Source organism: Rhodococcus sp. BP22 (assembly GCF_014281965.1).
GTDB lineage: Bacteria > Actinomycetota > Actinomycetes > Mycobacteriales > Mycobacteriaceae > Rhodococcoides.
Map to the genome: position 1 here is coordinate 749,730 of NZ_JACFTB010000001.1, position 57,671 is coordinate 807,400.

A 57,671-nucleotide genomic window follows, 5' to 3' on the forward strand; every position below is an offset into this window, starting at 1 on the left:
ACTGATCACCGAGAATCGTCTCGGCATAGTGCAGGCCGCTTCTGGAATCGATGGATCCAACGTCGACCGGGCCGAATTGGCTCTTCTCCCGAGAGATCCGGATGCAAGCGCTGCTGCCATACGAGCAGCACTGGCGTCTTCGCTCGGGGTCGACGTAGGAGTCGTCATCACCGACACCATGGGTCGCGCGTGGCGTATCGGCCAGATCGATGCCGCGATCGGCTCGGCCGGTCTTGCCGTGATCCATGGCTATGCCGGCGCCGAGGACGCCCAAGGTAACGAGTTGATCGTGACCGAAGTCGCTGTCGCCGACGAGATCGCTGCTGCAGGCGATTTGGTCAAGGGAAAGCTCGGTGCCGTTCCGGTTGCCGTCGTGCGTGGTTTGAAGCCGGTAGACAATGGCACCGGCGCAAGAGATTTGGTGCGCAGCGGTGAGGAAGACCTCTTCTGGCTCGGTACCACCGAGTCGATCGACAGGGGGCGCCGGGAGGCTCTTCTCGTTCGCCGCTCGATTCGATCCTTCACCGGCGAATCGGTGGATCCCGAGGAGATACGCGGCGCCGTCTCAGAAGCACTGACGGCTCCCGCGCCGCATCACACCCATCCGGTTCGATTCGTGTGGGTTCGCACACCGGCTGTGCGTACCCAGCTGTTGAACAAGATGAAGGACAAGTGGCGTGAGGACCTCCGCTCGGACGGGTACACCGACGAGCAGATAGAGCGTAGAACTTCGCGCGGCGACATCTTGTTCGATGCGCCCGAAATCGTGATCCCCTTCTGCGTACCCGATGGGGCACACACGTACGCCGACGAGCGCAGAAACCGAGCCGAAGAAACGATGTTCACCGTTGCCGTCGGCGCCGCGGTGCAAGGTCTACTCGTGGCGCTGGCAGTGCGAGGACTCGGTAGCTGTTGGGTCGGCTCGACAATTTTCGCTGCAGACTTGGTGCGCACCGAGTTGGGCGTACCTTCCGACTGGAAAGCCTTGGGCGCCATCGCAATCGGTCACCCTGACAGTCCTGCCGAGGTACGGAAGCCACACCCATTGGGTGACGAACTACTGGAGATGTGAGATGACTTCGAGGACGCTCCGGCATTCCGCCACCACAGTGCTGGAGCAGTGGCGGACGAGCCAGTGGCACGAAGATTCGCTCCGCCACACGATGCTCGCCTTCATCGACAGCAATGTCGACGCCTGCCTGCGAGCCAACGAAGCAGGGCATCTCACCGCATCTTCGCTGGTTCTCGACGCGGAGGGTCGCAATGTCCTTCTCACCCTGCACCCGCGGGTGGGCCGTTGGATCCAACTGGGCGGCCATTGCGAGGAATCCGACGACACGGTGGTCGACGCCGCGTTGCGCGAAGCTCGGGAAGAGTCCGGGATCGAAGATCTCGACATCGACACCGCACTGTTGTCTGCGCACACGCACCCGATCACGTGCTCGCTCGGCAAGCCCACCCGACACCTCGACCTGCGGTTCCTGGTGCGCGCCCCCGTCGGGGCCCAGGCCGTCCGCAGTGCGGAATCCACAGACCTGCGCTGGTGGCCCGTCGACGCACTTCCCGACACCGCAGAGAAGGACACGATCACCCATCTCGTCGAACTCGCGCTACTGCGCTAGCGACATCAGACGTCGGTGGAGAACCTGACTCCGCCGTCGGGCAACTTGACCCCTGGCCACACTCTGGCGCCACGAAGCAGTTCACAGCGGGCACCGATGTCGGCTCCGTCGCCGATGATGGCGTCACGGATCAGTGCGCGCGGTCCGATGCGTACACCGAATCCCAGGATCGAACGCTCCACGACTGCACCGGCTTCGACGACAGCACCGTCGAACACGACAGCACCGTCGAGACGTGCGCCGGCGCCGATCTCGGCGCCACGGCCGATGACAGTGCCACCGATCAGTAGCGCACCCGGAGCAACGCCCGCGCTGGGATGGACGAGGGACTCGCCTCGCGTGCCGTTCAACGCCGGCGATGGAGCGATGCCTCGCACGAGATCCGCCGAGCCCTGAACGAAGTCTTCCGGGGTCCCCATGTCACGCCAGTAGGCACTGTCCACGTGGCCGAAGACGCGTCGGCCGTCGGCGAGTAGGGCTGGGAACACCTCCCGCTCGACCGATACCGGTCGATCATGCGGAATGGTCTCGATGATCTCACGCTTGAATACGTAGCAGCCAGCATTGATCTGGTCCGTCGGCGGATCCTGAGCCTTCTCGAGGAACGCTGTCACTCGCCCGTCGGCATCGGTGGGAACACAACCGAAGGCACGAGGATCACCTACACGCACGAGATGCAGCGTCACATCCGCCTCGGTCCGCTCATGGGTGTCCAGGACGGCGGTCAAATCGGTTCCGCCGAGGACGTCTCCGTTGAACACGACCACGTTGTCTGCGCGCAACCTCGGTAGAACGTTGCGAATACCCCCTCCGGTGCCCATGGGCTCGGTCTCGGTGACGTACTCGAGTTCGATACCGAGCGACGAGCCGTCACCGAAGTAGTCCTCGAATACCTCGGCTTTGAACGATGTCCCCAAAACCACGTGATCGATTCCTGCGGCCTTGATACGGGCTAGCAGATGCGTCAGGAAAGGCAACCCGGCAGTCGGCAGCATAGGCTTCGGGGCCGACAGCGTGAGTGGCCGAAGGCGAGTTCCTTTGCCGCCCACAAGGATTACGGCATCTGTGTTGGAGCGGGTTTCAGCTGACATGGTCGGCCTCTCTATTCTCGTCGATCTGTCGCTGTCGAAGTGCCGCAGCCACAACCACCTTCGAGCGCACCGCCAGGCCCGCTCGCAGAACCCATCGTATGGGAGCCTGCCACGGATGGGGGTGCCGGTCTGCCTGAAACCTGTACGCACTCGTGTGATGCGCGGGCAGCATCAACTCTGGATGTCGTCCTGCCGCATGGCCTTTGGTGTGGGTGATTTCCACGTCGGGCACGTAGACATTCAGCCATCCGGCGGTTCCGAGTCGATCTCCCAAGTCGACGTCCTCCATATACATGAAGTAACGGGAGTCGAACCCGTTGACGGAATCGAAAGCGGCACGACGAAGCAAAAGGCAAGATCCGGACAGCCAGCCGACAGCGCGTTCGGTAACCGCCTCGTTGTCCTGCCGATAACGTTGCGTCCACGGATTGCCCGGCCAGATTTTGCCGAGGACAGCGTGTCCGACCCCTGAGGTGAGGTCCGGAACTGCGCGAGCAGACGGGTACCTGGTGCCGTCGGGTTCGCGGATGAGAGGCCCGAGCGCACCCGCACGAGGCCATCGCTCCGCCGCAGCAAGCAAACCGTCGAGAGACCCGGGATGCCACCGCACATCGGGATTGGCGACGACAACGAACTCGATGGCGTCGTCGAGTTCGGCTACCGCGCGGTTCACGGCCCCGCCGTAGCCGAGATTGGCTCCGGTTCGAAACAACCTCACATGTGGGTAGCGCGCGTCCGCGGCCTCGACGCTTCCATCGGTCGAGCCATTGTCGGCCATGATGACGAGCGGCACCTCCTCCGTTGCCGAAGCGAGGGAGGAGAGGAATTGATCCAGATACTTCCCGGGGGAATAGGTCACCGTGACGACGGCCAGCTTGGAACTCACGCGGGCCAGACTAACCGGCGAAGCCGGTATTGCCTCACCTCGTGCCGGCACGGACCTCACCCAACGCATCGGTGAGTGCTGCGCGCCACGGCCGCAGGGGGGTGAGTCCGGCAGCTGTCCAGGCATCAGCGGACAACACCGAGTACGACGGCCTGGGGGCGGGGCGCACGAACTCGGCACTCGAGCAAGCCAACACGCGTTCCGGGTCTGCACCCGCGCCGGCGAACACAGCACGTGCCAGTTCGTACCAGCTTGCTGTCCCGGTATTCGTCAGATGAAGAATCGGTCGCCCGCTCGACGGCGAAGCAGCGAGTTCGAGCAATCCGGACGCAAGATCACGGGAATAGGTCGGTGATCCGATCTGATCGTTCACCACCGACACGGTGTCTCGCTCACGTTCGAGGCGCAGCATCGTCGAGACGAAGTCCGACCCGGTTCCGGTGTAGACCCAGGCCGTACGCACCACCGTCGCCGAGGGCAACACGCGTAGGACAGCCTCCTCACCGGCTAGCTTGGTGCGTCCGTACGCGCTGCGCGGGGCCGTCGGGGATCGAGGGAGGTACGGGGAAGTCGCGGTGCCGTCGAACACATAGTCGGTCGAGACGTGCACGAGGCGCGCGCCGACGCGTGCACATGCAATCGCCAGGTTCTCCGGACCGTCTGCGTTGACCTTCGACGCCGTTGCTTCGTCCGATTCGGCAGCATCGACCGCGGTGTAGGCGGCGCAGTTGATCACCACCATGCCCGGCTCGACGGCGTCGGCAACTGCTTTCGCGTCGGTGATGTCCAGCTCTGCGCTGGTCACACCGATCGTCGTGTCGCTGCTCGCACTGCCGCTGTTGTTCGAAAGGTGCAGTATCTGCCGGCCGAGCTGTCCGCCCGCTCCGGTCACAAGAGTTTTCGCCACAGTTGCAAAGTGTGGCACGCCGCCCGTGCTTGAGCGAGACGGTGACACTTCACAAGTAACCTGACTGGTCGGGGCGAGAAATGCGTAGAAGAAGAGTGGAGAGGTCAACAGGTGCAACGAGAGTCTGACGGATCGCGAGGCGAGCGGCGGTCCTCAGCGCGGCGTCGCGACCCTGGGCAACGCCCTGCTCGGGGGCGCACTCGGCCGCCGTACTCCAGCGACCGCCCCAGCGAGGACGACAGTGCTGTCGGCAAACCTGCAGGCGGAATGCCGACCGAGAGGCCAGGCGTACCTCGGATGGTGATCGCGGCCATGTCCGTTCTCGTGCTGGTCGTGACAGGTTTCGCTTGGCGAAGCGTCGACGACCTTCGCTCGAACATCGCTACTGCAGGGCGCCTCGGTCTGGGTGGTGGCTCCGATGGCGCCGTGGACATCCTGATGGTCGGCACCGACAGCCGCACCGACGCGCACGGCAACGCACTGACGCAAAGCGAGCTCGATTCACTGCGCGCCGGTGACGAGGTGGCATCGAACACCGACACGATCGTGCTCATTCGCGTACCGAACGACGGTTCTTCGGCGACCGCGATCTCGATACCCCGGGATGCGTACGTCGAGGTTCCGGGAATTGGAAAGTCCAAGATCAACGCGGCGTACGGCGCAACGAAGGAGAACAAGCGCCTCGAACTCGTCGAACAGGGTGTCTCCGATAAGGACGCGGACTCACAGTCGACCGAAGCCGGACGCGAGGCGCTCATCGAGTCGGTGGCCGATCTGACGGGGGTCACCGTGGATCACTACGCCGAGGTGGGTCTGCTCGGTTTCGTACTGCTGACCGATGCTGTCGGTGGCGTGAACGTATGCCTCAATGCCCCTGTGGACGAGCCGCTGTCCGGAGCGAACTTTCCCGGCGGGGAGCAGACACTGTCCGGTGCGGACGCGTTGAGTTTCGTCCGGCAGCGACACGACCTTCCGCGGGGCGACCTCGACCGAATCGTGCGTCAGCAGGTATTCATGGCATCACTCGTGCGGAGTGTGCTGAGTGCGAAAACATTGAGCAACCCCAGCAAGTTGAGTCAGCTCAGCTCCGCGGTCCAACGTTCGGTTGTTCTCGATTCCGATTGGGACATAATACAATTCGCGACCCGCTTGCAGGATCTGGCCGGCGGTAAGGTCAAATTCGAAACCATCCCCGCCGTCGACATCAACGGTGTGACCGACTACGGCGAATCGATTGTCGAGGTCGATCCCGATGCAGTGAAGACCTACGTCGAGGGGCTTCTCGACGGATCTGCCGACGAGCAGGACTCTGCACCGACGACCGACGCTCCCACCGTCGATCCGTCGTCGGTGACGGTAGATGTTGCCAACGACAGCGGAATCGACGGTCTCGCCAACGGTGTGGCAGCGTCGCTCGGATCGCTCGGCTACACGAGCGGCTCGGTCGGAAACTACGAGGGATCCTCGGTCTCCACCACGACGATTCAAGCGGCAGATCCGGACAGTGATGCAGCGAGATCGGTGGCAACTGCTCTCGGCGGGCTCGAAGTGGCCTCCGACGACACACTGCCGCGCGACACCGTTCGGGTGGTACTGGCCTCGGACTACTCCGGCCCCGGGGCAGACGGCAGCACCACATCCCCGACCACCTCATCCCCGACCACCGAGGAAACGCTCGCGAGCAGTGCAGGCGAATCGCCTGCGCCGCCGATCGACGCAGGCTCGGCGGGCCCTGCCTGCGTCAACTGAGCTCCGCTAGGGTTGCGCCTGTGGCCTCAACGTTGACGCAGGAACTGCTCGATCCAATACTCGCGACCGACCCCGCCGGTCCACGGGTGACGTATTACGACGACGAGACGGGTGAACGGGTCGAGGTATCGACGATCACGCTCGCCAATTGGGCTGCGAAGACCGCTAACCTGTTGTGCGACGAGTTCGGCCTCGCACCTGGTGCCAAGGTCAGTGTTCTCCTACCCGCTCACTGGCAGAGCGCGGCCGTCCTGCTCGGTGCGTGGTGGGCAGGTGCAGAGGTCGTCCTCACCGCAGACGACACGTCAGAGCTCGCACTCGTGCACGGTTCTCGAATCGACGAGGCCGGCGACATACCCGAAATACTTGCCCTCTCGCTCGACGCGTTCGGCAAACCGGTTCCCGATCTTCCTATCGGAGTGACCGACTACGCCACCTCGGTACGCGTGCACGGAGACCAATTTCGGCCGACTGGCGCTGGCGCTGCTCTCGACGGACGATCGGTCGAGGAAGTTTTGGCGGAGGCACGCACCCGCGCTCAGGCACATTCGTTGCAGACCGGAGACCGCGTGCTCTCGTCGTTGCCGTGGGGTACGACCGAGGAATTGATCGATGGACTGTTGTCGGTTTTGGTTTCAGGCAGCTCGCTCGTGCAAGTGAACAACCCGGACCCGACGAAGACCGACCGCCGCACCACTACCGAAAAGGTCACCAAGACACTCGGTTAAGACCTGCTCGCGTATCCACCGTCGTCGAGGCCTGCTTCGATCTCGAAACGATTCCTCGCGCCCGGATTCCGTAGTTCCTCCACCAGATAGCGAACCGCGAACAGTGGCCCGTATCGAGCCCACTGATCTGCGTGCACCGCCTCATGGCGCAGAACACTGCGCGAGATGTTGGCGCGGGTGAGGTAAGCGGCACCGATGGTCGTGCCTCCGCGACCGAACCCTGCGCGCATTCCCCGACAGACGAAAAGCCGATGCTCGTCATCGAAGGCGATCTCGGCCCGCCACAACGTCGCGTAGACGAGCGCAAGGTAGGTGACGACGGATACCGCGCGCCCCCGAGTGCGAGTGTCCGGCCGCTGGATCGACAATGCGGACACCGGCGCGAAACGCATTACCCGAGGAGTTTGGCGCGCAGCGCCGCATCCTTGTCGAGCACCATTGCCTCGAGGTCTTGTTGGAACTTCTCGATTCGCGACCGCAGCTCGGGGTCCGAGGCGCCCAGAATGCGGGCCGCGAGGAGTCCCGCGTTGCGGGCGCCACCGATCGACACCGTGGCAACCGGTATCCCAGCGGGCATCTGCACGATCGACAGCAGTGAATCCATACCGTCCAAGTACTTCAAGGGAACAGGTACACCGATGACCGGCAGCGGCGTAGCCGAAGCGACCATACCTGGCAGATGAGCTGCTCCACCGGCTCCGGCGATGATCACGCTGAGCCCCCGCTCGGCCGCGCTCGTCGCATAGTCGAGCATGCGCTTGGGTGTGCGGTGCGCCGAGACGACACCGACCTCGAAGCGAATCCCGAATTCGGCCAATGCGTCCGCTGCGGCCTCCATCGTCGGCCAGTCGGAGTCGCTCCCCATGATGAGGCCGACCTGAGGGCCCAGTTGTTCGGTCATTGGTGCGGGTCCCATCCGTCGGTCCATTCTGCGTGCGACATCCAGTGTGCCGCGCGTTCTGCCTTCTCCCGGACAGCGGCCACGTACGCCTTGTCCGATGCTTGCCCGTTCGGTGCTCCGAGTACGTTGACATGGCCGATCTTGCGGGCTTCGCGCTCGCTCTTGCCATAGAGGTGCACCTTGGCGTCCGGCATCCGCGCGAAGAGGTGATGAAGCCGTTCGTCCATCGTCATCGTCGGCGCCTGCGGTGCTCCGAGAATGTTGGCCATGACCGTGACCGGCGCCAACGGCGTCGTATCACCCAGTGGGTAGTCGAGTACCGCACGAACATGCTGCTCGAACTGCGAAGTTCGGCATCCGTCCATGCTCCAATGCCCGGAGTTGTGTGGGCGCATCGCGAGTTCGTTGACGAGGATGGCGCCGTCGACCGTCTCGAACAGCTCGACTGCCATTGCGCCGACGACTCCCAGCTCGGCAGCAAGCCCCAACGCCATTCTTTCGGCGTCGATCGCCACATCGTCGTCGAGCGAGCCTGCCGGTGCAATGACCACCGCGCATTGCCCGTCGCGCTGAACCGTTTCGACTACGGGCCACGCCGCGCCCTGTCCGAACGGGGACCGACCGACCATGGCGGAAAGCTCGCGCCGCAGTTCGACCTTCTCCTCGACCATCAGTGCGACACCGAGATCGAGTTGACGCGCCACGATGCTCTCTGCCTCGTCGGCATCCTTCGGCATCCACACACCGCGTCCGTCATATCCACCACGGATGGATTTGACTACCACCGGCCACCCGTGGGCGTCTCCGAAAGCTGTGACATCTCCCACCCAGGTGACCTCGGCGAATTTCGGGATCGGAATCCCGAGCTCACCCAGTTTCCGACGCATCTTCAACTTGTCCTGTGCGTAGATGAGCGCCGACGGCGGTGGCTGTACGTTGACGCCTTCCTCGACGAGGACTTCGAGATGTTCGGTCGGTACCTGCTCGTGGTCGAACGTGACGACGTTGGATCCTGTGGCGACCGTGCGGAGGGCGTTCAGGTCATCGTGGTGTCCGAGTACGACATCGGCGCTGACCTGGGCGGCCGGCTCATCGGCGCCTGCGGATAGGACTCGTAGGGTTTGGCCGAGCGCAATTGCGGCCTGATGCGTCATTCGCGCCAACTGGCCTCCGCCGATCATCGCCACTACCGGCATTCCGGTGGACGAACTACGGGGGGTGGTGGGGCGCGGAGATAGACCTGTCACGGCTTCATATCGTGTCATGCGGGGAAGTTTCCACAGCCAGCAGACCCCTCTAGCCAGGAATGAATTCGAGCGTCATGTCCAATTTCTTTATTGAGAAGTCCCATTAATTCACTGAGAAATCGCTGATGATCTGCGCGCCGGTTAGCCGATTGGGCACCTCGTTTCGTAGACTCCTTCGTTGTGCCCTCGATCGACAGTTTGATTCATCGCCTCCCCGGTCCGCTACGGGTGCTGGCGATTCGTCACACCGAGCTGATCAAATTTGCAATCGTCGGTGGGACCACGATGGTGTTCGACCTGGTGATCTTCTATTCGCTGAGTCTGACCATCCTCGAGCCCAAGCCTGTCGTCGCGAAGATCATCTCGGGCGTGATGGCCACCATTTTGAGCTACGTCCTGAACCGAGAGTGGGCCTTCAAGAATCGTGGTGGCCGCGAGCGCCACCACGAGGCTTTGTTGTTCTTCACGATCAGCGGGGTCGGTGTCATTCTGGCGGCTGCCCCACTGTGGGTGGCGAACAACTTGTTCGACATCCGCGAAGGCCACAACAGCCTGACGATGGTGTTGATTCTCGACTTCATCCTGAACTACATCATCGGCAATCTTCTACAGATGGCATTCCGGTTCTGGGCGCTACGAAAGTTCGCGTTCCCCGACGAGAATGCGCGAGGCGCTGCGGCGGGATCGACCGATTACGATCCGACGCCCGCGGAAGCTGCCGAGGAGCAACTCGGCCACAGCTGACCTACTCCGGTGCGCTCAGCGTGGCTCTCGCGCCCGTGGAGACGGGGCACTGGCTTCTTCGCGTGACGCAGGCAGGAACACCGAGAACATAGCTGGCTTGCGTCGCTGCAATTCCAACCTTCCACCGTCCGCCTCGACGAGTGCTCGTGCGAGAGCGAGACCCACGCCGGTCGATCCGGCGCCGGAGAACCCGCGATCGAAGATATGCGGGGCCAACTCGTTGCTGACGCCGCTGCCCTCGTCCGAGACCTCGATACACACCAGCGGCTCGCGCCGCCGCTCGGCCGTGTCCAGTGCAGGAATCAGCCGCACTGCCACGGTGCATTTCCCGCCGCCGTGCGAGAGTGCGTTGTCCACCAGGACCGCGACTGCCTCGCGCAATCTCGAACCCGTCACAGATGCCTTGAGTCCCGGTCCACCTTCGAGTTCCAGTGTTCGGCCGGCATCCTCGAAGTTTCGCTGCCACTCCCCGATGACTCCGCTGAGTTCCGCGACGACAGCTACATCCTCGGCGCCTGCTGCCCCGTCGCTACGGGACGAGCGCACCAACTCGTCGATCGCGAGGGTCAAGCGGTCCACCTGTGCCATCGCTTCATCGGCTTCGGCGACTACATCGGGATCTGGATGCGTCGATAGTTCGTCGAGCCGAAGCCGGACGGCCGTCAGCCGACTGCGCAGCTGGTGCGATACGTCGGCGACCAGCGCATGCTCGCGTTGCAGTCTGCCCGCGATCTCGACCGTCGCCGAGTCGAGGACTTCCGAGACCCGGTCCAGCTCGGCAATTCCGTGCCGTCGTGGATCGGGACGAAAGTCTCCTTCGGCGAGTCGCTGCGCCCGTCGTGCGACGTCGCGCAGCGGATCGGCCAGACGATTGGCGGTCAACACGGCCACTGCGGTTCCGATGAGAATCGATGCCAACACCACGAGGGCTACTGCACCGACAGCTTGTTTCTGCAAGGTTCGCATATCGTGCGACGGCACTTCGAGCCGTAGCGATCCTGCAGTTCCCAACGACAGCGATTCCACCAACGGGGCCGGCACGAAGCTCTCACCGATGTCCACCCTCGACGCGGCATCCTGTGGTGTCGGAAACACCACGACGAGGCGTCCACCTTCTGGAACGGCCAACCTGAGCGAGCCGATGTCCAGGACACCTTCCACGATGCCTCGGTCCCCTTCTTGCGACAGGATTTCCGATGCCATCCGATCGAGTCGACGTTGAAGGTCGTCGCGAGTGAAATCTTCCACCCATAGCCAGGCGGTGTACACAAGGGGCAGACCGAGCAGTAGTGCGGTCAGCAGGACGACTGCCAGGATGGATTGCAGTATGCGACGGCGCATCGATCAGTCGCTGTTGATCCGGAACCCGACTCCGCGCACGGTGGCGATGCGGCGCTCGGCAACCGATCCCTCGTCACCGATCTTCCGGCGCAGCCACGACATGTGCATGTCGAGTGTCTTGGAGCCGCGGAGTTCCGCATCGCCCCATACTTCCCGGAGAATCGTCTCGCGGGAGACGACTTGCCCAGCATGGTCGAGGAGCACTTTGAGCAGCTCGTATTCCTTGTTCGCCAATGCGATTTCGGTTCCGTTCACCATCACTCGCCTGGCTGCAGGCTCGAGCCTGATCCCGCCGACCTCGATCGGGGTGTCCTCACCGGGACCGCGCCGCCGAAGCAAGGCCCTCACACGGGCCATGAGTTCGGCGAGTCGAAACGGCTTACCTACGTAGTCGTCGGCGCCGGCGTCGAGCCCGACCACGAAGTCCACCTCGTCCGTCCGCGCCGTCAACATCAAAACGGCAAGTTCGGAGCTGTTGGCGCGGACCTGCCGACAGACTTCGAGGCCGTCCATCCCCGGCAGACCGAGGTCGAGAATCAGCAGGTCATAGTTCCCGTCGAGGGCACGCTGGAGGGCAGCTGGACCGGTCTGCTCGACCGTCACCGTGTACCCCTCACGCCCGAGCGCTCGCGAGAGGGGGGCAGCAATAGCTTCGTCGTCTTCTGCAAGCAGCACTTCGGTCACCCGCGCAACCCTACGGTTCGTTTCTGTGAGAACGCTTCGATTACCAGCGTTTCCCCGCGCGCCATCCTCTTTTCGCCGAGTCCGAGGACTCCTCGTACGAGACTTCTCCGTCGTCGAACCGTGGACGGTCGTCCCGGCGAATCTCCAGCGCGTCGAATACCTGCTGGTAGAGAAGCGAGTGAACCCGCTGGACGCGTGGAATGTCGTCGAACTCCAACGGGTCGTCCGACGCCGAAGCAATGATGAGGGTTCCGGTACCGAGCATGCGATCGATCAGTCCGTGCCGAAACTGGACATTGGAAATACGGCCCATCGGGATATCGATTCCCGAGTGGGTGATGACACCCTGCCGGATGAGCACTCGGCGGTCGGTGACGATGAAGTGCGTGCATTTCCAGCCGATGAGGGGGGCAATGCACCGCCAGGCGACGACGATCGCCCACAGAACTGCAGTGACAATCGATGCGACGGTGGCACTCGAACCGTCGAGCTTTACCGAGAACAGGCCGATCATGAAACCTGCGACAGCGGTGACGAGGATGAATGTCAACGCAGGCAGCACCAGCATCTTCCAATGCGGGTGATGATGCAGCAGCAGTTCTTCCTCGTCTGCCAACGCATCTTCCGGATACCCCATGCGACTCACTCCTCGGCCGGATCCCTATTCGTACGAGGCGATCCTGCCACGAGAGCTGCGTCCTCATCACCATCCGAATCGGCGGCGCCACCGACATCTTCCTCAGTGTCGGAATCAGCGGCCTCAGGATCAGCGGCCTCGAGATCGGCGGGGTCCGGTGCTGCATCGGTGGCCCGGCCGTCACCACCGGACATCAGAATGTCCGCCCACCTGGTTGCCGGATCGATGTCCACCAACAACGCTTTGGCCATCAGAGTCAACGGAATGGCGAGGACTGCTCCGAGCGGACCGAGAACCCAGGACCAGAACACGAGCGAGAGAAACGTCAGAGTGACCGACAGTCCCACGGCGTCACCGACGAACTTCGGCTGAATGATCGACTGGATAACGACGTTGACGACGCTGTAGACGACGATCACCGCAATCATCAGAGTGGGCCCGCCCTGCAACAGTGCCAACAGAGCCGGCGGGATCAGTCCGAGAACGAATCCGATGTTGGGAATGTAATTCGTGATGAACGACAAGAGCCCCCACAACACTGGAAGTGGGATACCCATCGCCCACAGTGCACCTGCGTCGATGACGGCAACGATCAAGCCGAAGATCGTCGAGACGATCAGATAAGTACGAGTGCCCGTAGAGAAGGACACGAATGCGCCCGCGATATCGGGCCGGGTACCGACCAATGTCGATATCCGCGTGGTGAACGAACTGCCGTCGACCGCCATGAACAACAGCAGCACGAGGACGAAAAGCAAGTTGGAGAAAATACCCAGCACGTCCACGAGAAGACTGTCGATCACCCCGAACACCGTGCCTGCGTCGATTTTCGACATCAAACTTTGAATCTGATCTTGCCCAATTCCGTTGTTCGACAAAAGAGTTCGAACACTATCGACCAGACTGTCGAATTCATCGGCGTAGGTCGGCAACAGCGTCGCGAGTCGGGCAGTCGATACGACGAGTGCCAATACCAACACGAGAAGGATGGAGTACACGAGAACAATCGCGATTATCGTTGCGATCCACGCGGCAAATCCCCTGCGTCGCAGCCACTCTGGAAATGGATGTACCGCAACGGTCAGCATCAAGGCAAGAAACGTCGGCCCCACCACGCCGGAGAACGCACGCGTTCCGGCGACGCAGACGACGAGTGAGGCAAGCCCCAGCAACACGATCACCCCGCGTGGGAGCGACCATGCCTCCGACACACTCGATGGCGTCGCATCCGATGCATGTCGCGGTTCCATGAGTGCCCCTCCGCAGCCGATAATCTGCTCAGAACGATCCCATCGCATCTGCCGAAGCCACATCATCCGTCACGGATGATGTGGCTTCACCGATTACTCTGGATCCACCGCGCGTAGGTGAGTGACATCCCCGGCCGCTACCGCGACCGATTGCCCGGACTCATCGTCACGAACGACGATGCGGCCGTGAACATCGACGTCGGTCGCCTCCCCCACCAACACTCGATCCCCAGGCATCTCGACGCGAACTCTCCGCCCCACCGTGTCGCACCGCTCGCGATATCGCTGAGCGAGATGCTCGGTGTTCCAACCGGAGTTCTTCCAGGAATCGACCTCGGCACCGATTCCACGCAAGATTGCGCGCAGAATGGTGTCACGATCGGCCACGACCGCATTCTCGAGCACCAGCGATGTGGCCGTCGGGACAGGTAGTTCCTCAGTCGTCATCGATACGTTCAGCCCGATTCCGACCACCACGACCGGATGCGGACCGTAGGTAGCAACTTCGGCGAGAATGCCAGCGACCTTTCGCCCCTCGATCAAGACGTCGTTCGGCCATTTCAGGGCAGCGTCGACAGCCGCCACCGTTCGCAGCGCGTCGACTACGGCGACTCCGGTCAGGAGCGGTAGCCATCCGAGGACGGCCGGATCGATTCCTGGAAATTTCATCAGCACCGACAAGAGGATCTGTGATCGAGGCGCGCCGGAGAACGGTCGTGAATGACGGCCACGCCCGCTGTCCTGGTGCTCGGCTACAAGCGCGGTGCGATCGGCGAGCCCGTCGGCGCGCGCAATGAGGTCGGCGTTGGTCGAACCCGTTTGCTCGACCACGTCGAGCCTCGACCAGGACGCTTGCGGCCCATCGACAAGAGCTCGACGAAGAGCCGCGACATCGAGCGGGGGGCGGTCGAGATTGGTCCACATGACCCATGAGCATATGGCCCTACCGAACGTGCCTCGTCGATGTACCGGCCAGTAGGCTTGTTTGCCGACTGTGCTTGTCGCACCTCGGTCGGGACACTCATCACAGTCGTGGTTAAAGTGATCCCCCATGACCAGTGTTCAGGACGCAACTGCACAGGGTTCGGCCGCCAAGCCCGATATCCACACCACAGCGGGAAAACTCGCTGATCTCAGAAGTCGCCGGGAAGCCGCGATGCTCCCCAGTGGTGAAGCTGCAGTGGAGAAGGTGCACGCGAAAGGCAAGCTGACCGCCCGGGAGCGCATCACCGCGCTACTCGACGAAGGTTCGTTCGTCGAACTGGACGCGCTCGCTCGTCACCGGTCCGTCAACTTCGGAATGGCCGACAACCGCCCCTTCGGCGATGGAGTAGTCACCGGCTACGGCACCATCGACGGGCGCGACATCTGCGTCTTCTCCCAGGATGCCACCGTCTTCGGCGGTTCCCTCGGTGAGATCTACGGCGAGAAAATCGTCAAGGTCATGGATCTTGCGATCAAGACCGGCCGTCCGCTGGTCGGCATCAACGAAGGCGCCGGCGCTCGCATCCAGGAGGGCGTCGTCTCCCTGGGCCTCTACGGCGAAATCTTCCACCGCAACGTCCAGGCATCCGGAGTCATCCCGCAGATCTCGCTCATCATGGGGCCTGCTGCCGGCGGACACGTCTACTCCCCCGCACTGACCGATTTCGTCGTCATGGTCGACGGCACCTCGCAGATGTTCGTCACCGGCCCCGATGTCATCAAGACCGTCACCGGCGAGAACGTCACCATGGAAGAACTCGGTGGCGCGCACACCCACATGGAGAAGTCCGGTGTCGCGCACTACGTCGCGTCCGGCGAGCAGGACGCGTTGGACTACGTCCGCGATCTGCTGTCGTACCTACCGAGCAACAACCGCGCCGACGCGCCCCGCCTGGCGCCGTCGGATCCGATCGTCGGTGGCATCGAGGAAAGCCTCACTGCAGAGGACCTCGAACTGGACACCTTGATCCCGGATTCCCCGAACACCCCGTACGACATGCACGAGGTCATCCGTCGGATCCTCGATGACGACGAGTTCCTCGAAGTCCAGGAAGGCCGCGCGCGCAATATCATCGTCGGCTTCGGACGCGTCGACGGTCGCTCGGTGGGCATCGTGGCAAACCAGCCCACCCAGTTCGCGGGCACTCTCGACATCGACGCCTCCGAGAAAGCAGCTCGCTTCGTACGAACCTGCGACTGCTTCAACGTCCCGATCATCACCCTCGTCGACGTTCCTGGCTTCCTGCCCGGAACCGAACAGGAATTCAACGGCATCATTCGTCGCGGCGCGAAGTTGCTCTACGCCTACGGTGAGGCGACGGTCGGCAAGATCACCGTCATCACCCGCAAGGCCTACGGTGGCGCGTACGACGTCATGGGCTCCAAACACATGGGTGCCGACGTCAACCTCGCATGGCCGACCGCCCAGATCGCTGTCATGGGTGCATCCGGTGCCGTCGGATTCGTCTACCGCAAGCAACTCCTCGAGGCTGCGAAAAACGGCGAGGACGTCGACGCATTGCGGTTGAAGTTGCAGCAGGAGTACGAGGACACGCTCGTCAACCCGTACATTGCGGCCGAGCGCGGCTACCTCGACGCTGTCATTCCGCCGAGTCATACGCGTGGACAAATTGTCGCTGCGTTGCGACTTCTCGAGCGAAAAATGGTGACGTTGCCGCCCAAGAAGCACGGGAACATTCCACTGTGAGCGCACCGGCAAAGGAATCGGACATCACCGAAGCTACGAATCTGATCGAGTCTGCAGGTTTGGACGACGCGTCGGCGGCCTCCAAGGTCCACGATGTGATCCGAGTGGTGAAGGGAAATCCTTCGGACCAGGACATCGCGGCACTTGTCGTGGTCCTCACCGCGGCGGCGGGTTCGACTGCCTCGACCGTTGACTCACGTCCACCGGAGCTGTGGGGTTCTCATGCCTCGAAGCATCGGACGTTCGCGCCGTATTCGCCGTACTCGTACGGCGCCTCGCAGCGTTACTAGAGTGCCTCGTTTGGTTCTCGCCTCGGCGTCGCCTGCACGGCTCGAAGTTCTCCGCAAGGCGGGGATCGACCCAGTCGTGCGGGTGTCCGGGGTGGACGAGGACGCGCTCACCGCAGCGCTCGGACTCGATCCGGTACCCGAGGATGTGGTCGTAGCCTTGGCACTCGCCAAGGCGGAGGCAGTACTCGCCGAGTTCGACGACGCAGTGGTGGTCGGGTGCGATTCGATGTTGTCGATCGGCGACGAGCTACAGGGCAAACCTCACAGCGTCGAGGTGGCACGACGTAGGTGGGCTGCGATGGCAGGAAGATCAGGTGATCTTCTGACCGGCCACGCTGTCGTTCGAGTCGTGGACGGGAGATCGGTCGCGGTCGCGGCCGGGTGTAGTTCGACGAAGATCCATTTCAGTGAACCGTCGAGCGCCGACCTCGAGGCTTATCTCGCGTCGGGAGAGCCGTTGTCGGTGGCCGGCGCCTTCACGCTGGACGGCCTCGGTGGCTGGTTCGTCGACCGCATCGAGGGGGATCCGTCCAGCGTCATCGGGATCGGTCTACCGCTCGTCCGTCGACTTCTGGCCGATGTCGGCACGTCGTTGTCCGAGCTGTGGGCCGATTCAGGGAACCAATAGAGCTGTGATGTCGCGGGCCCACTCGGCAGCCTGCACCTTGGGCTTGACGTTCGAGGAGCTGTCGTGCCGGGCATGCTCGCCGACCTGTTGAGCGCCTAGTTCCACCAGCTTGTCGGCGATGATCTCGCCGCCGCGGTTGAACGTGTCCTCGTACACGCGGTCGCCCAGTCCGAACATGGCAAATCTGAGCCCGGAAAGATTGGGGCCGTCCTCAACTAGCGCGTCGTAGAAGGGGCCTGCTCCCGTCGGCAGTTCGCCTTCGCCGTAGGTGGAGCAGATGATGACGTGAAAGTCGTCGGTATCGATATCGGATACCTCATATTCGAGCATGTCACGCACGTCGACGTCATGATCGGTCATCACCTCGGCGATCTTGTCCGCAACCTCCTCGGCTGTACCGGTCTCCGAACCGAACAATACGACTACTGCCATGTCCACTCCCCTTCTCGAAACTTTCCTTGCAGGCCACCGAAAGAATCGGTAAGTGAGAATAGCCTCACCAGCAGTGGGGGTCTGATCCCACCTGCCCTCCGCGGGCACGACGGGTGTCCACGGGCGGCTCTGCACTCCGAGCGCAGCTCCCTCGACTCACCGAGCGCCTAGGATCGACAGAGTCAGATCGATTCGATCACTCCTAGGAGCGAAGAAGAAGTGCCCGTAGCAGCAGACCCCACGCCCACGTTTTCCGACTATGCGCACCCAGATCGACTGGTGTCCACTCAATGGCTGTCCGCACATCTCGGCACTCCCGGCCTCAGGGTCGTCGAATCGGATGAGGATGTGCTCCTCTACGACGTCGGCCACATTCCGGGTGCGGTAAAGATCGATTGGCATGTCGATCTCAACGACCCGATCACACGGGACTACATCGATGGAGATCAGTTCGCGGCACTGCTCGGCCGCAAGGGCATCTCTCGCGACGACACCATCGTGATCTACGGCGACAAGAGCAACTGGTGGGCCGCCTACGCACTGTGGGTATTCACCTTGTTCGGACACCAGGATGTCCGGCTGCTCGACGGTGGCCGAGACGCATGGCTGGCCGAGAACCGCGAAACAACCCTCGACGTCCCCGAGTATCCGGTGACGGAATACCCGGTGGTGGAGCGAAACGACGCACCGATACGAGCATTCGCTGCGGACGTCCTCACGAGCCTGGGCACGATTCCGCTCATCGACGTGCGTTCACCGGCGGAGTATACCGGAGAACGTACCCACATGCCCGACTATCCGGAGGAAGGGGCACTGCGCGGCGGTCACATACCTACCGCGGTCAGCATCCCCTGGGCCAAGGCTGCGGCCCCCGACGGTCGCTTCCGTACCAAGGCAGAGCTCGAGGAGATCTACGCCGACTACCTCGCTAGTGAGAAGGTGATCGCGTACTGCCGGATAGGCGAGCGATCGAGCCACACCTGGTTCGTGTTGACTCATCTTCTCGGTCACGAATCGGTTCGGAACTACGACGGTTCGTGGACCGAGTGGGGTAACGCAGTTCGGGTACCGATTGCACGCGGCGAGGAGCCTGGCTCCGCACCCGTGAAGGCCTGATCATGGCCGAGTTGCCGGAGTCGCTCTCCGAGATCGTCGAGGATTTCGCGGCCGTCGAGGGCCAGGACAAGCTTCAACTGCTCCTCGAGTTCAGCCGTGAGCTTCCCGGGTTGCCCGAGCATTTGGAACAGGCAGCCATGGAGCCGGTGCCCGAATGCCAGTCACCGCTGTTCCTGTCCGTGGACAGCGCGGATCGAGATGCGGTCAAGCTGTATTTCAGTGCGCCGCCGGAAGCACCGACGACGAGAGGTTTCGCCTCGATACTTCACCAGGGTCTCGACGGACATTCGGCGCAGGACATTCTCGCTGTGCCGGATGACTTCTACCTTGCGCTCGGTCTCGGAGATGCCGTGAGTCCTCTGCGACTGCGCGGAATGTCGGCGATGCTCTCGCGCATCAAGCGACATGTGAGATGAAGCTCGAGTAGAGACGACCTCGATCCGCTGGTCGAGGTCGTCTTGATCGATACACTTGCGGGTCGGTACACTCGTTGTCGGACACGGTGTGCGCGATTCGGCAGGTCTGGTTGCGCTCACCGTGGTTGTTTGTTCATCCCGCGTGAGAGTTGGTTGCTGTCGAATGGAGTTCACCGAGTTGGCGGACTACGCCATACCCGCAGGCACCATCACGGAGTGGATTCCCAGCGTCGGACCCCACGCGAGCACTCCGGTCCTGGCCGGCTGGCAGCCGGACGACCGCCCCACGTCGTATGTGCACGAGGCGCACCTGCGCGACAGTTTGGACAGTCCCCGCCAGGGTCGGGAGAGTTGGTTGGGCGCGGCGTTCGATATCGAAGGCCCGCTCGACAAGCCTGCGTTCCGACGTGCCGTGCTCGCGTGGATCGATCGCCACGAGTCGATGCGTTCACACGCAGCCATCGATGTCGACGGCGGGGAGCTGAGCCGAGTCACCGCCGCTGAAGGCACCGTCGAAGTCTGGCAGGTCGAGCAGGAGCGCTGTGAGCTCTCCAGCGAGGTGTTGGACCATCTGCAGTACTTGTTCGACGAATACACCTCCCCTCTCGCCTGGCCCGCATATGCGTTCGTGACAGTAGAGCCACTGGAAACGCGGGACACCGGAAAGGTGACTGTCTTCTTCGCCGCCGATCACTCCATCATCGACGGCCTGTCCACTGTTCTGGTTGCCCACGAGATATCCGCGTTGTACACCCAGGCCGTCGACGGCACAGCCGCCGCGCTGTTCGAGGCTGGTAGTTACTTGGACTTCGGGGTGTCCGAGCGCCGGATGCACGCCGAACTCGAGCACACTCACGATGCCGTGGTGACCTGGCGCCGCTTCCTCGACGCCGGCGACGGTCAGCTACCCGCCTTCCCTCTCGAAATCGGTGCCCCGAGCAGCGGTGACACACCCCAGGGCGGGCTGACCGATTGGATCCTCGACGCCGAACGGGCCGATTCCTTTTCTGTCGCGTGCCGCAAGACCGGAAACAGTATGTTCGCCGGACTGCTGGCCGCGTTGGCAATGGCCGGGGCGGAGCTGACCGGCCGGACCGAGTTCCGGACCATCACACCGGTACACACTCGGGATCAACCGCACTGGGCGTCGTCACTCGGGTGGTTCGTCGGGTTGTGCCCGCTCTCGTTCGATATCGCGGATGCGGAATCGTTCGGCGCGATCGTTGCGCGGGCCACTCAGCAGGTCACGGCAACCAAACCGGTAGCCCGGGTCCCACTCGACCGAGTCTTCCGCGCGCTGGGTGCCTCTGCGAAGCCGCGCTTCGTGGTGTCGTTCATGGATGTGCGTTTTGCGCCGATGGCCGAGCGGTGGGACGACTGGAACGCCCGGGCATTGCGCAGCAAGCAGTACGACCACGACGTCTACATCTGGATCAACCGAACACCGCGCGGGGTGAACATCTCGGCGCGCTACCCCAATAACGACATCGCAACCGCACACGTTCACCGCTACATCGGCGTACTGCGGCGAATTCTCGACGAGGTGGTCGACACAGGAACGGCGTCGCTGACCTCTATGGTGAGCAGCGGCCCGGCATTGAACAGCGCATCGTTCTCTCCGACACCTACCAATCAGTAGGGACCTCCGGCTTTTTTGGGTCTGTTCCCTGTAACCACCATCCAGTTTCGGATGTGTCGGCGACTGTGCTTACACTCCGAATAGACGCCCGTAACCGAGCGGCGGAAAAACGCCGCGCACGGAACACTTGAAACCACAGGAGGCTCAGTGCCCAGCCACGCCAGCGCGCATATCACCAAGGTGCTTGTCGCCAATCGCGGCGAGATTGCAGTTCGGGTGATACGAGCAGCAGCGGATGCCGGCCTGACCAGTGTCGCGGTATACGCCGAACCTGACGCCGATGCCCCGTTCGTGCGCCTTGCCGATGAAGCCTTCGCTCTCGGTGGACAGACATCTGCCGAGTCGTACCTGGTGATCGACAAGATCCTCGACGCCGCCAAGAAGTCCGGCGCCGACGCCATTCACCCCGGCTACGGATTCCTGTCCGAAAACGCCGAATTCGCCCAGGCCGTTATCGACGCCGGGTTGATCTGGATCGGACCGTCCCCGCAGTCGATTCGCGATCTCGGCGACAAGGTCACGGCCCGCCACATCGCCGCCCGCGCCAAAGCGCCTTCGGTGCCCGGCACTTCCGAGCCGGTCAAAGACGCAAACGAAATCCTCGCCTTCGTCGACGAACACGGTCTACCGATCGCCATCAAGGCAGCCTTCGGTGGCGGCGGACGCGGCATGAAGGTTGCCCGCACCCGCGAAGAGATTCCAGAGCTGTTCGATTCGGCCACCCGCGAAGCGATCTCCGCGTTCGGTCGCGGTGAGTGCTTCGTCGAGCGCTACCTGGACAAGCCGCGCCACGTCGAGGCACAGGTCATCGCCGACCAGCACGGCAACGTCGTCGTCGCCGGCACCCGCGACTGCAGTCTGCAGCGCCGTTTCCAGAAGCTCGTCGAAGAAGCGCCTGCGCCGTTCCTCACCGACGCCCAGCGCGCCGAAATCCATTCCTCCGCGAAAGCAATCTGCCGCGAAGCCGGCTACTACGGCGCAGGCACCGTCGAATATCTCGTGGGCCAGGACGGACTCGTCTCGTTCCTCGAGGTCAACACCCGCCTGCAGGTCGAGCATCCCGTCACCGAGGAGACCTCGGGCATCGACCTGGTACTGCAGCAGTTCCGCATCGCCAACGGAGAAGAACTCTCCATCACCGAAGACCCCACGCCGCGCGGACACTCGTTCGAGTTTCGCATCAATGGTGAAGATGCAGGCCGCGGCTTCCTGCCTGCTCCCGGACCGGTCACCACCTTCGTCGCTCCCTCGGGTCCCGGCGTACGCGTCGACTCCGGTGTCGAATCCGGCTCCGTGATCGGCGGCCAGTTCGACTCCATGCTCGCCAAGCTCATCGTCACCGGTGCCACCCGCGAAGAAGCCCTCGCACGCTCACGTCGCGCGCTGGCCGAGTTCAAGGTCGAGGGCCTGGCAACGGTCATCCCGTTCCACGCTGCCGTGGTCTCCGATCCCGCCTTCATCGGCGACGGCACGAAGTTCGACGTCCACACCCGCTGGATCGAGACCGAGTGGGACAACCAGGTCGAACCGTTCACCGCCGGTGAACCTCTCGACGAGGACGAGGTACTCCCCCGCCAGTCCGTCGTGCTGGAGGTCGGTGGCCGTCGCGTCGAGGTCTCGCTCCCCGGCCAGTTCTCACTCGGCGGCGGCGGCGCCGCAACCGACGGTGCGATCCGTCGTAAGCCGAAGGCTCGTAAGCGCGGTGGCTCGAACGCAGGCGCAGCATCCGGCGATGCCGTCACCGCTCCGATGCAGGGCACTGTCGTCAAGGTTGCCGTCGAAGAGGGTCAGGAAGTCGCCGAGGGCGATCTCATCGCTGTCCTCGAGGCGATGAAGATGGAAAACCCGGTCAACGCCCACAAGGCAGGGATCGTCACCGGCCTGTCCGTGCAGCCGGGATCGGCCATCACTCAGGGCACGGTGCTCGCCGAACTGAAGTAACACGATCCATACCGACGTCCGGGTTAGTCTGTACTCATGGCAGACAACCCGGACGTTCGTGTTGGTACGGCCGAGCGTGAACAGGCCCTTTCCGCTCTGAGCCAGCATTTCAGCGATGGGCGGCTCACCCTTCCCGAATTCGACGAGCGGAGCGCCGTGGTTGCGTCCGCCAACACACGAGGGCAGCTGGACTCGCTGTTCACCGACCTTCCTTCGCCATCCCTGAGTCCGACCGCCTCGACTCCGTTGGACCTGAGGAAGTCGGCTCCTCCCGCAAACACGGACGAGCACGACGGCGCCGACGGGTGGGACTGGCGCAAGACAGCGATGGCAGTGACCCCGATCGTCGCGCTGATCCTGTTCTTCGTCGTCCCCGTCTCCCATAGTTGGTTGTTCTTCCTGCTCATCCCACTTGTCGGTGCAATCGTCACCGGTGGAAATCGGTCCAGGCGGCGCGATCGGTGACTGCGATCGATCCCCCGAGAACACTGTTGTTCGATGTGTTCGGCACCGTGGTGGATTGGCGTACGAGCATTTCTCGCGAGGTCGCCGCGGTCACAGCGGCTCAGGTAGATTCACTCGCTTTCGCTGATCGGTGGCGCAGTCTCTACCAGCCGGCTATGGAACAGGTGCGGTCCGGCGCGCGCCCCTTCACCAGACTCGATGTACTGCACCTGGAGAGTCTTCGAATAGTACTCTCCGAGTTCGGAGTTCGAATTCCCGAACCCTCGATTCTCGCTCTGAATCTCGCGTGGCACCGCTTGGACCCGTGGCCGGATTCGGTAGCGGGCATCGGCCGCCTGAAGTCCACGTTCGTCGTTGCACCGCTGTCCAACGGGAACATTTCGCTTCTGTTGGACATGGCCAAGAACGCCGGCCTTCCCTGGGATGTAATCCTCGGTGCGGAGCCGGCGCGCGCGTACAAGCCGTTGCCCGACGCGTACCTCCGCACCGCTGACATCCTCGGCCTACGTCCCGAGCAGTGCATGATGGTCGCGGCTCACAACAGTGATCTGATGGCAGCCAGAGACTGCGGATTTCGAACAGCTTTCGTTTCTCGACCGCGGGAATACGGGCCCTCGCAGACGGAAGACGTTGTTCCGCAGTCGGACTGGACGTACAGCGTGCACTCGATCACCGAATTGGCTACGGCCCTTCACTGCTGAGATGCATCGCGGTATCTATCAGATTGCCGAAATGCTGCTCACTACTTGATGTCGACCATTCCTCACAGCGCTTCGGCCTATTGCACTGCCTCGATACGGCTACCGACCGCATGGACGACGACGATCTGCGGATTCCACGGCACCAGGGCGTCGATCGATTTTTCGAGTTCGCCGATCGGCGGAAGATCCTGAGGGCCCAGTACTTCGATCACCGCGGTGTCGGCCTGCCAGGTGACGGATCCGACCTGAGCATCCGGAACGGATGCGAGCCATTGCTCTGCCGCGTCGTGAATCTGACGCACCCAGAGTGAGGTAAGAGAATTGATCACCATGGGAATGGCCACGACGACGAGCGCTGATGCCAACAGAAGAAATACGCGACCATGTCGCGGCGACTCCGTGGTGCGGCTTTCTCTGGCGTAGCCGGCGACAACCAGCACCAGGGTGGAGGTGATCACCATGGCAACCACGTTCGAGGCGAACAACACCAGAGCACCGAGCGCAAGCGAGGGTGCCCCGGATCCGAGGCAGACACCGACGACGGCAAGTGGCGGAACCAGCGAGATTGCGATAGCCACGCCGGGAAGCACATCACCGACGTCACGACGAGTAATGGCAATGGATCCGGCAAAGCCCGTGGCAATCGCAGCCATGAGGTCGGCCAATGTCGGGGAGGTCCGTCCGAGAACCTGAGAGTTGGTCAACACGTTGGTCGGGTTGAGCAGAACCTGCGCGAACAGGTATCCGAACGCCACGACCAACAGGAGCCCCAACAGCACATGTACCGCACTCCTGAACACGAGTGCTCCACGACCGGTGGCAATCCCGAGGCCCGCACCGAGAATTGGTGTCGACAATGGAGCTACGATCATCGCCCCGATGACGGTGGCCGTCGAGTCTGCAACCACACCCGCGACTGCGATGATTCCGGAAAGGGTGAGCATGATCCAGAATGCCGACCGCTTTGCACCACTGTCTCCGACCGCGAGATCCAACCGATCGTCGAGTTCCTCGAGACTTCGACGCTGACTGTCCGGGACCAAAAATGCAAGCATCTCCCAGCCTTTCGAAAAACGGAAGCCAGCGATCGCGCTTACACGGTAGCCCGCTTTCAGCGAGTGCGTACTTAAAACCGAGCACACCGAACCTGCCTGCTCGGTGACGGAGAACCGGTCGGGGCGCGCGTCCGATTACTGCGCGTCGAGATCCACCCCGCACGATCGGGTTCCTTCGTGCGGGGCGAACACCCAACGCCGGTGGCCGATTTCTGCCGCACCGAAAGTGGAGTCCCACTCTTGTTCTGGGTCGCAGAGCTCAACGAGAGCATCTTGACCTGCTGGTCATATTTTCGTTCCGACGTAGTCACAAAGCCCCAGTTCGAGACCGAATGTGGGACACTCACGAAGGACAAGCCGGTACACAGCCCCACCTACTGCACGTAGTTCGCGAACACGCATCTGCGCATCGGTTGGGATGGCCACAGCTTTCCGGCGGTCAGTTCTCTCCAAGAGAAGGGCTAAAGATGCTACACACAGACATACCAAGCCAGGCAGAGATCATCGACCTAGCTTCCACCGAGGGAAGAACTTGCGTGTCGATCTACACACCGACCGCAGACACGGTACGAGATCATGATCGCGTGCAGCGTGAATTTGCCGGTCAGGTGCGCTCGGCACTAGCGCAGATCGAAGACTCCGACGAGCGAGCAACTATCGAGCAGTCATTCGAGGCGCTCACCGAATGGTCGGAATTCTGGCGATACCAATCGCGCACCCTTGTCGTTCACGCAACGACCGAACGCATCCGTAGTTATCGCTTGCCCAACCGCCTTACGGCCGTGACATTCGCCGGCGACCGCTTTTACCTCAAGCCCATGCTCCGCACCACATCGTTTCCGCAGACTGCGTTCGTCCTGGCATTGGCCGAGGGTGGCGTGCGGTTGGTCGACGTCTCCGCCGACCAACCGCCTGCGGAGGTGAGTGTGCCCGGTCTGCCGACGGACCTCGAGTCCGAGCTCGGCAAGCCCGAGCGCAGCGGTTACGGCCCCGGTGGAAGGCCCCACAACCCGGACAGTCGTATGACCCGTATTCGGCAATTCACCCGCATCGTCGACCAGGCTCTGCGCACCACTTTGATCGGTCGCGGCATTCCTTTGATCCTCGCTGCAGCCGACCCCATCGCTTCGATCTACCGCGGCACCACTACCTACCCGGGGCTGCTGCCACAGGGCATCGAAGGCAATCCGCAGGCGCTCAGCGACGGCGCTTTGGCCGACGCTGCCCGCACCGTGCTGGACAATCACTACCGCGACCAACTGTTCGACCTGCGTCGACTCTTCGACGAGCGCAAGTCGCAGGGCCGCGGATTGACCGATGTCGCGGACGTCGCGAAGGCTGCCACGTACGGCGCGATCAGCACGGTAATGGTCGACATCGAGAGCATCGTCCCGGGTACCGTCGATCCAGGTACCGGTGACGTGCACTTCACGGACTCCGACGACGCACAGGTCTATGGCGTGGTGGACGAGATAACCCGGCGCGCTTTGCTGTCCGGCGCGACGGTGACCGCCGTTCGAAGCGAAGATATGCCCGACGGCGCACAGATCGCGGCGATCCTGCGATACAAGAGCTGATCTGAGCTTCCCGCCCGTTCGCGGGCGGGAACTCTTCACCCGGCGTCGATCGGCCCTCGTTCGCTTCTACTTGCGCGCAATAATGTATGCCTGCGGTTGAAGCTCGGATCCTGTCGGCGCACGGACTACCCGAACCTCCACCTGAAATCCATTCTTGGACAATTGATCCGAGATTTCCTCAGGAGATAGACGGTAGACGTCGTACGCGACGGCATGACCGTAAGCCTGCTCGATCCGTACTCGCTCGTCTCCGACCTGGAACGAGAGTAGAAGCAATCCGCCCGGGGCAAGGACCCGCCAGAACTCGGTGAAGACCACGGTCAGGAGCTTCGGTGGGGTATGAATTATCGAATACCATGCGACTACCCCCTCGAGGCTTCCGCCTGCGAGGTTCAGATCGAGTATCGAACCGACGTCGAATTGCAATGCAGGATAGCCTCTTCGGGCGATGTCGATCATCGTCGGAGACACATCGATCCCGACAGTAGTAAGCCCGTGGCCGTGGAGGTACTCCGAAACCCGACCGGGTCCACACCCGGCGTCGAGAACACGCGTGCCTCCACCGGCAATCACCATGTCCGCAAACGTGTCCAACAATCGCCGATCGAGTGGCTTGTGTGAGAGTTCATCTCGAAGTAGCTCGACATAGCTGTGCGCGACCGCATCGTAGGCAGTTCTTGTCATATCCACATGGTCGATGTCCATAGCACCCCTCTCGCAATAGAATTCGATCACGACTCTCCCCTAGCGGTAGTCGTGATCGATGCCCGTCGCCCAGTCCGAACATTCGACGGTGACGACGTCGAATCTACTGCGTAGAAACGCCCGTGCACCCGCGTCGCCACTCGAGGTGGCAATCACTTCGTCCCAATGCTCACTCCCGAACACCACGGGGTGTCCGGGAGTGCCGCCGAATACCGCGCGAGCCAGATGCGACGGCGATTTTCGGGCCGTATCAAGCACCGCGCGTACAACCTCGGGACCCACATCGGGAGTGTCGACGACATGGACGACCGCGTACGAGAAGCCCTCGGCCGCGGACAGTCCAGCCTTCAGCGAGGCACTCATCCCGACGGACCAGTCGTGAGCGTGCACAGCGATCGCCCCGTCCGGTATCGCGCTGTCTGCGGCGCCGAGTACCACGATCGTCTTCTCGCATCCACCTTCGAGCAGGGCGCGCACGGCGATGTCGAGCCACCGGCCTTCGTCAGCGAGCACTTTCGGTGATCCGTAGCGGGTGCCGGCACCTGCGGCCAACAGCACCCCGATCGCATCGCCCGTCAACAGTTTCTCCTTCGGAAGTTTCGATGTCCGCTGCGCGGTAATCGTGCATCTGCCTCGCCTACTCGACTAGCCCATCACCGCTCTCGCCCACTCGACCAGGGGTACGAGTTCACGCCAGGTATCGCGCACGTGCACCATCGCGGCGGACGTCTCGAGCCAGTCCGGTGATCCGAAGTGTTTCGACGCCGTCAAGGATTTGTGTCTGAGCAGGCCGATTCGAGGATGGTCGAGCTCGTATCCACGCGGCTTGGTTTTCAGCTGGTCTCCACCGATCTCGAACCCGGCCGCGGTCAAGGTCGTCACCAATTTTTCCAGTTCTACCCCACGCACGTCGTTGTCCACCGCTTCTCGATAGCGGGCAATGCCGTCGGTGGTCGAACCATAGAATCCGCCTGCGACGAAGAGCCCGGCTGGATCGATCTGTACGTAGAAGCCGAGGCTTTCCCCGCTCGCGACGAACCCGCCTTGATGCGTCTTGTACGGCGTCTTGTCCTTGGAGAATCGGACGTCTCGATACGGGCGGAATACTTTCCCTTCACCGAACTCCGCTTCCAGCTCTGCGAGCAACGCGGTCATGGGCGCTTTGACCGACTCGTCGTAGACGGATTTATGAGCAGCCCACCACGTCTTGCTGTTGTCCGCTTCGAGGTCCTCGTAGAAGTCCAGCGCAGCAAAAGGAATACCGGTGAAAGCCATATTCGTCATCCTAGGAGGAAAGCTGACGCAGCTCTGCCGCGAACCGAGCCAGAGCCGCCTCGCGGCATCGAAAATCGGTTCATTCGGCGGTGATGCGGGCTCGCGCGGTGTCGCTGTGTTTACCCACTACGACCGAGCTGCCGGCTTCAGCCAATCCCATGACGGGCATGTTCGAGTAGATCGACTCGTGTCGGCCGATGCCGATACGGTAGGTCTCGTGGTAAACCCCGACGTCGCCACTGGCGCCGACTCGCCGGTTGAATGCCTTCCATGCCGGTAGGTGAGGATCGTTCGGGTTCTTTGCGAACGCTTCGAGCTGATCGAAGCTGCGCCAGTACTGCACCACGGTCACAGTGCGTCCACCCATCGATATCCGGGCACCCAGCAGTCCTTTGTCGGGGTGCAGTTTCAGCTCTCGCAGCATGCGAGGCATCGCCAGAAAAGGGCCGATCCACTTGTGAATCTTCCATATCTTGTTGATACGGATCCCGATGAGGAAGACGACGAAGTCGCCGTCTATTCGTGCGGTGTATCGCCCGGTCTGTATTCGATGGTCCATGGGCGCGTTCCCTTCGCTCATTCCGTGTGCGATCACGGTTCGGATAGTTCCTCTATCTACAATGGATAGTGCTACTATCCGAGTATGGAGTCAAGGGCCGACCAGTGAGGGTTTCCGAACTCGGTCGACGCAGCGGAGTATCGGTCGCCTCGATCAAGTACTACCTGCGTGAGGGTCTGCTCACCGCTGGTGTGCAGACAGCCACAAACCAGGCCGTCTACGGCGATCAGCACGTTCGAAGGTTGCGCCTGATCCGCTCGCTCATCGACATCGGCGGCCTGTCCATCTCACACGTTCGCGCCACGCTGGCTGCCGTCGACGACGAGTCGATGTCGCTTCACGACGCATTCGGGGCGGTGATGCACGGTCTCGACGAGACCCCACCCGAGAACGAAGACACCGAAGTTGCGACTGCCTACCGCGAAGTGCAGGAATGGCTTTCGATCAGGGACTGGCGCATCGAGCCGGACGCGCCCGCGCCGTATCGGCTCGCCGAGCTCCTCGCCACGCTGCGCCGGTTCGGCTTTCCGACTACCCTCACCGACTTCGACAGTGCCGCCGACACCGCCGAGCGGACCGCAGAAGCCGAAGTGAAGTACGCCCGAGCTATGCCGGACCGCACAACTGCGGTCGAGACGATGCTCATCGGGACCGTCGTACTCGAGCGCGCACTCGTCGAGGTCCGGCGACTCGCGCTCGAAGCCGCAAGCTTCCGGATCGACGGCAGCGCACGCACCGTCACGCCGACGGAACCGTCATGAGCGGGGATCACTCGACGGCTGGGGAGCACTGGACGGCCGACTCACGATGACCCGCCAGTTCTTCGTCGATCGCCAATAGAGGTATGCGATCAGACCGAGCGGAATCGGAAGCAGCCACGTTGCCATCCGGAACAACACCACGGCCGCAACCAGTTCTCCTTGTTGAGTCGTGGTCATGCCGACTCCGAGAACTGCGATCAGAACGGCGTCGGCAACCCCGAGGCCGCCAGGGGTGGGTGCGAGGAGCACTGCCAACGACATGGCACCGAAGGCGACCACGATCCGATCCCAGCCCACTTCGTCACTGCTCGTACCCATCAGCCGAAGAGCCACGCCGAGCGCGAGTGCCCCGAGCAATTGCGAGAGCAACATCGTCGCAGTCAACGACCGCCAACAGGTACGTACCCGGGCAAGGAGATGTTCGCGGAAGTCGGTTATGACCTGCTCCATGTCTCGTGGAGCGATCCGCTCGAACCGCCCTGCCAACATGTTTCGGCCACGGGTGAGTGCTCGGCCGACACGACGAGCAAATGCATCGTTGGTGATCACGAGCGCGACGAGTAGGCAGATCGCGGTGACGACCACGCATGTGCCGACGGCAATCAAGACTTCCGACCCCGATGTTGTCCCGAAGAACACGAGAAACACGAGAGCGACCGACATCAACACATACCGCGACAGATTGGTCCAGATGCCGATCGTGATGATCGACGTCGAACTGTCTGCCAGCGTGAAACCCCAGGATCGGTACATTCCGAACGTCAAACCTGTTGCGACCGTGCCGCCCTCAGGAACAGTGTTGGTGAGCGCAAGTGATGCAGTCCGTGCGACACCGGCCTGTGCGATGGTCAGGCCGGGCAACGTGTAGATCATCGGCCACAACATCGACGCCAGATAGAGCAGCCCGAAAACGCTCGAGATGAGAACATCGACCAACGAAATCGAACTCAGTGCATCCGATACCGCACCCGAATTTCCGACCGTGCGATAGACCAGCCACATGACGAGCGCGACCACCCCGTACGACAGGACGGCAGTAGCGACCTTACGGACAGGGCTGGGCGTCATCGGTCGTAGAAGGTCTGCAGAATGATCGTGCTTCGAGTCCGAACATTCGCTGTTGCGCGAATCTCTTGCAGTAAGCCCTCGAGGCTGCGCGGCGATTCCACTCGAACGAGAAGAACGTAACTCTCCTCCCCCGCCACCGAATGGCACGATTCGATGGCGGCGATGTGGCGAAGACGCGCGGGTGCATCGTCGGGCTGCGCGGGGTCGATAGGCGTGATGGCAACGAACGCGGACAGCGGGCGTCCCAGCGCATCCGGATCCACCTGCGCGGTGTACCCACGGATGACTCGACGGGCCTCGAGGCGTCGGACACGAGACTGCACAGCGGACACCGAGAGGGTCGCCTTCTCTGCCAACGTTGCCAGAGTCGCGCGGCCGTCGGCGACCAGTTCGTCGATGATCAACCGGTCTATCCGGTCGAGGTTTTCGCTCACCTGCGCAATCTAGCTCAGTGCGACACGATTCGACCCACTGGACAGCACAGAAGGCCGCTGAAACTCGCCGAAATGTGTTCGAGTCAGGCGAACAACGGCGGCAGCGCGAAGATCATCACGGTGGACCAGATCACATGGGTCAGGATCGGCGCCAAGATGCCACCGGATGCGCGTCGTTGTAGGGCGAGAACGAAACCGAGCGTGATTGCAGCGAACGCAAGCATCGGGTTCCCGCTCGCCAGGGTGACCACCGTGTAGATGATGGTCGAGATCAGAACCGGCTTTCGACGACCGATCGCCGCAAACAGGGCGCCTCGAAAGAAGATCTCCTCGGCGACGCCGTTGAGCAGGGTGATGAACACGATCAGTGCCAGGGACCCGAACCGCGCATGCGCCAGCACATTCTCGGTGAAGTCTGCCAGCGGTGGGATCTGTCGCACGATCAATGCGCCGACGACGAAAACGGCACTTGCAGCAAGACCGGTGAGAATTGGGGTGATGATCGGCCGTCGCATCGAGCCGTTGAATCGGATCCGACCGAGATGCAAGGGGCCCGAGGCGAAGCCGCCTACGATCCAGGCCGCGGCAAGTCCGAGCGTCAGCGCATAGAACGCACTGTCACCAGGCTCGACCGACAGCGACAGACCCAGTAGCGTTGCCCCGACTACGAGCGTGATCACCACCACGATCCGGCGTCGCAAGAAGGCCTTGTCGGTTTCCTCGTGATCCCGATCGACCTTCTCTACGAGGGCCGACTTCACTACGTCGACCACGCTCGTCTGCCACGTCGCCATCAAGCCTCCCTAGTTTCTACCGTCGAACAGACGTCGTATTGCCGATCTCGTCCGGCCGGAAACGCTGTCCACGACATCGAGGTTCGTGCGCACCACCGCTGCGACAGGCCAGGAGTACAACAACGAACGCGCGCCGAGGGACTCGAACAGGTCCCACGTCGGTTTCGACGAGGCCGCCACGCCGTAGCGGCGGATCACCGACGCGTCGCCTCCGCTCCACGCTGCGTCAGTGACGGCAAGTCGCAGTGGATCCTTGAGTTCGCTCACTCCGGGCGGGGTGCCGACGCGGCCCTGCACACTGCGAAGCATCGCCTCCGCGATCGTGGTTCTACCGCCTTCGGGTTCACCGGCCACCTCGACGATCCGATCCTCCGACGTCGTCATCGTGTTGTGCAGTGAACCGACCAGGTCTTCGGCGAGCGCATCTGGAATGGGGATGATCTTGCCGATGACACGTCCGGCCAGCCCAGTAGGAATGCCTGGGGTGCGCAGCCCGACCCGGGTCAGTCCTGCCGCCTCCACGTACGCGAACAACAAATCTTGGTACGGCACAATGTCCGGGCCGCCGATGTCGTACGAGCCGGGGGGAACCGTGGAGCGGGCCGCCAGGAGATAGAACAGGACGTCGTCGACGGCGATGGGCTGCACCGGATGGCTCAACCAGCTCGGCAGCGGCAGCACCGGGAGCCTGTCGGCGAGATAGCGCAGCATCTCGTAGGAGGTGGAACCTGCACCGATAACGATGGCGGCGCGAAGCCACACGACCTCGACGCCGTCGACCGAGAGTGCCTCCCCGACGTCGGCTCGGCTCGCCAGATGCTCCGACAACTCTTCGCCCTCCGGCACGAAACCGCCAAGGTAGACGATCCGGCGCACACCGGCGGCTGCAGCCGCTTCGGCGAACTGCCGGGCCGAGGTCAAATCCTGACTGCGGTAGTCGGCTTGCCCGATCGCGTGGACCAGGTAGTACGCAACTTCGACATCGCCGGCTTGCTCGAAACCGTCGCGAAGCGAGAGTGGGTCACTTGCGTCGAGCGCGCAGGTGTCGACGTCGTGCCACCAGTCGAACCTCGTCAGCGTCTCGGGTTTCCTCGAGGCAGCACAGACGTCGTCACCCGCATTCAGCAAGGATGCGACCAACCTCGACCCTATGTATCCACTCGCGCCGGTAACGAGAACTCTCATGACTCGAGGCTAACGACATCGGATCGGCGCCGCCGCAGCAGCGGGGCCTGACGGCCTACCTGTGGCATTGTCGGGTGATGGCACTGGTACTGGCGGGCGTTCGGCTTTCCGTCCCCTTCGGGGGTCTGACTGCGGCAAAATTCGGTCGAGACGTGGCGCTGTCGAGCGCGCGTTGGGCCCGCGACACCGCCAACTTCGCGTGGGATCTTCCCGGTCGCGTCGAGACGTTGCTCGACGAGGTGACGACGCTCATGGCTCGCATCGACGAGGTTGTCACTGCCGCACAACTCGTCGTCATCGAGGCCGCGGTCACCACTCGCTCGGCCGAAGGCGTCGTCGATACGGCATCGAAAACGTCGGCGACCGCGTTCGAGTTGGTCGAATTGTTCGAGCCGATGGCGCAACAGGCGGCACCGTTCGCGCAAAAGTTCGTCGACCACCTGTCCGAGCAAGAAGTCGACGCCACCATCGCGATGGTCGACCAACTTCCCGAAATCGTCGAGCATATGAAAGCCGTCCTTCCGATCTTGGCCACACTCGACACAGTGTCGCCCGAAATTCACGAATTGCTCAACGTGACAAAGGATGTCCGACGCGCCGTCATCGGAATCCCTGGGTTCAAATTCCTACGCAAAAGGGGCGAGGAGAAATTGGCAGAGGAAGCCGAGGAGGAAGGCCACTGATTCCTCCTCGGCTCGCCACAGAAGCGGCACTACCAAGCGGGGGTCGATTCAGCCGTGTTCGGCAACGAGCCGATCGAATTCGGCCCGGTCGATCAACTGCGGCTCACCGATAGCGAGGGCCTCTGCGTACTTGTTCGCGAGCCGGTAGTCGTGCCCGAGTGGTCCTCGTTCGCCGTCCTCGTCGTCGGCCTGCGCGCTGGCCCCTGGCGGCACCTCGTTCTGCAAGCCATTGGTGCGTTCGCCGAGTCGAGCATCGAGTTTTGCGGAAATGATCTGCATTGTCTCTTGGTCGTCGGTCATCAACCTCCCGTACCCGTACCCGGTCGACTTCACACCTCGATAGTCGACGGGCCCTGGTGATGGTTGCCTGTCGGTGGCTGGGGGCATCATGGTCGGGTGGTCAGAAAATCTTCCCCTCGGGCAGGGACTCCGAATCCTCGGGCGCCGAAGTCGGGCAGTTCTGCTTTGGCGAAATTTTCGGCGCCCACCCAGGAATGGTTTGCGGGCGCGTTCCCCAGCCCGACGGCAGCGCAGGCCGGAGCGTGGGAGGCAATCTCCAGTGGTCGCCATACCCTGGTCGTAGCCCCTACCGGATCCGGCAAGACGCTCTCCGCTTTCCTCTGGTCGATCGATCAGCTGGCTACACGTGAACCGCTACCCGAGCGCACTACGAAGGTGCTCTACATCTCACCGCTCAAAGCATTGGCCGTCGATGTCGAGCGCAACCTCCGAGCTCCCTTGGTCGGGATCACTCAAACAGCGAAACGCCTCGGGCTCGAACCACCCGACATCTCCGTGGGCGTCCGGTCCGGCGATACGAGCCCAGCAGATCGACGCACGTTGATCAAGACTCCACCCGACATCTTGATCACCACGCCCGAGTCCCTTTTCTTGATGCTCACCTCGGCGGCACGCGAGTCACTGGTCGGTGTCGACACGGTCATCGTCGACGAGGTTCACGCGGTCGCCGGAACCAAACGCGGATCCCACTTGGCACTGTCTCTCGAGCGACTCGATCTGATGCTTCCGAAGCCCGCTCAACGTATCGGTCTCTCGGCGACGGTCCGTCCGCACGAGGAGGTCGGAAGATTTCTGACCGGTATCGCGCCCATCGAGATCGTTGCACCGCCATCGCCCAAAATGTTCGACCTGACGGTTCAGGTGCCGGTCGAGGACATGACCGAACTCGGTATCGCCGAACCCGCAGACGGTTCGGCGTCGGCAGCCCCACAGCAGGGTTCCATCTGGCCGCACGTCGAGGAGAAGATCGTCGATCTCATCCTCGAGCACAAGTCGAGCATCGTCTTCGCCAACTCTCGGCGTCTCTCCGAGAAACTGACCGCTCGGCTCAACGAGATATACGCCGAGCGGATGGGTGACGGTGTCGAGACAGCGCACAAACCCGCATCCCAGATGGGCACTCCCACCGAGGTGAACCACGGCGCCGACCCGTTGTTGGCCCGCGCTCACCACGGAAGCGTCAGCAAGGATCAGCGAGCCCTGATCGAGGACGACCTCAAGTCCGGTCGCCTCCGCTGCGTCGTCGCCACCAGCAGCCTCGAACTCGGCATCGATATGGGTGCAGTGGATCTGGTCGTCCAGGTCGAGGCCCCGCCCTCGGTGGCCAGCGGGTTGCAACGAGTGGGTCGTGCAGGCCACCAGGTCGGTGAGATTTCCAAGGGAGTGCTCTTCCCGAAGCACCGAACCGACTTGATCCACTGCGCTGTGACGGTCGAGCGCATGAAGACAGGGAAGATCGAGTCGCTCTTCGTTCCTGCCAATCCGCTCGATATCCTGGCTCAGCAGACCGTCGCGGCGTGCGCGCTGGAAGCGATCGATGCGCAGGACTGGTTCGACGCGGTCAGGCGCACCGGCAGTTTCGCGACTCTGCCCCGCTCCGCATACGAGTCGACACTGGATCTACTCTCGGGCCGCTACCCATCGGACGAATTCGCCGAACTGAGACCGCGATTGGTCTGGGACCGCGATGCCGGCACCCTTACCGGCCGTCCGGGCGCACAGCGACTGGCCGTGACCTCGGGTGGGTCGATCCCGGACCGCGGGTTGTTCACGGTGTACATGGTCGGTGAGAAGGCCTCTCGGGTAGGTGAACTCGACGAAGAGATGGTGTACGAGTCACGCGTGGGTGATGTCTTCGCCCTCGGCGCCACCAGCTGGCGTATCGAGGAGATCACCCACGATCGAGTCCTGGTGAGCCCTGCATACGGTCAGCCCGGGCGACTACCGTTCTGGCACGGCGACGGACTCGGCCGCCCCGCGGAACTGGGCAGGGCGTTGGGCGAATTCCTCCGCAGCACCGCTGAACGAGAAGGGTTGCCCGAGCGGCTTACCGGAAGCGGTCTCGATGCCAACGCGGTCAACAACCTAGTCGCGCTTCTCGACGAACAAAAGGACGCGACGGGCCAGCTCCCGACCGACCGAACGATGATCGTCGAACGATTCCGTGACGAGCTGGGCGACTGGCGACTCGTTCTGCATTCGACGTACGGCCAGCAGGTGCACGCGCCGTGGGCACTTGCGATCGGCGCACGTCTCATCGAGAGATACGGCATCGACGCTGCCCCGACCGCGTCCGACGACGGGATCATCGTGCGACTACCGGACACCGAGGATCGACCTCCCGGTGCCGACTTGTTCGTGTTCGAACGTGACGAAATTGCCGACATCGTCACCGAGCAGGTCGGCGGTTCGGCACTTTTCGCGTCGAGATTCCGCGAATGTGCCGCTCGCGCACTACTTCTCCCCCGCCGTAATCCCGGAAAACGTGCACCATTGTGGCAGCAGAGACAACGGTCTGCCCAACTTCTCGACGTCGCGCGCAAGTATCCGACATTCCCGATTCTGCTCGAGACGGTGCGCGAATGTCTGCAGGACGTCTACGACTTGCCTGCGCTGGAAGAAATTCTCGCGCAGATCAGCCGACGGCAGATCCGCATCGTCGAGATAGAGACGGCGTCGCCGTCTCCTTTCGCGAATTCCCTGCTGTTCAACTACGTGGGCGCGTTCATGTACGAGGGCGACAGTCCCTTGGCGGAACGTCGCGCGCAAGCCTTGTCGCTGGATTCGACCCTCCTCGCCGAACTGCTGGGGCGCGTCGAGCTGCGTGAGCTCTTGGATCTGTCCGTGATTGAGACGACCGAACTCGAACTGCAGCGACTCGCAGAAGACCGAGCTGCCAAGGACATCGAGGGGGTCGCGGATCTACTCCGAATGCTTGGACCGCTGACCGTCGAGGAGGTGGCCGAGCGCACGAAAGGAAACGAGTCTCTACAGTGGCTCATCGAGCTCGGGGCCGCCAAGCGCGCGATGGAGGTCAGCTTCGCAGGTCGGACGTGGTGGACTGCCATCGAAGACGCGGGCCGGTTGCGCGACGCCCTCGGTGTTCCACTGCCCATCGGCACACCGGCAGCCTTCATCGAACCGGTGGAAGACCCGCTGACCGACCTCGTGAGCCGGTATGCGCGCACCCACGGCCCGTTCTCGGTCACCGACCTCGCGGCCAGGTTCGGGATCGGGACGGCGGTTGCTCGCGGTGTTCTCACCACACTTGGTGCCGACAAAAGAGTCGTCGAGGGAGAATTCCGACCCGATACGACAGGCAGCGAATGGTGCGACAACGAGGTCCTACGCCGTCTGCGCAGACGGTCGCTCGCTGCGGCGCGTCATGAGGTCGAGCCGGTCGGCACCGCAACCCTCGGCCGATTCCTCCCAGCTTGGCAACACGTGGGCAGTCGGCAACTCAACGGAATCGACGGTGTTGCAACAGTTGTCGAGCAGCTCGCCGGGGTACCGATCCCCGCATCGGCCTGGGAGCCGCTCATTTTCGCTTCGCGAGTCCGCGACTACTCCCCCGCGATGCTCGACGAATTGACCTCCACCGGCGAGGTGCTCTGGTCCGGCCACGGATCCATCACCTCGAAGGACGGTTGGGTCTGTCTACACCTGGCCGAGACTGCCCCGTTGACTCTCGCTCCGCCCGCCGAATCGGATCTTTCCGAGCTACAACTGCGTGTGTTGGACGCGGTCGCAGCTGGAGGCGCATATTTCTTCCGGCAGCTGTCGGACACGGTAGGCAGTACCGACGACGACAGTCTGCACGCCGCACTCTGGGAACTCGTATGGGCCGGCCGGCTCAGCAACGACACCTTCGCACCTTTGCGCGCACTCATCAACGCGACGACCCGCGCGGCGCCGAGCCACCGAGCGCCGAGGAAGACACCGCGTCTGCGCTCGTACCGTCGATTCGAACGACCCACGCTGCCGACCCGGACCGGGCCTCCCACAGCAGGAGGGCGCTGGTCCAGACTCCCGGAACTCGAACCAGATCCCACAGTGCGAGCACACGCTACCGCCGACATGCTGCTCGAGCGCTACGGCGTGGTCACGCGAGGTGCGGTGATGAACGAAGGAGTGCCCGGCGGATTCGCAATGATGTACAAGGTGCTCACCACCTTCGAGGATTCCGGCCGCAGCCGCCGCGGGTACTTCGTCGATTCGCTCGGTGGCGCGCAGTTCTCCACGTCCGATGTCGTCGATAGATTACGCACGTACGACGAACGAGAAAAGACCGGCGCAATGGTCCTGGCCGCCTGCGACCCGGCCAACCCCTACGGTGCCGCGCTCACCTGGCCGAAGCCCGAGGAGAAAGACGATTCGCCTCGACATCGGCCAGGACGGAAAGCGGGAGCACTCGTCGTATTGCATGAGGGCGACCTTGCTCTGTACGTCGAACGGGGTGGCAAGACCGTGTTGACATTCTCCGACGACGAAGCCGTCATCGAAGCGTCGGCCCGTGCGCTCGCTGCGACTGTGAAGAGGGGCGGGGTAGAGAAGTTGTTGGTCGAACGGGTGGATGGTCACGACATCCACGGGACGGCATTTTCCAAGACCTTGACCGAGGCAGGCTTCTCCGCGACCCCTCGGGGCTTGCGTCTACGGGGGCAGCTTCATGCCTGAGGGAGACACCGTCTATCGGGCGGCGAACAAGCTGAGGGACGCGCTCGTCGGGCGGGTGCTGATGGGTTGCGATATTCGTGTACCTCGCTACGCGACAGTCGATTTCACGGGTCGGACAGTGGACTCGGTGGAATCACGTGGCAAGCATCTCCTCATTCGGGTCGGCGGCTATACGATCCACAGCCATTTGAAGATGGAAGGAACCTGGCAGGTCTATGCCCCCGGTGAAAGGTGGCGCAAGCCTGCGTTCCAAGCTCGCGCGATTCTGACGAACGACAGTGCTTCCGCGGTGGGATTCGAACTGGGTGTATTGGACGTCGTGGAGAACGAAGACGAGGTCGTCGGATACCTCGGGCCCGATCTCCTCGGATCGGATTGGGATGCAGCTCTCGCGATCACCAATCTGGGCGCCGACCCCGCCCGCCCTATCGGAACCGCATTGCTCGATCAACGAATACTGGCCGGGCTGGGCAACGTGTATCGCAACGAGATCTGTTTTCTTCGAGGTATCGATCCGCGGACCCCGGCCGGCTCTGCAGGCGATCTACGCAAGATCGTCGACCTGTCGTTTCGTACGATCATGGCCAACAAGGATCGACATCAACGAATCACCACCGGTGATCGACGTCCGGGACGCCACTTCTGGGTGTACGGGCGGGAGAACAAGCCGTGTAGGCGATGTGGAACACCCATCGAATTCGGAATGCTCGGCGACAACCCGCTGGAGGAACGCCAGATATATTTTTGTCCGTATTGCCAGCCCCCGCCCAGCTGATTCACAGGTCCGGCCAGCAGGATCGTCACTATGACTTTCGTAGCAATTCTCACGCTGGTAGTGATGGCCGTGTCCGGTTCGGTTGCCGCGAGGGCTCCGCGTTCGCTTGTGCAGACCCGAGAACTGCGAATAGGGCCGCGCCGAACAGCTTCCCCGAGCGCGCTCTCCACTGTGTGTCGGTGAGTCGGCATCGGAATTATCCGTTCACTCGCCGGTAGTGACTACTGTCAGTCGGCATGGCACCGAACCTGCGAAACCTCCTGCACGGACCGTTGCTCTCACGCACCAGTCCCCTGAGTCCAGCCAACGCTGCCAGTAGGGTCAGCGCCTACGTGTACGGCAATGTGTTGATCCTCGCAGCGCTCATTCCGATCACTTCATCGGACGAACACACCTTTCAGGGTGTGGCAATCGTGCTCGGCACAGCGCTGTCGACGTTCGTCGCGCACGCTTTCGCCGAGGGCGTCGGTGAAACCGTGCGAACCGGGGCCAATCTGTCGAGAGGCGCACGGATCGAACAGCTCAGGGATTCCGTTCCGGTATTGAGTGCTGCCGTACTCCCGGCGGCACTCTTGGCGATCGGATGGGCCGGGTGGTTGGATCCGGGGATCGGTCAGATCCTGGCCGAAATAACAGTCATCGCCAGGATTGCGTCGACGAACTTCGTCGTCGGCCGACTACGAGGCGAGAAGCCGACTCGTGGGACATTTCTCGGATCCCTCGTACTAGCGGGAGTTGCCACCGTGGTGGTCGCGATCAAGTTGGTTCTGACCCACTAGCAGGGCTCGCTGCAGGCACTAGTTGCTCGGCTGCACCGGTTCCAAAATTTCCTGACGCACAGTGCCATTTACGCATTCCAACGGTTGATCTGCCCCGATGGCTACCTTCGAAAATGGGTCCCTACCCAACCCCGAGTAGTCCTTATGCTGGATGCAGGCCGGCAGTATCGGGGCCCAATTGTCCAGAGGGAGCGCTGAAAATGGCGAGTGCAACACGGGCCGAAGAGTGGATGCGCAGTTACGTTGCCGAAAGTCTCTCCCACGCAGATATCGCACGGTTCGTCGACTATGTCGCGCAATCCATGGGGTCAGACGTCCCGGAGCTATCTACTGACGCAGATGTTCGGAGGGACTTACAGTTGGCTGTTCGCAGCCAATTCCGCAACATTCTTGCCGCTCGGCAGTCCGACAACGCTGCCCTGTGGGATGCTCCGGTAGCTGCGGAAGCTCATTCTCTTGCCCGAACCATCGCGCGCCGAGGACTCGAATTGCGAGTTCTCTCCCATCTGTACCACGCTGGTCACCGAGCGGTATGGCGGTTTGTGGCGGATTTCGTCAGCAATGCCGCTGTACCAGAGGATTTCAAGGTGGAACTCGTCGTCATGATGTGGAAGCAGACGAGCGAGATCATGAATTCGATGCTCGAGGAACTTGCCGCTACATACACGTGCGAACGAGAACGTCTGCTCAGCGGCACATTCTCGATGCGGGTGAACACGGTCCGCGAAATTCTGGACGGCACATTGAACGACGCTGAGGTCGCATCGGTACAGCTGAGCTACCCGGTCCATCGCGTCAATACTGCCTTGGTGTTATGGACCACCGACCACGCGATCTCGATCGACTCGCGGATCTTCGAGCCATTGGCATCGCGGCTGGCGCGATCAGCATCAGCGACGGAGATCCTCTGCATCCCGTCCGGGGCCCGGGGGTTGTGGGTTTGGATGGTGGCCGGGCATGACGAAGAACCCACGATCGACTCGGCGCTCGTGCCACCCGGGGTGCGGGTCGCGGTGGGACGGCCGGGGCAGGGTATCGACGGGTTTCGACGAGCTCACAGGGAGGCTCTGGCTGCGCAGGAAATCGCTATGCGGGCGCAACAGCGTATACCCGTCACCAGCTATCGAGACATCGAACTCGTCTCGATGCTCGTATCTCGACCCGACGCGATGAACACCCTTATCGAACGCGAGTTGCCTGGGCTCTTGGTGGACGACGAGCTGTCCGCGCGACTCCGGAAGACGCTACGCGCGGTGCTGTCATGCCCGGGAAATCTCGAGGCCGCCGCTAGCCAGCTCGCCGTGCACAAAAACACTGTGCGATACCGCATCCAACAGATCGAGGAGCGCATCGGTCAGCGGATCACCTCCCGCTCGCTTCACCTCAAACTGGCACTCGATTGCTTCGACACCTTCGGCGCGAACGCACTCAGATATGTACCCTCCGAACAAAAAGATCGAGGAACCTTGGTCAAGTAAGCCAATCCACAGCACTGGTTTGGCTGGAAGGCTGACTGCTATCAGCCCCAACGAGGAGTGCGACGTGCCCACACCGAATATTGCCGAAGGTTTCGACCCCACTGATCCAGACATCTACGCCACGCATGTTCCGCACGCGGAGTTCGCTGAGCTGCGCAAAACAGCACCCGTCTGGTGGTGTCCACAACCACCTACTATCGGCGGATTTCACGACGACGGGTACTGGGTTGTTACTCGGCATGAGGACGTCAGGGAGGTCTCGCGCAACGACGTATATTCCACGTGGGAAAACACCGCGATCGTCCGGTTCGACGATGACATCCCTCGTGAGGCCATCGAACTACAGCGCCACATTCTACTGTTCAAAGACGCCCCAGAGCACACCAAGCTGCGAAAGATCATTGCTCGCGGCTTCACCCCACGCGCAGTGGCCAGCCTCAAGGACGCCCTGTCCGAGCGTGCGTCGACGATTGTCGAAGAAGCCCTGACCCTAGGGGCAGGCAATTTTGTCACCCAGGTTGCGACCGAGCTGCCGCTTCAGGCGATCGCGGAGCTCATCGGCATCCCGCAACAAGATCGTGGAAAGGTCTTCGACTGGTCCAATCAGATGACCGGTTACGACGACCCGGAATTCGAGGGTGATCCCCAGGTCGCGTCGATGGAGCTCCTCGGGTACGCCTACCAAATGGCAGAAGAGCGTAGGAAGTGTCCCGCCGATGACATCCTCACCCAGCTGCTGAATGCCGAAATCGATGGTGGTGAACTGCGCCCCGAAGAGTTCGGCTTCTTCGTCATCCTGCTCGCTGTTGCGGGCAACGAGACCACCCGAAACGCCATCACGCACGGAATGATCGGCTTCCTCGAGAACCCCGATCAGTGGGAGCTCTACAAGAACGAGCGACCAAGCACCGCGGTCGACGAGCTTATTCGCTGGGCGACCCCCATTACCGCGTTTCAGCGGACAGCGCTTGCTGACACCACGCTTGGTGGTCAGAAGATCAGAAAGGGCGACCGAGTTGCGATGTTCTATGCCTCGGCGAACTTCGACGAGGATATCTTCGACGATCCGAACAAGTTCGATATCATGCGGGACCCGAACCGGCACTTGAGTTTCGGTGGAACCGGCGCACACTTCTGCGTGGGCGCAAATTTGGCGCGTCTCGAGATCGATCTGATCTTCAACGCGATCGCTGACCATATGCCCGACATCACCAAGCTGGGCGATCCGAAGCGACTTCGATCTGGTTGGCTCAATGGCATCAAGGAGTTCAAGGTCGACTACGGAGGTCGGTGCCCGGTCGAACACTGAGTTGTAGGATCAGATCGCCATTCTGCGAGCACTCAATTCTGGCGATGCACAAAGTCCGCACGTATTGCCGTCGAGGCCCATGGTCTCGCAACGAGAGCTGCCGTCGCAGCATCACGGAGGAGATCGGTCGAGAATGAATACTCGTCACAACTACGCGGTACACCTTGTGTGGACCGGAAACACAGGATCTGGTACATCGTCACTACGCTCTTACTCGCGGGATCACCAGGTCGATGCAAAGGGGCTTGCTCAGATAGCAGCATCCGCGGATCCAGCGTTTCTCGGTGACCCAACTCGCTGGAACCCCGAACAGCTGTACCTCACGTCAATTGCGCAGTGCCACATGCTTTGGTACCTAGGCCTCGCGGCCCGGTCAGCCATCACCGTTGTCGCCTACGACGACCACCCCACTGGAATAATGGTCGAAGAGTCCTCGGGCGCGGGCGAGTTCGAAAGCGTAACCCTGCATCCGACGGTAACCATCGATTCTCGAAGTGACCCCCGGCGAGCAAAGACGTTGCATGAGGAAGTCGCTGACTACTGTTTCATCGCCCGCTCGGTGAAGACTCCGATCTTGCACGAGGCCAACATCATACAACTCGACTCGGATGCCGCCAGCTAGTCCGTTTGGCGGTAACTGCTGGTCGAAGCACGATCAGCTCAATCGTGTCGACGATGGGGTCGATCGCGCTTGATCACCGCAATTTCGATTCCCTCGAGCCAGCACGTGCGAACCCGTTGCCCTAGTTACTCGGCTGCACCGGTTCCAAAATTTCCTGACGGGCTTCGGGGGCGACGACACGTAGCGCATCGGCGGACTCGTCGTCGGGTTGCATCTGTGACTTGATCTCCGCCTCGACGCGCGCGGTGTATGTCTCGACCTCACGATCGACCGCCGCGGAGTCCCATCCGAGAATGGGCGCAGCCAAAGCCGCGACCTGTCCCGCGCAGTGGACTCCACGATGGGAGTACTCGATCGATATCCGAGTTCGGCGCGCGAGGATGTCCTCCAAGTGGAGCGCACCTTCGGCGGCAACGGCGTACACGACCTCGACCTGGAGGTAGCTGGGCGCGTCGGTGATCGGCTGCAAGAGTTCGGGCTTGTCCTTCGCCATGTCGAGAACCTCGTCGATCAACGAGCCGTACCGATCGAGAAGGTGGGTCACCCGGTAGGGATGCAGGCCGTACATCTTCGCGAGATGATGCGTCTGGTTGACCAGGGCGAAGTAGCCGTCGGCACCGACGAGCGGAACTTTTTCCGTGATCGACGACGCAACCCTGGCAGGGATGTCCTCGGCGGCAAGATCGACGGCGTCCTCGGCCATCACGCGGTAGGTGGTGTATTTGCCGCCCGCGATCGCCACGAGGCCGGGCGCGACGCGAGCGACGGCGTGTTCCCGGGACAGCTTCGACGTCTCGTCGCTTTCACCTGCCAGCAATGGACGCAGGCCTGCGTAGACGCCATCGATGTCCTCGTGCGTCAGTGGCGTCACCAGCACTGTGTTGACCTCGCCGAGGATGTAGTCGATATCGGCTTTCGTGGCAGCAGGATGCGCCAGGTCGAGCTTCCAGTCTGTGTCGGTGGTGCCGATGATCCAATGTGCACCCCACGGAATGATGAACAGCACCGACTTCTCGGTTCGCAGAATGATCGCGGCCTCGCTGACGATGCGGTCGCGCGGCACCACGATATGTACGCCCTTCGAAGCGCGTACACGAAACCGTCCGCGCTGCGAGGACAACGCCTGGATTTCGTCGGTCCACACACCGGTTGCGTTGATGACCACGCTTCCGCGTACCTCGGTGGTGGCTCCGTTTTCCGAATCACGCACGCGCACACCGGAAACTCGATCGGCCTCACGCAGAAATCCAACGACCTGAGTCGACGTGCGAACGACGGCCCCGTAATGTGCCGCGGTGCGAGCAACACTCATCGTGTGGCGTGCGTCGTCGACGACGGTGTCGTAGTAGCGGATTCCGCCGATGAGGGATTTGCGCTTGAGGCCCGGTGTCATCCGCAACGCACCCGATCGGGTGAGGTGCTTCTGCGCCGGAACGGACTTCGCGCCGCCCATCCTGTCGTACAGAAAGATTCCCGCAGCGATGTAGGGACGTTCCCAGACGCGATGCGTCAGCGGGAAAAGGAACTTCAGCGGCTTGACGAGGTGCGGCGCCAACGTCGACAGCGACAGCTCGCGCTCGTGCAGAGCTTCACGTACCAGACCGAACTCGAGCTGCTCGAGGTATCGCAGACCACCGTGGAACATCTTCGAGGACCGACTGGAGGTTCCCGATGCGAAGTCACGAGCTTCGACGAGAGCAACCTTCAAACCACGGGTCGCAGCGTCCAGCGCAGCACCTGCTCCGACGACGCCACCGCCGATGATGATGACGTCGAAGTACTCGGATCCGAGCCGCTCCCAGGCATCGACACGCGCCTGAGGCCCCAGCAAAGTGGTGTTCGATCGATTGCTCACGAGCTCGCTCCCCACATAGACCATTTCCCTGACCGCCCCTGCAGGCTACCGTTCGAGTTCGATACCCGCGTCACCTCCGAGTCGAACAAAGGAACGTAGTGACCTCCGACACCAGCACCGACGTGACCTCCGGCACCTTCATCGCCTCGATCGATCAGGGCACGACGTCGTCTCGCTGCATCATTTTCGGCCACGACGGTAAGCCGGTCGGCTCGGCGCAGAAGGAGCATCGTCAGATCTTCCCGCGCGCCGGTTGGGTCGAACACGACGCCGAGGAGATCTGGGTCAACGTTCGCGAAGTCGTCGGCGCTGCTCTGGGGAATGCCGACGTCAAAGCGCAGGACATCGCTGCTGTCGGTATCACCAACCAGCGCGAAACGACGCTGGTGTGGGATCGAACCACCGGTAAGCCGGTCTACAACGCGATCGTGTGGCAGGACACTCGCACCGACGAATTGTGTCGGGAGCTGGCCGGGGACCAAGGGGCCGACCGCTATCAGCGGATCACCGGCCTGCCGCTGTCCACGTATTTCGCCGGGCCGAAGATTCGTTGGATTCTCGACAATGTCGACGGCGTTCGTGAACGTGCCGAAGCCGGCGAGCTCTGCTTCGGCACGATGGATTCCTGGGTGTTGTGGAACCTCACCGGCGGAGCCGACGGCGGCAAGCACATCACCGACGTGACCAACGCGTCTCGCACGCTGTTGATGGATCTCGAAACACTGTCCTGGCGCGAGGACATCTGCGCCGACTTCGCGATTCCGATGTCGATGCTGCCCGAGATCCGCACTTCTTCCGAGGTGTATGCCGAGGTTCGTCCTCGGGGTGTGCTCGCCGGCGTCCCGATCTCGGGAATTCTGGGCGACCAACAGGCCGCTACGTTCGGGCAGGCGTGCCTGTCACCAGGTGAGGCCAAGAATACGTACGGCACCGGAAACTTCCTGCTACTCAACACCGGAACGACGCCGGTGCACAGTGAACACGGACTGCTCACCACCGTCTGTTACAAGCTCGGTGAGAAGGATGCTGTCTACGCTCTCGAGGGCTCGGTGGCTGTCACCGGTTCCCTCGTGCAGTGGCTGCGCGACAACCTCGGCATCATCGAGCGCACCGCCGATATCGAACGCCTCGCTGGAGGGGTCGAGGACAACGGCGGCGTGTACTTCGTTCCCGCGTTTTCCGGTCTGTTCGCGCCTCGGTGGCGGCCCGATGCGCGCGGAGTCATTTCGGGTCTGACGCGTTTTGCCAACAAGGGCCACATCGCCCGAGCAGCGTTGGAAGCGACGGCATTTCAAACACGAGAAGTCATCGACGCGATGTACGCAGATTCCGAGGTCACGCTGACGACATTGAAGGTGGACGGCGGAATGGTCGTCAACGAGCTCCTCATGCAGTTCCAGTCCGACGTTCTCGGTGTCCCTGTGGTTCGGCCGGTCGTCAACGAAACGACAGCCCTGGGTGCGGCTTACGCTGCGGGCCTGGCCGTCGGCTACTGGAGCGGCGAGGACGAGATCGTGGCGAACTGGGCCGCGGACAAGACCTGGGAGCCCGATCTGGCATCCGACGCCCGAGAGGCGATGTACGACAAGTGGAATCGCGCTGTGGAACGCACCTACGACAGCGCATGAGCGTCCGACAGCCGCCGCACGGCCTCTCGGAGAACGTCCACAGACGAACTGGCGAAACACAATCGGGCCGCGCCCGAGTACTGGGGAGAGTCCGCGAAGGCACGCCCGGGGACGAAGGCGACGCCGTGATCGAGCGCGCGCGGCAGCAATGCCGTGGTGTCGGTGCCGTCCTGAAACTCCACCCACAGGAACATTCCGCCGTTCGCGGGTGAAAGCACCATTCGGTCACCGAAGGTGCCTTTCAGTGCATCCTCGAGGGCGTGTGCGCGTGCTCTGTATTGCGAGCGCAGGACCCCGAGGTGGCGCTCGAGCCACGCGGCGTCGTCGAGCATGTCGGCGGCCATCTGCTGGGTCATCGACGATCCGCACAGGTCGGCGCCCTGCTTGAGTAGTTCGACAGCCTGGCACACCGCCACCGGCGCGGTCAGCCAGCCGACCCGAAGCGCAGGAGTGATGATCTTCGACGCACTGGAGAGCCGAACCACGCGGTCCGAGTACGCGGCTATGGACTTCGGGGGTTGCACACCGAACCACAACTCGCCGTACGGGTCGTCTTCGAGGATCCAGAACCCGTAACGATCAGCGAGCGCGGCGAGCTGTTTGCGACCGAGATCCGACATCGTCACGCCGCGTGGATTGTGGAAGTTGCTCACGGTGTGGACGAGTGTGGGCCGAAGGCCGGCCTCCAATCTGCGGGCCAGTTCATCGGTGTCCATTCCCGCATCACCGATTGGGATTGCGTGGATATCGGCACCTGCTATCGAGAAGACCTGCAGCGCGCCGGTATAGGCGGGCTCATCGACGACGACCACTGCGCCGGGATCGAGCAGTGCCTGAGCGAGGAGGGTGAGCGCTTGTTGCGAACCGTGCGTGACGACGACCTCGTCGGAGGTGACTTCTCTTCCGACCGAGCATGATTCGCGGGTTGCGATAATCTCGCGGAGCGGGCGCCAACCGGAGGTTTCGCCGTACTGCACCGAGGACGGTGTCCTCAGCACTGCCTCCGCTGCTTGCCGAATGCGGTGCGCAGGAATCAACTCCGTCGCCGGCAGACCGCCGGCAAGACTCAACACGTCCTCTCGAGCAGTCAGAGCGAGCAGGTCTCGAATCGCAGAACTCTGCAACGAATCGAGACGCCGGGCAAACGAGGGCAGAGCGGAAGTCATTGATTTTCCCCAAGGATCGAGTACGGATTGCGAAGTACCCGAGGATCCGCTGGGGCATGAAGTGAGCCGAATGGTGGTCGGCTCACTTCACTGTGTCACTCCAGCTCGAGGAATGACACTCAGTTCTCACATCATGAGACATTCGACGCTGACTCTGCGCGTCAGTCCAGATCGTCGTGGCGCATCAGTTGCCGTGCCGCCTCGGTGATCGACCCCGTCAACGATGGGTAGATCGAGAACGTCGCCGCCAGATCGTTGACCGACAGGTTGTTCTGAACTGCCATGGCGATGGGCAGAATCAGCTCGGACGCCGTCGGAGCGACAACTACCCCGCCGATCACGACGCCGGTCGCCGGTCGGCAGAAGATCTTCACGAAACCGCGCTTGAGGCCCGACATCTTTGCTCGCGGGTTGGTGGCAAGGGGCAACATGACGGTACGTGCCGGCACGTCGCCGTTGTCGATGGCCGACTGGCTCACCCCGACCGACGCGATCTCGGGACGCGTGAACACCGCTGAGGCAACAGTTTTCAGCTTGATCGGGGTGACGCCTTCGCCGAGAGCGTGGTACATCGCGATACGTCCCTGCATTGCAGCGACGGAGGCGAGGGGCAGCAGACCCGTGCAGTCACCCGCGGCATAGATGCCCGAAACAGAGGTCCGCGATACTCGATCGACACGCAGATAGCCGCCACGATCCAGTTCGATTCCTACCTTCTCGAGCCCGAGCCCGGAGGTGTTGGGAATGGAACCGACAGTCATCAGCGCGTGCGAACCTTCGACGGTCCGTCCGTCGGCGAGGCGGACGATCACGCCGCTTTCGGTCCGCTGGACGGATTCTGCTCGCGCATGCTTGACGAGAGTGACGCCTCGTTCGTTGAACGCGTCCTCGAGCACGAGCGCAGCATCCTCGTCCTCGTGCGGCAGCACACGGTCGCGGCTGGAGACTGCCGTCACCTTGACGCCCATCTCGGTGTAGGCCGAGACGAACTCGGCGCCGGTCACACCGGACCCGACCACGATCAGATGCTCGGGAAGCGCCTCGAGGTCGTAGAGCTGGCGCCAGTTCAAGATGCGGTCACCGTCGGGCTCCGCACCCGGGAGGATCCGTGGGCTCGCGCCGGTCGCCACCAAGACGACATCCGCGTCGAGTACACGTTCCGAACCGTCTGCCGAGGTCGCTCGAATCTGGTGCGCCGCCATACCGACATGCGAGTCGATCATTTCGGCGCGGCCGGAAATCAGTTCCACGCCGACCGAACGCACCCGCGCTGCAATGTCGGAAGACTGCGCCTGCGCGAGCGCTTTGACGCGCTCGTGGATTTGAGGCAGTGCAACTGTCGCCTGCGATGGATCCATCGCGATACCCAGATCGTTGGCTCGTCGCATCTCGGTCCTGATACCTGTCGAGGCAATGAAGGTCTTCGACGGTACGCAGTCCCACAGAACGCAGGCACCTCCGATGCCGTCCGAATCGACCAACGTCACAGTCCCCCCGTGCTGCGCTGCCACCAGTGCTGCCTCATACCCTGCGGGTCCGCCACCGATGATCACGATCCGGGTCATTTGTCCTCTTCCACGTTTGTCACAAAAAATGCACAGTTATGGGTCAACGCTATTCCAGTCGACGTCTCTGCGCATCGGTAAGGATTAGTTAACATCTGCAACACCTGCTGAAACAAGCCGCTCGGGCCTTCCGCCGCCGCGCCGATTCACCGGACGGTTTAGGCTGGCCGACGTGCCAATCTATGCCGCCTACGGGTCGAACATGCATCCGGAGCAAATGCTTCAGCGCTGCCCCCATTCCCCGTCGTCGGGAACTGGCTGGCTACACGGCTGGCGATTGACCTTCGGCGGCGGTGACATCGGGTGGGAAGGTGCACTGGCAACGGTCGCGCCGGACGCCGATTCGAAGGTGTTCGTGGTGCTGTACGACGTCTCGGAAGAGGACGAGGAGAGCCTCGACCGCTGGGAGGGCTCCGAACTCGGAATACATCGCAAGGTCCGGCTGCGCATCGACACCGTGGACGGCCCCGTGCTGGCATGGCTGTACGTACTCGACGCCTACGAGGGCGGCCTACCGTCTGCGCGCTACCTGGGCGTCATGGCCGAAGCAGCCGAAATCGCTGGTGCTCCCGCGGAGTACGTCCGTGGACTGCGCACACGGAACAGTCGCAACGTCGGGCCCGGCACTTCCAGCTGAAGTTCAGTTCGGTTCGAGTGCGAGACCGGTCATCACCTTCACACCGACGGCGAGCGCTCGCTCGTCGAGATCGAACGTGGACTGGTGGATATCGAGCTGCGGACCGGTACCGGACCACACGCCGAGCCGAGCCATCGCTCCAGGAATGTCTTCGAGGTACCACGAGAAGTCCTCGCCGCCACCGGACTGAGCGGTATCGGCCAACGCTGCCGGTCCGACGCGTCGAATAGCGTTTTCGAATGTCCGTGTCACTGCTGGATCGTTGACCACGGGTGGCACCCCACGCTTGTAGTGCAACTCGTAACGCACCCCGGTCGGAGCCAGCAGCCCGGCGACGATCTCGCCGACCATGGGCTCGAGCAGAGCCCACGTCTCGTGATCACCGGTGCGTACAGTGCCGGTGAGCATGCCGTTCTGCGGAATAGCGTTGGGCGCCTGACCTGCCACGACTGCACCCCACACCATCACCGTGCTCGTCCGCGGATCTATTCGGCGGCTGAGCATTCCCGGCAACCCGGTGATGACCGTGCCGAGCGCATAGACCAGGTCGGTGGTCAGGTGAGGTCGCGAAGTATGGCCACCGGGTGAATCGAGGCGAAGTTCCACGGTGTCGGCGGCCGATGTGATCGCACCCACCCGTATGCCGACCTTGCCCACCTCGAGCCGAGGATCGCAATGCAGGGCGAAGATCTTCGACACTCCCTCGAGCGCGCCGGCCGCCACGACATCCAAAGCCCCACCCGGCATGACCTCTTCGGCAGGCTGAAAGATCAGCCGAACACCGAACGGCAGTTCGGGCAGCGACGCCAAGGCCAACGCGGTTCCGAGCAGCACGGTCGTGTGCGCGTCATGGCCGCAGGCATGCGAGACGCCGGGAACGGTCGAGCCATAGGCTGCCCCGGTGAATTCTTGCAATGGGAGCGCATCCATATCCGCCCGCAAACCCACACGTGGTCCGCTCGGTCCGATGTCACAGGTCAAACCTGTTCCACCGGGGAGAAGCTTCGGCGACAGCCCGGCGGCCTCCAAGTGACCGACGACGAAAGCAGTTGTCGCGTATTCCTGCCGTGCCAACTCCGGATGCGCGTGAATATGGCGTCGCCACAACGACAATTCGGCAGTGTGGTCGAGAATCCAGGCGTCGACCGCGGCATGCAGATCGGTCATCGAGCTGTCATCCGTGCTTCGACGCCTTCGAGCAACCGGTTCCGTGTATCTGCATCGAGGGCCGTACGGACCACCGTTCGTGCAAGCAATCGGGCGCCGTCGAGTACGGCGGTGTCTGCCGACTCGGTGATGCACGCTGCGGCGAACTCCGGCTGGTGCGTGACGGCGCCGCCCGAGTCGAGACCGATCACCGGGTGTATCCCGGGCAGAACCTTCGTCACATTTCCCATATCGGTGCTGCCCAGAGGGCGGAATCCTTCCAACTCGGGTGCCAGGGGTGTGCGGCCGATCGACTCGACCTCATCTCGATAAGTGGCGGTGAGCCACGGATCGGGTGTCAGCTCTGTGTAGATCGGCGATACGGTGCGAATCTGATGGGTGCAACCGGTAGCGATCGCACCCGCTTGGAAACACGCATGCGCCTTGGATGTCAACGCAGCCAATGATTCCGAGGTGTTCGCGCGCAGGTAGTAGGCAAGCTCGGCGTGCCCGGGCACGATGTTGGGCGCGAGACCACCCTCGGTCACGATTCCGTGCAACTGTTGCCCCGGCGCCAGGTGCTGACGCAGCAGGCCGATGGCAACTTGACTGATGGTGACCGCGTCACCGGCATTGATTCCCCATTCGGGGGCCGCAGATGCGTGTGCAGCGCGGCCGGTGAACGATACGGCTATGTCGGACAACGCAAGTGATGTTGCACCCACGATGTCGATCGGCCCGGGATGGACCATCAGCGCCGCGGCAACACCGTCGAAGACGCCGCGTTCGAGCATCAGCACTTTCCCCCCACCACTTTCTTCGGCAGGAGTTCCGAGTACTCGAATGGTGATGCCGAGCCGCTCGGCGAGTGGAGCCAACGCAATCGCCGCGCCGGCTGCGGATGCGGCGATGATGTTGTGGCCGCAGGCGTGGCCGATCTCCGGTAATGCGTCGTATTCGGCGCAGAGGGCGATGACCAACTCGCCACTGCCGTATGTGGCGGTGAACGCGGTTGGCAGATCGGCGACGCCAGTGTCGACGGCGAAGCCACGATCGCGAAGAAGGTCGCAGACCTTCGCTGCACTGCGGTGCTCTTCGAACGCGAGTTCCGGCTCGGAGTGAATCGAGTGCGACAACGCAAGCAGGTCGGGCGCAGCACGCTGCACACCAGCATCGGTCTCGACGATCACCGGCTCAGTCTGTCACTAGTGCTCTCCGCAGCTGAATTCAGCTGCGGCCGATTACTTGCCGAAGGCGAAATTACTCTCGTCGGTCGGTGTGTTCAGCGCGGCAAGAAGATCGCCGTGGATAGCGCGCTTGATTCCCGCAAGGTTGTCACCGCGCGTGCTCGTCAACGCCGTAGCGCGCTCGACAGCGGAGGACAACACGGCGTCCTCGGCGACAGCGACGTCGGCGATGCCTGCTGCGACGGCGTCTGCTCCGCCGAAGCGTCGACCCGTGGTCATTGCCTCGACGGCCGTCTGCTTGGGGAGCCTGCTGGTAATCAGGGATGACATGCCTACGGTGAACGGCATGTTCAGGTGCACCTCGGGCAGGCAGTAGAAGCCGCGGTCGACGCGGACGACCCGGAAGTCGTGAGCCGTCGCGAACATGGCGCCAGCGCCGAATGCGTGGCCTTGGACAGCTGCAACCGTCGCCATCGGGAATGTGAGAAGGCGGGTGTAGAGCGTGTGCACCCGGTCCAGGTAGCCGGTGATCTTGTCGAGGTTGGCGAAGAGCCAGTCGGTGTCGAGACCGTTAGTGAAGAATTTTCCGGTCGCGGTGGTCACGAGCGCCCCGGGCCCCGATATCGATTCGACCTCGTCGAGAAGAGCGTGCACGCCCTCGATCCAGTCCGGATGGAACCGGTTCTCCGGGTTCTGAGCTGAGTCCTGTGCACCGAGGTACAGGATGTGCACGTCACCGTCATGTTCGAGATAAGGCATGGAGGGATACTACCCGGCGGTAACTTCAGCCGGCGAAGGTCGGCCCGACCGAGCTCGATCCAAGCCTGCACCGACGGCAACGCATGGCCTACTGCGGAAACGGTCGCACATCTCCTAGGGTTGCTCCCCGTGGGAACAACGAACATCGACGCAGCAGATCCGACCCTCGACCCTCAGGACGCCGCGGCGCGCGCTGCAGCAGCGATCGCGGAGGCCACCGGTGTCGCATCTCATGCGGTGGCGATCGTGCTGGGATCCGGCTGGCAGGCCGCAGCGGATCGTTTCGGTTCCCCGACCGCGACCATCGCCATGGCCGACCTTCCGGGCTTCACTCCCCCCTCCGCATCCGGACACTCCGGAACCGTCACCTCGGTGAGCGTCGACGGCACACATGCGCTGCTGTTGCAGGGTCGTACCCACGCATACGAAGGGCACGACTTGGCCCGAGTCGTGCATCCGGTGCGGACGGCCATCGCGGCCGGAGCTACCACGGTCGTTCTCACCAACGCCGCGGGTGGAATCCGAGATGGAATGCACGTCGGCCAACCGGTTCTCATCTCCGACCATCTCAATCTCACCGCACGCTCGCCGTTGACGGGTGCCGAGTTCGTCGACCTGGTCGACGCCTACTCGCCGGAACTTCGCGCACTGGCGCGCCGCATCGATCCTTCGCTGGAAGAGGGCGTGTACGCGGGGCTGCCAGGGCCACATTACGAAACGCCCGCCGAGATTCGAATGTTGCGCACCATGGGTGCCGATCTGGTCGGTATGTCCACCGTCCACGAGACGATCGCAGCGCGGGCCCTCGGAGCGAGGGTTCTCGGGCTTTCTCTCGTCACCAATCTTGCCGCAGGAATGACCGGTGACCACCTCGACCACAAAGAGGTGCTCGCAGCAGGGAAGACGGCAGCTTCGCGCATGGGTGAATTTCTACACCGGCTGGTGTCGACGCTGTGACGGCCGAATTGGCGCAGCAGGTCGCGGAATGGATCGCAGGTGATCCCGACCCGTCGACGCGTGCGGAATTGGCTTCACTGCCGGAAGACGAACTACGCGAGAGGTTTCGCGCTCCGTTGAGCTTCGGCACGGCGGGTCTGCGCGGCGAGGTTCGAGCCGGTCCAAATGGGATGAATATCGCCGTCGTGGTGCGCACCTCGATGGGGATTGCCGCGTGGCTGCAGAAGCAGGGCCTGGGCGGATCGACTGTCGTCGTGGGTCGTGATGCACGGCACGGATCGGACGCCTTTGCCACTGCAGCCGCGGAAACCTTTGCTGCACAGGATTTTTCTGTAGTTCTACTACCTCGACCACTCCCTACGCCGGTACTAGCATTCGCGGTCCGCTCGCTCGATGCCGACCTCGGCGTCCAGATCACCGCCTCGCACAACCCTGCTGCCGACAACGGTTACAAGGTCTACCTCCGCGGTGGTGCACAAATCATCCCGCCGGTCGACAAGGAAATCGAGGCCGAGATCGCCGCCGTCGGTCCCGCGGTGGACGTGCCTCGCACCTTCGTCTCACCGGGTGGATCGAGCGTCACCGCACAGTATCTGGACCGACTTCCCGCGCTGGTCCGTTCACAGAAGCGGAACATTCGGATTGCTCTGACGCCCCTGCACGGCGTCGGGGGCGACGTCGCGCTCACTGCACTACGCGGCCTCGGATTCCGAGACGTCCATATTGTGGCCGATCAATTCGAGCCCGATCCCGAGTTTCCGACCGTCGCCTTTCCCAACCCGGAAGAGCCCGGTGCAGCGGAAAAACTGTTGGCCCTTGCCGCCGAGGTGAAGGCAGATCTCGCGATTGCACTCGATCCCGACGCAGATCGATGCGCGATAGGCGTGCCGGGGCCGTCGGGGTGGCGAATGCTCAGCGGAGACGAAACCGGAGCGCTGCTGGCCAACCACATACTCCACACCGCGCCACCGAACTCGCTGGTTGCGAACACCATCGTCTCCTCTCGACTCCTCTCCGTCCTCGCCCCTGCTCGTGGCGCGCGCTACGCGCGTACGTTGACCGGATTCAAGTGGCTTGTTCGCGCCGGCCAAGGTCTGGTCTACGCCTACGAGGAAGCAATCGGCCACTGCGTCGACCCGTCGTTCGTCAACGACAAGGACGGGATCTCGGCAGCTGTCGTCCTCGCGGACCTCGTCGCGCTGCTCGCTGCCGAGAACCGCACACTGGGCGATGTCCTCGACGACCTCGCGCTCGAATTCGGTGTTCACGCCGGAGCGCAGGTCTCCACCCGAGTGGATGATCTCGCCGACATCGCGACCATGATGGAACGGCTCCGCGCGAAGCCACCTACCGAACTGGCGGGCACCTCCATCACGGTCACCGACCTACTCGCCGACGTCGGCCCCCTGCGGACCGACGCCGTCGAATTGGCAGGAGATGGCATCCGCGTCATCGTGCGTCCGTCGGGAACCGAACCGAAGGTCAAGGCGTACCTCGAGGTCGTTCTCCCGGTCCGCGACCGCGCAGACTTGCCGGCCGTGCGCGCCGAAGCCGACGCTGCACTCGCCAAGCTGCGAAAATTCGCGACCAGCCTGTTCTAGAACAGTGCGGACTGAACCGCAGGCAACGTGGATTCGTAATCACCGAACCGAACCCGCCGGCCCTTCAACTCGTGCAGGTCCACCACGTAGGAAGCGCCGTCGACGTCCACCACCGCAGCTTGTCCGATGCATGCGTGCACCGTGAAGCCGTGCGAGCCGATCGTGAGGTCGCTCGGATAACAGACGCGGTTGCCTGTGGCGAGCTCACGGAATCCGGCTACCTGCCATGTTTCGTCCACCGTGCGATAGGTGTCCTCACCGATCGGCGGCGCAAGGGAGTCCCGCACTCGATCGGCCAGAGCTGCTGTCGCAGCGTCGAGACGGGCGGTGTCGACGGGCAGTGCGAGCGCGGCAGCTTTGACCGAGGATCGCACGGACTGCCGCACCTGTAGTTGCTCGGTCACCCGATCTTCGAGTACCCGAACTACCTTTCCGTCGGCTGCCCACGCGACATAGCGCGCGCATATGGCCCCTTGCTCGGCAAGCCTGCCCCATTTGCGGGTGTCGGCCGCGGTGCCGACCTTGTGCACCCCGTTCGCAAAGGTCGCGATGTACAGCCAATGTGGTTGCATCACATGTGCTTCGAGCTCACGGGATACGAAGCCTCCGCGATGAATCGTGTGGACGAAGCGAAACGAGTCCTTCGACTCGCACTCTTCGCACTGCGAACCTGTCTCGACCGGCAACTGCTCGGGGCACGGAACGTACTCCGAGGGCGCCCCTTTTCGGAATGCGATCCGTCCCGTGCACCACCGCTGCGGCCCGAGCGCCTCGAACCCGACACGACCGCCGCGCAGTTCCACGTAATCGACCTCACGCGAGAGAACATCTACGACGCGTAATCGCGGGTCGCCTTCACTGGCCGGCCAGGTGACGCCGAGGACGAGTGACGTGCTCAGCGTGGGCCGAACTGACGGTCGCCCGCATCACCGAGACCCGGGACGATGAAGGCCTCGTCGTTGAGTCGCTCGTCGATACTGGCGGTGACGAGCCGGACCGGTAGGCCCGAGTTCGCGAGTGCCGCGAC

Annotated in this window: 57 protein-coding genes (2 of these 57 cut by a window edge); 27 read left to right on the top strand and 30 right to left on the bottom strand. The window is 62.6% G+C overall.

Annotated elements, in window-relative coordinates; translation table 11 throughout:
• Positions 1 to 1,072, top strand: partial view of a coenzyme F420-0:L-glutamate ligase gene (locus H2510_RS03470; protein ID WP_186626912.1) — the 3' portion only. It extends 284 nt beyond the left edge of the window; the window shows 1,072 of its 1,356 coding nt (coding positions 285-1,356); its start codon lies off the left edge, out of view; its stop codon occupies positions 1,070 to 1,072.
• A 1-nt stretch (position 1,073) separates the two neighbouring features.
• Positions 1,074 to 1,622 carry an NUDIX hydrolase gene (locus H2510_RS03475; protein WP_186626913.1) on the top strand — a complete coding sequence of 183 codons (549 nt, stop codon included), beginning with the start codon at positions 1,074 to 1,076 and terminating at the stop codon, positions 1,620 to 1,622.
• A 5-nt stretch (positions 1,623 to 1,627) separates the two neighbouring features.
• Here the strand turns inward: H2510_RS03475 and H2510_RS03480 are convergent, their stop codons facing one another.
• The 3 genes from H2510_RS03480 to rfbD are packed head-to-tail and all read right to left on the bottom strand — an operon-like array spanning position 1,628 to position 4,506.
• Positions 1,628 to 2,713, bottom strand: a complete 1,086-nt coding sequence (locus tag H2510_RS03480) for a sugar phosphate nucleotidyltransferase (RefSeq protein WP_084346846.1) — start codon at positions 2,711 to 2,713, stop codon at positions 1,628 to 1,630.
• Positions 2,703 to 3,599, bottom strand: coding sequence for a glycosyltransferase family 2 protein (locus H2510_RS03485; protein ID WP_186626914.1), 897 nt, complete (start codon positions 3,597 to 3,599; stop codon positions 2,703 to 2,705). Before H2510_RS03485 ends, H2510_RS03480 begins: the two co-directional genes overlap by 11 nt.
• Before the next feature lie 34 nt (positions 3,600 to 3,633).
• Positions 3,634 to 4,506 (bottom strand): dTDP-4-dehydrorhamnose reductase, encoded by an 873-nt coding sequence (rfbD, locus tag H2510_RS03490; RefSeq protein WP_186626915.1) that lies wholly within the window; start codon positions 4,504 to 4,506, stop codon positions 3,634 to 3,636.
• 267 nt (positions 4,507 to 4,773) lie between these two features.
• Here rfbD and H2510_RS03495 point away from each other — a divergent pair, with 267 nt between their 5' ends.
• Together H2510_RS03495 and H2510_RS03500 are read left to right on the top strand one after the other, a co-directional pair.
• Positions 4,774 to 6,255 (top strand): LCP family protein, encoded by a 1,482-nt coding sequence (locus H2510_RS03495; RefSeq protein ID WP_186627160.1) that lies wholly within the window; start codon positions 4,774 to 4,776, stop codon positions 6,253 to 6,255.
• A gap of 20 nt (positions 6,256 to 6,275) precedes the next feature.
• The gene (locus tag H2510_RS03500; RefSeq protein WP_186626916.1) at positions 6,276 to 6,983 is read left to right on the top strand and encodes a TIGR03089 family protein; all 708 of its coding nucleotides are present in this window, start codon (positions 6,276 to 6,278) and stop codon (positions 6,981 to 6,983) included.
• On the opposite strand, the gene H2510_RS03505 is transcribed toward H2510_RS03500, so the two are convergent.
• The 3 genes from H2510_RS03505 to H2510_RS03515 are packed head-to-tail and all read right to left on the bottom strand — an operon-like array spanning position 6,980 to position 9,149.
• Positions 6,980 to 7,375, bottom strand: a complete 396-nt coding sequence (locus H2510_RS03505; protein ID WP_186626917.1) for a hypothetical protein — start codon at positions 7,373 to 7,375, stop codon at positions 6,980 to 6,982. The two genes, H2510_RS03500 and H2510_RS03505, sit on opposite strands and share 4 nt — an antisense overlap.
• Positions 7,375 to 7,884, bottom strand: coding sequence for a 5-(carboxyamino)imidazole ribonucleotide mutase (purE, locus tag H2510_RS03510; protein ID WP_084346841.1), 510 nt, complete (start codon positions 7,882 to 7,884; stop codon positions 7,375 to 7,377). The genes H2510_RS03505 and purE overlap by 1 nt, the downstream gene beginning before the upstream one ends.
• Positions 7,881 to 9,149, bottom strand: a complete 1,269-nt coding sequence (locus H2510_RS03515; protein ID WP_186626918.1) for a 5-(carboxyamino)imidazole ribonucleotide synthase — start codon at positions 9,147 to 9,149, stop codon at positions 7,881 to 7,883. The genes purE and H2510_RS03515 overlap by 4 nt, the downstream gene beginning before the upstream one ends.
• 162 nt (positions 9,150 to 9,311) lie before the next feature.
• On the opposite strand from H2510_RS03515, the gene H2510_RS03520 reads away from it, so the two are divergent.
• Complete coding sequence (locus H2510_RS03520; protein ID WP_186626919.1) at positions 9,312 to 9,875, top strand: GtrA family protein; 564 nt, start codon at positions 9,312 to 9,314, stop codon at positions 9,873 to 9,875.
• A gap of 15 nt (positions 9,876 to 9,890) precedes the next feature.
• On the opposite strand, the gene H2510_RS03525 is transcribed toward H2510_RS03520, so the two are convergent.
• From H2510_RS03525 to H2510_RS03545, 5 genes are all read right to left on the bottom strand, one after another.
• Positions 9,891 to 11,216, bottom strand: a complete 1,326-nt coding sequence (locus H2510_RS03525) for a HAMP domain-containing sensor histidine kinase (protein WP_136169453.1) — start codon at positions 11,214 to 11,216, stop codon at positions 9,891 to 9,893.
• Between the two features lie 3 nt (positions 11,217 to 11,219).
• Entirely contained in the window at positions 11,220 to 11,900 is a 681-nt protein-coding gene (locus H2510_RS03530; protein ID WP_088944389.1) for a response regulator transcription factor, read from the bottom strand.
• Positions 11,901 to 11,940: 40 nt separating this feature from the next.
• Positions 11,941 to 12,537 (bottom strand): PH domain-containing protein, encoded by a 597-nt coding sequence (locus H2510_RS03535; protein WP_186626920.1) that lies wholly within the window; start codon positions 12,535 to 12,537, stop codon positions 11,941 to 11,943.
• A gap of 5 nt (positions 12,538 to 12,542) precedes the next feature.
• On the bottom strand, positions 12,543 to 13,787 hold the full coding sequence (locus H2510_RS03540; RefSeq protein WP_186626921.1) for an AI-2E family transporter: 1,245 nt from the start codon (positions 13,785 to 13,787) through the stop codon (positions 12,543 to 12,545).
• A 93-nt stretch (positions 13,788 to 13,880) separates the two neighbouring features.
• Positions 13,881 to 14,711 (bottom strand): biotin--[acetyl-CoA-carboxylase] ligase, encoded by an 831-nt coding sequence (locus tag H2510_RS03545; protein ID WP_186626922.1) that lies wholly within the window; start codon positions 14,709 to 14,711, stop codon positions 13,881 to 13,883.
• A 127-nt stretch (positions 14,712 to 14,838) separates the two neighbouring features.
• Here H2510_RS03545 and H2510_RS03550 point away from each other — a divergent pair, with 127 nt between their 5' ends.
• From H2510_RS03550 to H2510_RS03560, 3 genes are read left to right on the top strand one after another with little or no spacing between them, the layout of a single operon-like run.
• Positions 14,839 to 16,479 (top strand): acyl-CoA carboxylase subunit beta, encoded by a 1,641-nt coding sequence (locus H2510_RS03550; RefSeq protein WP_084346833.1) that lies wholly within the window; start codon positions 14,839 to 14,841, stop codon positions 16,477 to 16,479.
• On the top strand, positions 16,476 to 16,769 hold the full coding sequence (locus tag H2510_RS03555) for an acyl-CoA carboxylase subunit epsilon (protein WP_186626923.1): 294 nt from the start codon (positions 16,476 to 16,478) through the stop codon (positions 16,767 to 16,769). The genes H2510_RS03550 and H2510_RS03555 overlap by 4 nt, the downstream gene beginning before the upstream one ends.
• A 1-nt stretch (position 16,770) precedes the next feature.
• Complete coding sequence (locus tag H2510_RS03560) at positions 16,771 to 17,397, top strand: nucleoside triphosphate pyrophosphatase (protein ID WP_186626924.1); 627 nt, start codon at positions 16,771 to 16,773, stop codon at positions 17,395 to 17,397.
• On the opposite strand, the gene H2510_RS03565 is transcribed toward H2510_RS03560, so the two are convergent.
• Positions 17,383 to 17,829, bottom strand: a complete 447-nt coding sequence (locus H2510_RS03565; protein WP_186626925.1) for a flavodoxin domain-containing protein — start codon at positions 17,827 to 17,829, stop codon at positions 17,383 to 17,385. The two genes, H2510_RS03560 and H2510_RS03565, sit on opposite strands and share 15 nt — an antisense overlap.
• Positions 17,830 to 18,048: 219 nt before the next feature.
• Between H2510_RS03565 and H2510_RS03570 the strand changes: the two genes are divergently transcribed.
• The 6 genes from H2510_RS03570 to H2510_RS03595 all read left to right on the top strand — a co-directional run bounded on the left by H2510_RS03570 (position 18,049) and on the right by H2510_RS03595 (position 24,107).
• A complete protein-coding gene (locus H2510_RS03570; RefSeq protein WP_186626926.1) occupies positions 18,049 to 18,945 on the top strand; it encodes a sulfurtransferase in 897 nt (298 codons plus the stop codon).
• Between the two features lie 2 nt (positions 18,946 to 18,947).
• Entirely contained in the window at positions 18,948 to 19,361 is a 414-nt protein-coding gene (locus H2510_RS03575) for a SufE family protein (RefSeq protein ID WP_186626927.1), read from the top strand.
• A 163-nt stretch (positions 19,362 to 19,524) separates the two neighbouring features.
• Positions 19,525 to 21,000 carry a condensation domain-containing protein gene (locus tag H2510_RS03580; RefSeq protein WP_186626928.1) on the top strand — a complete coding sequence of 492 codons (1,476 nt, stop codon included), beginning with the start codon at positions 19,525 to 19,527 and terminating at the stop codon, positions 20,998 to 21,000.
• A gap of 147 nt (positions 21,001 to 21,147) precedes the next feature.
• Entirely contained in the window at positions 21,148 to 22,941 is a 1,794-nt protein-coding gene (locus tag H2510_RS03585) for an acetyl/propionyl/methylcrotonyl-CoA carboxylase subunit alpha (protein ID WP_186626929.1), read from the top strand.
• 36 nt (positions 22,942 to 22,977) lie between these two features.
• A complete protein-coding gene (locus H2510_RS03590) occupies positions 22,978 to 23,406 on the top strand; it encodes a DUF1707 domain-containing protein (protein WP_186626930.1) in 429 nt (142 codons plus the stop codon).
• Positions 23,403 to 24,107: a haloacid dehalogenase type II gene (locus H2510_RS03595; RefSeq protein WP_315901202.1), complete on the top strand. Its 705-nt coding sequence runs from the start codon at positions 23,403 to 23,405 to the stop codon at positions 24,105 to 24,107. The genes H2510_RS03590 and H2510_RS03595 overlap by 4 nt, the downstream gene beginning before the upstream one ends.
• A gap of 77 nt (positions 24,108 to 24,184) precedes the next feature.
• Here H2510_RS03595 and H2510_RS03600 read toward each other — a convergent pair whose 3' ends face one another.
• Positions 24,185 to 25,162, bottom strand: coding sequence for a TIGR00341 family protein (locus H2510_RS03600; protein ID WP_186626931.1), 978 nt, complete (start codon positions 25,160 to 25,162; stop codon positions 24,185 to 24,187).
• Positions 25,163 to 25,698: 536 nt separating this feature from the next.
• On the opposite strand from H2510_RS03600, the gene H2510_RS03605 reads away from it, so the two are divergent.
• Positions 25,699 to 26,739, top strand: a complete 1,041-nt coding sequence (locus tag H2510_RS03605; RefSeq protein WP_315901203.1) for a hypothetical protein — start codon at positions 25,699 to 25,701, stop codon at positions 26,737 to 26,739.
• A 66-nt stretch (positions 26,740 to 26,805) separates the two neighbouring features.
• Here H2510_RS03605 and H2510_RS03610 read toward each other — a convergent pair whose 3' ends face one another.
• From H2510_RS03610 to H2510_RS03625, 4 genes are all read right to left on the bottom strand, one after another.
• Positions 26,806 to 27,423 carry a class I SAM-dependent methyltransferase gene (locus H2510_RS03610; RefSeq protein WP_186626933.1) on the bottom strand — a complete coding sequence of 206 codons (618 nt, stop codon included), beginning with the start codon at positions 27,421 to 27,423 and terminating at the stop codon, positions 26,806 to 26,808.
• Between the two features lie 60 nt (positions 27,424 to 27,483).
• Positions 27,484 to 28,023, bottom strand: a complete 540-nt coding sequence (locus H2510_RS03615) for an NTP transferase domain-containing protein (RefSeq protein ID WP_186626934.1) — start codon at positions 28,021 to 28,023, stop codon at positions 27,484 to 27,486.
• 66 nt (positions 28,024 to 28,089) lie between these two features.
• A complete protein-coding gene (locus tag H2510_RS03620; RefSeq protein WP_186626935.1) occupies positions 28,090 to 28,719 on the bottom strand; it encodes a DUF2461 domain-containing protein in 630 nt (209 codons plus the stop codon).
• 79 nt (positions 28,720 to 28,798) lie between these two features.
• Complete coding sequence (locus H2510_RS03625; RefSeq protein ID WP_222438164.1) at positions 28,799 to 29,278, bottom strand: DUF4188 domain-containing protein; 480 nt, start codon at positions 29,276 to 29,278, stop codon at positions 28,799 to 28,801.
• 104 nt (positions 29,279 to 29,382) lie between these two features.
• On the opposite strand from H2510_RS03625, the gene H2510_RS03630 reads away from it, so the two are divergent.
• Entirely contained in the window at positions 29,383 to 30,039 is a 657-nt protein-coding gene (locus tag H2510_RS03630) for a MerR family transcriptional regulator (protein ID WP_186626936.1), read from the top strand.
• Here the strand turns inward: H2510_RS03630 and H2510_RS03635 are convergent.
• The 4 genes from H2510_RS03635 to H2510_RS03650 all read right to left on the bottom strand — a co-directional run bounded on the left by H2510_RS03635 (position 30,034) and on the right by H2510_RS03650 (position 33,520).
• A complete protein-coding gene (locus tag H2510_RS03635) occupies positions 30,034 to 31,107 on the bottom strand; it encodes a YbhN family protein (RefSeq protein WP_186626937.1) in 1,074 nt (357 codons plus the stop codon). The genes H2510_RS03630 and H2510_RS03635 overlap by 6 nt on opposite strands.
• Positions 31,104 to 31,541 carry an Lrp/AsnC family transcriptional regulator gene (locus H2510_RS03640; protein ID WP_186626938.1) on the bottom strand — a complete coding sequence of 146 codons (438 nt, stop codon included), beginning with the start codon at positions 31,539 to 31,541 and terminating at the stop codon, positions 31,104 to 31,106. The genes H2510_RS03635 and H2510_RS03640 overlap by 4 nt, the downstream gene beginning before the upstream one ends.
• Positions 31,542 to 31,624: 83 nt before the next feature.
• On the bottom strand, positions 31,625 to 32,335 hold the full coding sequence (locus tag H2510_RS03645; RefSeq protein ID WP_186626939.1) for a CPBP family intramembrane glutamic endopeptidase: 711 nt from the start codon (positions 32,333 to 32,335) through the stop codon (positions 31,625 to 31,627).
• A gap of 9 nt (positions 32,336 to 32,344) precedes the next feature.
• On the bottom strand, positions 32,345 to 33,520 hold the full coding sequence (locus H2510_RS03650) for an NAD(P)H-binding protein (RefSeq protein WP_186626940.1): 1,176 nt from the start codon (positions 33,518 to 33,520) through the stop codon (positions 32,345 to 32,347).
• Positions 33,521 to 33,597: 77 nt separating this feature from the next.
• Between H2510_RS03650 and H2510_RS03655 the strand changes: the two genes are divergently transcribed.
• Positions 33,598 to 34,203, top strand: coding sequence for a ribulose 1,5-bisphosphate carboxylase large subunit (locus tag H2510_RS03655; protein WP_186626941.1), 606 nt, complete (start codon positions 33,598 to 33,600; stop codon positions 34,201 to 34,203).
• Positions 34,204 to 34,251: 48 nt separating this feature from the next.
• On the opposite strand, the gene H2510_RS03660 is transcribed toward H2510_RS03655, so the two are convergent.
• Positions 34,252 to 34,503, bottom strand: coding sequence for a modification methylase HgiDII (locus tag H2510_RS03660; protein WP_186626942.1), 252 nt, complete (start codon positions 34,501 to 34,503; stop codon positions 34,252 to 34,254).
• 165 nt (positions 34,504 to 34,668) lie between these two features.
• Between H2510_RS03660 and H2510_RS03665 the strand changes: the two genes are divergently transcribed.
• The 6 genes from H2510_RS03665 (at position 34,669) to H2510_RS03690 (ending at position 44,143) form a co-directional block, all read left to right on the top strand.
• Positions 34,669 to 39,180, top strand: a complete 4,512-nt coding sequence (locus H2510_RS03665; protein ID WP_186627163.1) for an ATP-dependent helicase — start codon at positions 34,669 to 34,671, stop codon at positions 39,178 to 39,180.
• A complete protein-coding gene (locus H2510_RS03670) occupies positions 39,173 to 39,955 on the top strand; it encodes an Fpg/Nei family DNA glycosylase (protein WP_186626943.1) in 783 nt (260 codons plus the stop codon). The genes H2510_RS03665 and H2510_RS03670 overlap by 8 nt, the downstream gene beginning before the upstream one ends.
• A gap of 236 nt (positions 39,956 to 40,191) precedes the next feature.
• Positions 40,192 to 40,734 carry a hypothetical protein gene (locus tag H2510_RS03675; protein ID WP_186626944.1) on the top strand — a complete coding sequence of 181 codons (543 nt, stop codon included), beginning with the start codon at positions 40,192 to 40,194 and terminating at the stop codon, positions 40,732 to 40,734.
• Positions 40,735 to 40,934: 200 nt separating this feature from the next.
• Entirely contained in the window at positions 40,935 to 42,212 is a 1,278-nt protein-coding gene (locus H2510_RS03680; RefSeq protein ID WP_186626945.1) for a CdaR family transcriptional regulator, read from the top strand.
• Between the two features lie 64 nt (positions 42,213 to 42,276).
• Positions 42,277 to 43,521, top strand: coding sequence for a cytochrome P450 (locus H2510_RS03685; RefSeq protein WP_186626946.1), 1,245 nt, complete (start codon positions 42,277 to 42,279; stop codon positions 43,519 to 43,521).
• 133 nt (positions 43,522 to 43,654) lie between these two features.
• Positions 43,655 to 44,143: an OsmC family protein gene (locus tag H2510_RS03690; protein ID WP_186626947.1), complete on the top strand. Its 489-nt coding sequence runs from the start codon at positions 43,655 to 43,657 to the stop codon at positions 44,141 to 44,143.
• Between the two features lie 121 nt (positions 44,144 to 44,264).
• Here the strand turns inward: H2510_RS03690 and glpD are convergent, their stop codons facing one another.
• Positions 44,265 to 46,022 carry a glycerol-3-phosphate dehydrogenase gene (gene glpD / locus H2510_RS03695; RefSeq protein WP_186626948.1) on the bottom strand — a complete coding sequence of 586 codons (1,758 nt, stop codon included), beginning with the start codon at positions 46,020 to 46,022 and terminating at the stop codon, positions 44,265 to 44,267.
• A 98-nt stretch (positions 46,023 to 46,120) separates the two neighbouring features.
• Here glpD and glpK point away from each other — a divergent pair, with 98 nt between their 5' ends.
• A complete protein-coding gene (glpK, locus tag H2510_RS03700) occupies positions 46,121 to 47,626 on the top strand; it encodes a glycerol kinase GlpK (RefSeq protein WP_186627164.1) in 1,506 nt (501 codons plus the stop codon).
• On the opposite strand, the gene H2510_RS03705 is transcribed toward glpK, so the two are convergent.
• Together H2510_RS03705 and H2510_RS03710 are read right to left on the bottom strand one after the other, a co-directional pair.
• On the bottom strand, positions 47,611 to 48,792 hold the full coding sequence (locus tag H2510_RS03705) for a PLP-dependent aminotransferase family protein (RefSeq protein ID WP_186626949.1): 1,182 nt from the start codon (positions 48,790 to 48,792) through the stop codon (positions 47,611 to 47,613). The genes glpK and H2510_RS03705 overlap by 16 nt on opposite strands.
• A 161-nt stretch (positions 48,793 to 48,953) precedes the next feature.
• Positions 48,954 to 50,357: an NAD(P)H-quinone dehydrogenase gene (locus H2510_RS03710; RefSeq protein WP_084346808.1), complete on the bottom strand. Its 1,404-nt coding sequence runs from the start codon at positions 50,355 to 50,357 to the stop codon at positions 48,954 to 48,956.
• Positions 50,358 to 50,529: 172 nt separating this feature from the next.
• Here H2510_RS03710 and H2510_RS03715 point away from each other — a divergent pair, with 172 nt between their 5' ends.
• Positions 50,530 to 50,994 (top strand): gamma-glutamylcyclotransferase, encoded by a 465-nt coding sequence (locus H2510_RS03715; RefSeq protein WP_186626950.1) that lies wholly within the window; start codon positions 50,530 to 50,532, stop codon positions 50,992 to 50,994.
• 3 nt (positions 50,995 to 50,997) lie between these two features.
• Here the strand turns inward: H2510_RS03715 and H2510_RS03720 are convergent, their stop codons facing one another.
• From H2510_RS03720 to H2510_RS03730, 3 genes are read right to left on the bottom strand one after another with little or no spacing between them, the layout of a single operon-like run.
• Positions 50,998 to 52,152: a M20 family metallopeptidase gene (locus H2510_RS03720; RefSeq protein ID WP_186627165.1), complete on the bottom strand. Its 1,155-nt coding sequence runs from the start codon at positions 52,150 to 52,152 to the stop codon at positions 50,998 to 51,000.
• A gap of 5 nt (positions 52,153 to 52,157) precedes the next feature.
• The gene (locus tag H2510_RS03725; RefSeq protein WP_186626951.1) at positions 52,158 to 53,330 is read right to left on the bottom strand and encodes a M20 family metallopeptidase; all 1,173 of its coding nucleotides are present in this window, start codon (positions 53,328 to 53,330) and stop codon (positions 52,158 to 52,160) included.
• A 51-nt stretch (positions 53,331 to 53,381) separates the two neighbouring features.
• Positions 53,382 to 54,086, bottom strand: a complete 705-nt coding sequence (locus H2510_RS03730) for an enoyl-CoA hydratase/isomerase family protein (protein WP_186626952.1) — start codon at positions 54,084 to 54,086, stop codon at positions 53,382 to 53,384.
• Positions 54,087 to 54,230: 144 nt separating this feature from the next.
• On the opposite strand from H2510_RS03730, the gene H2510_RS03735 reads away from it, so the two are divergent.
• Both H2510_RS03735 and H2510_RS03740 read left to right on the top strand, forming a co-directional pair.
• The gene (locus H2510_RS03735; protein ID WP_315901239.1) at positions 54,231 to 55,043 is read left to right on the top strand and encodes a purine-nucleoside phosphorylase; all 813 of its coding nucleotides are present in this window, start codon (positions 54,231 to 54,233) and stop codon (positions 55,041 to 55,043) included.
• Between the two features lie 8 nt (positions 55,044 to 55,051).
• Positions 55,052 to 56,644 (top strand): phospho-sugar mutase, encoded by a 1,593-nt coding sequence (locus H2510_RS03740; RefSeq protein ID WP_186627167.1) that lies wholly within the window; start codon positions 55,052 to 55,054, stop codon positions 56,642 to 56,644.
• On the opposite strand, the gene H2510_RS03745 is transcribed toward H2510_RS03740, so the two are convergent.
• Positions 56,641 to 57,447, bottom strand: coding sequence for a DUF2797 domain-containing protein (locus H2510_RS03745; RefSeq protein ID WP_315901205.1), 807 nt, complete (start codon positions 57,445 to 57,447; stop codon positions 56,641 to 56,643). The two genes, H2510_RS03740 and H2510_RS03745, sit on opposite strands and share 4 nt — an antisense overlap.
• Positions 57,448 to 57,539: 92 nt before the next feature.
• Positions 57,540 to 57,671, bottom strand: the 3' portion of a protein-coding gene (gene upp / locus H2510_RS03750) for a uracil phosphoribosyltransferase (RefSeq protein WP_186626953.1). Its footprint extends 492 nt past the window's final position; 132 of the gene's 624 nt are visible here — the last part of the coding sequence; the start codon falls outside the window, past its right edge; its stop codon occupies positions 57,540 to 57,542.

Bases quoted from the DNA above. Each gene is read 5' to 3' on its own strand.
- H2510_RS03475 (WP_186626913.1), top strand. From the start codon at position 1,074: ATGACTTCGAGGACGCTCCGGCATTCCGCCACCACAGTGCTGGAGCAG.
- H2510_RS03480 (WP_084346846.1), bottom strand. From the start codon at position 2,713: ATGTCAGCTGAAACCCGCTCCAACACAGATGCCGTAATCCTTGTGGGC.
- H2510_RS03495 (WP_186627160.1), top strand. From the start codon at position 4,774: ATGCCGACCGAGAGGCCAGGCGTACCTCGGATGGTGATCGCGGCCATG.
- H2510_RS03505 (WP_186626917.1), bottom strand. From the start codon at position 7,375: ATGCGTTTCGCGCCGGTGTCCGCATTGTCGATCCAGCGGCCGGACACT.
- purE (WP_084346841.1), bottom strand. From the start codon at position 7,884: ATGACCGAACAACTGGGCCCTCAGGTCGGCCTCATCATGGGGAGCGAC.
- H2510_RS03515 (WP_186626918.1), bottom strand. From the start codon at position 9,149: ATGACACGATATGAAGCCGTGACAGGTCTATCTCCGCGCCCCACCACC.
- H2510_RS03525 (WP_136169453.1), bottom strand. From the start codon at position 11,216: ATGCGCCGTCGCATACTGCAATCCATCCTGGCAGTCGTCCTGCTGACC.
- H2510_RS03535 (WP_186626920.1), bottom strand. From the start codon at position 12,537: ATGGGGTATCCGGAAGATGCGTTGGCAGACGAGGAAGAACTGCTGCTG.
- H2510_RS03540 (WP_186626921.1), bottom strand. From the start codon at position 13,787: ATGGAACCGCGACATGCATCGGATGCGACGCCATCGAGTGTGTCGGAG.
- H2510_RS03545 (WP_186626922.1), bottom strand. From the start codon at position 14,711: ATGTGGACCAATCTCGACCGCCCCCCGCTCGATGTCGCGGCTCTTCGT.
- H2510_RS03550 (WP_084346833.1), top strand. From the start codon at position 14,839: ATGACCAGTGTTCAGGACGCAACTGCACAGGGTTCGGCCGCCAAGCCC.
- H2510_RS03565 (WP_186626925.1), bottom strand. From the start codon at position 17,829: ATGGCAGTAGTCGTATTGTTCGGTTCGGAGACCGGTACAGCCGAGGAG.
- H2510_RS03575 (WP_186626927.1), top strand. From the start codon at position 18,948: ATGGCCGAGTTGCCGGAGTCGCTCTCCGAGATCGTCGAGGATTTCGCG.
- H2510_RS03580 (WP_186626928.1), top strand. From the start codon at position 19,525: ATGGAGTTCACCGAGTTGGCGGACTACGCCATACCCGCAGGCACCATC.
- H2510_RS03590 (WP_186626930.1), top strand. From the start codon at position 22,978: ATGGCAGACAACCCGGACGTTCGTGTTGGTACGGCCGAGCGTGAACAG.
- H2510_RS03600 (WP_186626931.1), bottom strand. From the start codon at position 25,162: ATGCTTGCATTTTTGGTCCCGGACAGTCAGCGTCGAAGTCTCGAGGAA.
- H2510_RS03610 (WP_186626933.1), bottom strand. From the start codon at position 27,423: ATGACAAGAACTGCCTACGATGCGGTCGCGCACAGCTATGTCGAGCTA.
- H2510_RS03620 (WP_186626935.1), bottom strand. From the start codon at position 28,719: ATGGCTTTCACCGGTATTCCTTTTGCTGCGCTGGACTTCTACGAGGAC.
- H2510_RS03625 (WP_222438164.1), bottom strand. From the start codon at position 29,278: ATGGACCATCGAATACAGACCGGGCGATACACCGCACGAATAGACGGC.
- H2510_RS03635 (WP_186626937.1), bottom strand. From the start codon at position 31,107: ATGACGCCCAGCCCTGTCCGTAAGGTCGCTACTGCCGTCCTGTCGTAC.
- H2510_RS03645 (WP_186626939.1), bottom strand. From the start codon at position 32,335: ATGGCGACGTGGCAGACGAGCGTGGTCGACGTAGTGAAGTCGGCCCTC.
- H2510_RS03650 (WP_186626940.1), bottom strand. From the start codon at position 33,520: ATGAGAGTTCTCGTTACCGGCGCGAGTGGATACATAGGGTCGAGGTTG.
- H2510_RS03655 (WP_186626941.1), top strand. From the start codon at position 33,598: ATGGCACTGGTACTGGCGGGCGTTCGGCTTTCCGTCCCCTTCGGGGGT.
- H2510_RS03660 (WP_186626942.1), bottom strand. From the start codon at position 34,503: ATGACCGACGACCAAGAGACAATGCAGATCATTTCCGCAAAACTCGAT.
- H2510_RS03670 (WP_186626943.1), top strand. From the start codon at position 39,173: ATGCCTGAGGGAGACACCGTCTATCGGGCGGCGAACAAGCTGAGGGAC.
- H2510_RS03675 (WP_186626944.1), top strand. From the start codon at position 40,192: ATGGCACCGAACCTGCGAAACCTCCTGCACGGACCGTTGCTCTCACGC.
- H2510_RS03680 (WP_186626945.1), top strand. From the start codon at position 40,935: ATGGCGAGTGCAACACGGGCCGAAGAGTGGATGCGCAGTTACGTTGCC.
- H2510_RS03690 (WP_186626947.1), top strand. From the start codon at position 43,655: ATGAATACTCGTCACAACTACGCGGTACACCTTGTGTGGACCGGAAAC.
- glpD (WP_186626948.1), bottom strand. From the start codon at position 46,022: ATGGTCTATGTGGGGAGCGAGCTCGTGAGCAATCGATCGAACACCACT.
- H2510_RS03705 (WP_186626949.1), bottom strand. From the start codon at position 48,792: ATGACTTCCGCTCTGCCCTCGTTTGCCCGGCGTCTCGATTCGTTGCAG.
- H2510_RS03710 (WP_084346808.1), bottom strand. From the start codon at position 50,357: ATGACCCGGATCGTGATCATCGGTGGCGGACCCGCAGGGTATGAGGCA.
- H2510_RS03730 (WP_186626952.1), bottom strand. From the start codon at position 54,086: ATGCCTTATCTCGAACATGACGGTGACGTGCACATCCTGTACCTCGGT.